The sequence below is a fragment of the Bradyrhizobium sp. UNPF46 genome (assembly GCF_006658625.1).
In the GTDB taxonomy this organism is placed as follows: Bacteria; Pseudomonadota; Alphaproteobacteria; order Rhizobiales; family Xanthobacteraceae; genus Bradyrhizobium; species Bradyrhizobium nitroreducens.
In genome coordinates this window covers 278366-333821 of sequence record NZ_LFJB01000003.1, presented here as the reverse complement: position 1 = coordinate 333821, position 55456 = coordinate 278366, and the positions used below count along the sequence as shown (strand labels likewise).

52 protein-coding genes (2 of these 52 cut by a window edge) are annotated in these 55456 nt (G+C 64.6%); 17 read left to right on the top strand and 35 right to left on the bottom strand.

What is annotated here, in order from left to right:
• The 6 genes in view from UNPF46_RS02985 to UNPF46_RS02960 are tightly spaced (at most 22 nt apart) and all read right to left on the bottom strand, a layout consistent with a single transcriptional unit that may run on beyond the window.
• Positions 1-588 carry the 5' portion of an HAD family hydrolase gene (locus UNPF46_RS02985; protein WP_142248978.1) on the bottom strand. Its footprint begins 225 nt before the window's first position, so the window shows 588 of its 813 coding nt (coding positions 1-588); the start codon lies at positions 586-588; its stop codon lies off the left edge, out of view.
• 22 nt (positions 589-610) lie between these two features.
• Positions 611-1141 carry a gluconokinase gene (locus UNPF46_RS02980; protein WP_142248977.1) on the bottom strand — a complete coding sequence of 177 codons (531 nt, stop codon included), beginning with the start codon at positions 1139-1141 and terminating at the stop codon, positions 611-613.
• Entirely contained in the window at positions 1128-1877 is a 750-nt protein-coding gene (gene pgl, locus UNPF46_RS02975) for a 6-phosphogluconolactonase (RefSeq protein ID WP_181769749.1), read from the bottom strand. Before pgl ends, UNPF46_RS02980 begins: the two co-directional genes overlap by 14 nt.
• Positions 1877-3388, bottom strand: a complete 1512-nt coding sequence (gene zwf, locus UNPF46_RS02970; RefSeq protein WP_142248975.1) for a glucose-6-phosphate dehydrogenase — start codon at positions 3386-3388, stop codon at positions 1877-1879. The genes pgl and zwf overlap by 1 nt, the downstream gene beginning before the upstream one ends.
• Before the next feature lie 21 nt (positions 3389-3409).
• Positions 3410-4408, bottom strand: coding sequence for a phosphogluconate dehydrogenase (NAD(+)-dependent, decarboxylating) (gene gnd, locus UNPF46_RS02965; protein WP_100178345.1), 999 nt, complete (start codon positions 4406-4408; stop codon positions 3410-3412).
• Between the two features lie 12 nt (positions 4409-4420).
• Positions 4421-7270, bottom strand: coding sequence for a bifunctional transaldolase/phosoglucose isomerase (locus tag UNPF46_RS02960; protein ID WP_142248974.1), 2850 nt, complete (start codon positions 7268-7270; stop codon positions 4421-4423).
• Between the two features lie 316 nt (positions 7271-7586).
• On the opposite strand from UNPF46_RS02960, the gene UNPF46_RS02955 reads away from it, so the two are divergent.
• The 4 genes from UNPF46_RS02955 (at position 7587) to UNPF46_RS02940 (ending at position 13315) form a co-directional block, all read left to right on the top strand.
• Positions 7587-8231 (top strand): hypothetical protein, encoded by a 645-nt coding sequence (locus UNPF46_RS02955; protein ID WP_100178347.1) that lies wholly within the window; start codon positions 7587-7589, stop codon positions 8229-8231.
• Positions 8232-8528: 297 nt separating this feature from the next.
• Positions 8529-10472, top strand: coding sequence for a PrkA family serine protein kinase (locus tag UNPF46_RS02950; RefSeq protein ID WP_100178348.1), 1944 nt, complete (start codon positions 8529-8531; stop codon positions 10470-10472).
• Positions 10473-10502: 30 nt separating this feature from the next.
• Positions 10503-11780: a YeaH/YhbH family protein gene (locus tag UNPF46_RS02945; RefSeq protein WP_174719330.1), complete on the top strand. Its 1278-nt coding sequence runs from the start codon at positions 10503-10505 to the stop codon at positions 11778-11780.
• Positions 11777-13315, top strand: coding sequence for a SpoVR family protein (locus UNPF46_RS02940; RefSeq protein WP_100178350.1), 1539 nt, complete (start codon positions 11777-11779; stop codon positions 13313-13315). Before UNPF46_RS02945 ends, UNPF46_RS02940 begins: the two co-directional genes overlap by 4 nt.
• A 212-nt stretch (positions 13316-13527) precedes the next feature.
• Here the strand turns inward: UNPF46_RS02940 and UNPF46_RS02935 are convergent, their stop codons facing one another.
• The 6 genes from UNPF46_RS02935 to UNPF46_RS02910 all read right to left on the bottom strand — a co-directional run bounded on the left by UNPF46_RS02935 (position 13528) and on the right by UNPF46_RS02910 (position 16326).
• Complete coding sequence (locus UNPF46_RS02935) at positions 13528-13971, bottom strand: DUF1801 domain-containing protein (RefSeq protein WP_142248973.1); 444 nt, start codon at positions 13969-13971, stop codon at positions 13528-13530.
• Positions 13968-14177, bottom strand: a complete 210-nt coding sequence (locus tag UNPF46_RS02930; protein WP_142248972.1) for a hypothetical protein — start codon at positions 14175-14177, stop codon at positions 13968-13970. The genes UNPF46_RS02935 and UNPF46_RS02930 overlap by 4 nt, the downstream gene beginning before the upstream one ends.
• A 40-nt stretch (positions 14178-14217) precedes the next feature.
• Positions 14218-14649, bottom strand: a complete 432-nt coding sequence (locus UNPF46_RS02925) for an SRPBCC family protein (protein WP_142248971.1) — start codon at positions 14647-14649, stop codon at positions 14218-14220.
• Positions 14646-14969, bottom strand: a complete 324-nt coding sequence (locus UNPF46_RS02920) for an ArsR/SmtB family transcription factor (protein WP_100178354.1) — start codon at positions 14967-14969, stop codon at positions 14646-14648. Before UNPF46_RS02920 ends, UNPF46_RS02925 begins: the two co-directional genes overlap by 4 nt.
• A 246-nt stretch (positions 14970-15215) precedes the next feature.
• Positions 15216-15665: a DsrE family protein gene (locus UNPF46_RS02915; RefSeq protein WP_142248970.1), complete on the bottom strand. Its 450-nt coding sequence runs from the start codon at positions 15663-15665 to the stop codon at positions 15216-15218.
• A gap of 37 nt (positions 15666-15702) precedes the next feature.
• Positions 15703-16326 (bottom strand): hypothetical protein, encoded by a 624-nt coding sequence (locus UNPF46_RS02910; protein ID WP_142248969.1) that lies wholly within the window; start codon positions 16324-16326, stop codon positions 15703-15705.
• A gap of 203 nt (positions 16327-16529) precedes the next feature.
• On the opposite strand from UNPF46_RS02910, the gene UNPF46_RS02905 reads away from it, so the two are divergent.
• The gene (locus UNPF46_RS02905) at positions 16530-17102 is read left to right on the top strand and encodes an STM3941 family protein (RefSeq protein WP_100181296.1); all 573 of its coding nucleotides are present in this window, start codon (positions 16530-16532) and stop codon (positions 17100-17102) included.
• A 49-nt stretch (positions 17103-17151) separates the two neighbouring features.
• Here UNPF46_RS02905 and UNPF46_RS02900 read toward each other — a convergent pair whose 3' ends face one another.
• From UNPF46_RS02900 to pqqA, 10 genes are all read right to left on the bottom strand, one after another.
• Positions 17152-18207 carry a 2-oxoacid:ferredoxin oxidoreductase subunit beta gene (locus tag UNPF46_RS02900; RefSeq protein WP_100178356.1) on the bottom strand — a complete coding sequence of 352 codons (1056 nt, stop codon included), beginning with the start codon at positions 18205-18207 and terminating at the stop codon, positions 17152-17154.
• 130 nt (positions 18208-18337) lie between these two features.
• Entirely contained in the window at positions 18338-20185 is a 1848-nt protein-coding gene (locus UNPF46_RS02895) for a 2-oxoacid:acceptor oxidoreductase subunit alpha (RefSeq protein ID WP_181769738.1), read from the bottom strand.
• Complete coding sequence (locus UNPF46_RS02890) at positions 20155-21954, bottom strand: FAD-dependent oxidoreductase (protein ID WP_142248967.1); 1800 nt, start codon at positions 21952-21954, stop codon at positions 20155-20157. Before UNPF46_RS02890 ends, UNPF46_RS02895 begins: the two co-directional genes overlap by 31 nt.
• A gap of 239 nt (positions 21955-22193) precedes the next feature.
• Positions 22194-22871 carry a DUF4286 family protein gene (locus UNPF46_RS02885; protein WP_142248966.1) on the bottom strand — a complete coding sequence of 226 codons (678 nt, stop codon included), beginning with the start codon at positions 22869-22871 and terminating at the stop codon, positions 22194-22196.
• A gap of 25 nt (positions 22872-22896) precedes the next feature.
• A complete protein-coding gene (pip, locus tag UNPF46_RS02880) occupies positions 22897-23895 on the bottom strand; it encodes a prolyl aminopeptidase (protein WP_142248965.1) in 999 nt (332 codons plus the stop codon).
• Positions 23885-25078 (bottom strand): pyrroloquinoline quinone biosynthesis protein PqqE, encoded by a 1194-nt coding sequence (pqqE, locus tag UNPF46_RS02875; protein WP_142248964.1) that lies wholly within the window; start codon positions 25076-25078, stop codon positions 23885-23887. The genes pip and pqqE overlap by 11 nt, the downstream gene beginning before the upstream one ends.
• Complete coding sequence (pqqD, locus tag UNPF46_RS02870) at positions 25075-25386, bottom strand: pyrroloquinoline quinone biosynthesis peptide chaperone PqqD (protein ID WP_142248963.1); 312 nt, start codon at positions 25384-25386, stop codon at positions 25075-25077. Before pqqD ends, pqqE begins: the two co-directional genes overlap by 4 nt.
• A gap of 11 nt (positions 25387-25397) precedes the next feature.
• On the bottom strand, positions 25398-26153 hold the full coding sequence (gene pqqC, locus UNPF46_RS02865; RefSeq protein WP_181769748.1) for a pyrroloquinoline-quinone synthase PqqC: 756 nt from the start codon (positions 26151-26153) through the stop codon (positions 25398-25400).
• Positions 26154-26170: 17 nt separating this feature from the next.
• A complete protein-coding gene (gene pqqB, locus UNPF46_RS02860; RefSeq protein ID WP_100178364.1) occupies positions 26171-27100 on the bottom strand; it encodes a pyrroloquinoline quinone biosynthesis protein PqqB in 930 nt (309 codons plus the stop codon).
• Positions 27101-27203: 103 nt separating this feature from the next.
• Complete coding sequence (pqqA, locus tag UNPF46_RS02855) at positions 27204-27284, bottom strand: pyrroloquinoline quinone precursor peptide PqqA (RefSeq protein WP_007595659.1); 81 nt, start codon at positions 27282-27284, stop codon at positions 27204-27206.
• 255 nt (positions 27285-27539) lie between these two features.
• Here pqqA and UNPF46_RS02850 point away from each other — a divergent pair, with 255 nt between their 5' ends.
• The 6 genes from UNPF46_RS02850 to UNPF46_RS02825 all read left to right on the top strand — a co-directional run bounded on the left by UNPF46_RS02850 (position 27540) and on the right by UNPF46_RS02825 (position 32068).
• Positions 27540-27797, top strand: coding sequence for a DUF6894 family protein (locus UNPF46_RS02850; RefSeq protein ID WP_100178365.1), 258 nt, complete (start codon positions 27540-27542; stop codon positions 27795-27797).
• A gap of 240 nt (positions 27798-28037) precedes the next feature.
• Positions 28038-29438 (top strand): amidase family protein, encoded by a 1401-nt coding sequence (locus UNPF46_RS02845; RefSeq protein ID WP_142248961.1) that lies wholly within the window; start codon positions 28038-28040, stop codon positions 29436-29438.
• Between the two features lie 2 nt (positions 29439-29440).
• Positions 29441-29917, top strand: coding sequence for a glutathione peroxidase (locus UNPF46_RS02840; RefSeq protein WP_100178367.1), 477 nt, complete (start codon positions 29441-29443; stop codon positions 29915-29917).
• Positions 29918-29928: 11 nt separating this feature from the next.
• Positions 29929-30171, top strand: a complete 243-nt coding sequence (locus tag UNPF46_RS02835) for a DUF3297 family protein (protein WP_174719038.1) — start codon at positions 29929-29931, stop codon at positions 30169-30171.
• 226 nt (positions 30172-30397) lie between these two features.
• Positions 30398-31567 (top strand): D(-)-tartrate dehydratase, encoded by a 1170-nt coding sequence (tarD, locus tag UNPF46_RS02830; protein ID WP_142248960.1) that lies wholly within the window; start codon positions 30398-30400, stop codon positions 31565-31567.
• Between the two features lie 213 nt (positions 31568-31780).
• A complete protein-coding gene (locus tag UNPF46_RS02825; RefSeq protein WP_142248959.1) occupies positions 31781-32068 on the top strand; it encodes a GIY-YIG nuclease family protein in 288 nt (95 codons plus the stop codon).
• A gap of 368 nt (positions 32069-32436) precedes the next feature.
• Here the strand turns inward: UNPF46_RS02825 and UNPF46_RS02815 are convergent, their stop codons facing one another.
• Entirely contained in the window at positions 32437-33789 is a 1353-nt protein-coding gene (locus UNPF46_RS02815; protein ID WP_100178370.1) for a malonyl-CoA decarboxylase, read from the bottom strand.
• Positions 33790-34069: 280 nt separating this feature from the next.
• A complete protein-coding gene (locus UNPF46_RS02810) occupies positions 34070-34891 on the bottom strand; it encodes an AraC family transcriptional regulator (RefSeq protein WP_100178371.1) in 822 nt (273 codons plus the stop codon).
• A 53-nt stretch (positions 34892-34944) separates the two neighbouring features.
• Between UNPF46_RS02810 and UNPF46_RS02805 the strand changes: the two genes are divergently transcribed.
• Entirely contained in the window at positions 34945-36117 is a 1173-nt protein-coding gene (locus UNPF46_RS02805) for an MFS transporter (protein ID WP_142248957.1), read from the top strand.
• Between the two features lie 307 nt (positions 36118-36424).
• Here UNPF46_RS02805 and UNPF46_RS02800 read toward each other — a convergent pair whose 3' ends face one another.
• Entirely contained in the window at positions 36425-39583 is a 3159-nt protein-coding gene (locus tag UNPF46_RS02800; protein ID WP_142248956.1) for an efflux RND transporter permease subunit, read from the bottom strand.
• A 12-nt stretch (positions 39584-39595) separates the two neighbouring features.
• The gene (locus UNPF46_RS02795; RefSeq protein WP_181769737.1) at positions 39596-40789 is read right to left on the bottom strand and encodes an efflux RND transporter periplasmic adaptor subunit; all 1194 of its coding nucleotides are present in this window, start codon (positions 40787-40789) and stop codon (positions 39596-39598) included.
• Positions 40790-41036: 247 nt separating this feature from the next.
• Between UNPF46_RS02795 and UNPF46_RS02790 the strand changes: the two genes are divergently transcribed.
• Positions 41037-41828 carry a transporter substrate-binding domain-containing protein gene (locus UNPF46_RS02790; RefSeq protein ID WP_142248955.1) on the top strand — a complete coding sequence of 264 codons (792 nt, stop codon included), beginning with the start codon at positions 41037-41039 and terminating at the stop codon, positions 41826-41828.
• A 13-nt stretch (positions 41829-41841) separates the two neighbouring features.
• Positions 41842-42360, top strand: coding sequence for a GNAT family N-acetyltransferase (locus tag UNPF46_RS02785; protein ID WP_142248954.1), 519 nt, complete (start codon positions 41842-41844; stop codon positions 42358-42360).
• A gap of 65 nt (positions 42361-42425) precedes the next feature.
• Here UNPF46_RS02785 and UNPF46_RS02780 read toward each other — a convergent pair whose 3' ends face one another.
• The 5 genes from UNPF46_RS02780 to UNPF46_RS02760 form a co-directional block, all read right to left on the bottom strand.
• The gene (locus tag UNPF46_RS02780; protein ID WP_142248953.1) at positions 42426-43499 is read right to left on the bottom strand and encodes a hypothetical protein; all 1074 of its coding nucleotides are present in this window, start codon (positions 43497-43499) and stop codon (positions 42426-42428) included.
• Between the two features lie 101 nt (positions 43500-43600).
• Positions 43601-44926 carry an MFS transporter gene (locus UNPF46_RS02775; RefSeq protein ID WP_142248952.1) on the bottom strand — a complete coding sequence of 442 codons (1326 nt, stop codon included), beginning with the start codon at positions 44924-44926 and terminating at the stop codon, positions 43601-43603.
• Between the two features lie 115 nt (positions 44927-45041).
• On the bottom strand, positions 45042-45890 hold the full coding sequence (locus UNPF46_RS02770; protein ID WP_142248951.1) for a fumarylacetoacetate hydrolase family protein: 849 nt from the start codon (positions 45888-45890) through the stop codon (positions 45042-45044).
• Between the two features lie 16 nt (positions 45891-45906).
• On the bottom strand, positions 45907-47493 hold the full coding sequence (gene mhpA, locus UNPF46_RS02765) for a bifunctional 3-(3-hydroxy-phenyl)propionate/3-hydroxycinnamic acid hydroxylase MhpA (RefSeq protein ID WP_246668581.1): 1587 nt from the start codon (positions 47491-47493) through the stop codon (positions 45907-45909).
• The gene (locus UNPF46_RS02760) at positions 47490-48392 is read right to left on the bottom strand and encodes a VOC family protein (RefSeq protein WP_100178379.1); all 903 of its coding nucleotides are present in this window, start codon (positions 48390-48392) and stop codon (positions 47490-47492) included. The genes mhpA and UNPF46_RS02760 overlap by 4 nt, the downstream gene beginning before the upstream one ends.
• Positions 48393-48568: 176 nt before the next feature.
• Between UNPF46_RS02760 and UNPF46_RS02755 the strand changes: the two genes are divergently transcribed.
• Positions 48569-49294 carry a GntR family transcriptional regulator gene (locus UNPF46_RS02755; protein WP_142248950.1) on the top strand — a complete coding sequence of 242 codons (726 nt, stop codon included), beginning with the start codon at positions 48569-48571 and terminating at the stop codon, positions 49292-49294.
• Here the strand turns inward: UNPF46_RS02755 and UNPF46_RS02750 are convergent.
• Together UNPF46_RS02750 and UNPF46_RS02745 are read right to left on the bottom strand one after the other, a co-directional pair.
• On the bottom strand, positions 49279-50766 hold the full coding sequence (locus UNPF46_RS02750) for a flavin-containing monooxygenase (RefSeq protein ID WP_142248949.1): 1488 nt from the start codon (positions 50764-50766) through the stop codon (positions 49279-49281). The two genes, UNPF46_RS02755 and UNPF46_RS02750, sit on opposite strands and share 16 nt — an antisense overlap.
• A gap of 107 nt (positions 50767-50873) precedes the next feature.
• Entirely contained in the window at positions 50874-51323 is a 450-nt protein-coding gene (locus UNPF46_RS02745; protein ID WP_057743125.1) for a cupin domain-containing protein, read from the bottom strand.
• Between the two features lie 187 nt (positions 51324-51510).
• Between UNPF46_RS02745 and UNPF46_RS02740 the strand changes: the two genes are divergently transcribed.
• Entirely contained in the window at positions 51511-52536 is a 1026-nt protein-coding gene (locus tag UNPF46_RS02740) for an AraC family transcriptional regulator (RefSeq protein ID WP_100178381.1), read from the top strand.
• A gap of 10 nt (positions 52537-52546) precedes the next feature.
• Here the strand turns inward: UNPF46_RS02740 and UNPF46_RS02735 are convergent, their stop codons facing one another.
• Together UNPF46_RS02735 and UNPF46_RS02730 are read right to left on the bottom strand one after the other, a co-directional pair.
• Positions 52547-54412, bottom strand: a complete 1866-nt coding sequence (locus UNPF46_RS02735; RefSeq protein WP_142248948.1) for an ATP-binding protein — start codon at positions 54410-54412, stop codon at positions 52547-52549.
• Positions 54413-54543: 131 nt separating this feature from the next.
• Complete coding sequence (locus UNPF46_RS02730; RefSeq protein WP_142248947.1) at positions 54544-55176, bottom strand: cupin domain-containing protein; 633 nt, start codon at positions 55174-55176, stop codon at positions 54544-54546.
• A 218-nt stretch (positions 55177-55394) separates the two neighbouring features.
• Here UNPF46_RS02730 and UNPF46_RS02725 point away from each other — a divergent pair, with 218 nt between their 5' ends.
• Positions 55395-55456: the 5' portion of a peptide ABC transporter substrate-binding protein gene (locus UNPF46_RS02725; RefSeq protein WP_100178384.1), read on the top strand. It continues 1630 nt past the right edge of the window; 62 of the gene's 1692 nt are visible here — the first part of the coding sequence; it begins with the start codon at positions 55395-55397; the stop codon falls past the right edge of the window.

Below are 55456 nucleotides of genomic sequence, written 5' to 3'. Positions count from 1 at the left end.
GAACGTACCCTTGTTGAAGCCGGGCGGGGTGATGTCGAGATAATAGGTCTGCGAACGCACGGCGGTGGCCTCAACGCCGAGCGCCTCCTGCATCACCTTCTCGCAAGCGGCGAGCCCGGCGGCGTCGGCACTGGCGCCGACGATCTTGCAGGCACGGGCAAGGTAAGGCGAGAAATCGGCCACGATGGTCGGATCGGAGCGGATCGTGTGCTGCTCATGGGCGACGTACTTACCGCTGGGATTGTCGATCAACCACTCGTCATAGGTGAAGAGCCAGATGTCGGCGCCGAACTCGCGCAGGATCTGCAGGGACCGCTCGGCCGCGCTTGCCGGGATGAGGTGCTGCTCGACCGGCCTCATCTCGGGATCGACGATCGAGGAGCCGTTGAAGGGGCCGACCGGCAGCCACAGCGCCAGCGGCTCGATTAGGAACCGCATGCCGATCGCGGGGCGGCTGGAGGTGATGGTGAAGCCGATGCCGGCCTGGTGCAGCCGCTGCACTGCACCCCTTGCGCGCTCGGTCAGGGTCTTGTCCTTGGTCAGCAGCGTGCCGTCGACGTCGGAGACCACGAGTGAGATTTGCGTCATGGCAGGACCTTCGGTTCGGTTCTCAGCGCTTCGCCCCGCCCAGCCTCAATTGCCGCACCAGGCCATCCACGATCGCCTCGACGGTCTCGTCGATCGAGACGGTGATGACGTGCTCGCCCGCTTCCGGCGGCTCCAGCGTCTCGAACTGGCTGGTCAGCAGCCCGGGCGGCATGAAATGGCCCTTGCGCTGCGCGAGCCGCTCGGCGATCAGCTCCCTGGTGCCCTTCAGGAAGACGAAGCGGACATCGTCGCGCCCGCGCAGCAGCACGTCGCGATAGGTGTGCTTCAGGGCCGAGCAGGCGATGATGACGTGTTCGCCCTTGTCGCAAACCCGCGCGATCTCGTCGGCGATGGCGTTGAGCCAGGGCCAGCGGTCCTCGTCAGTGAGCGGATGGCCGGCTCGCATCTTCTCGACATTGCTGGCGGGATGGAAGCTGTCGCCGTCCTCGAAGCGCCAGCCGAGCCGCTGGCCCAGCGCGGCCGCGACCGTGCTCTTGCCCGAACCCGACACGCCCATCACGATCAACGCACAAGGTGCTTCAACGCCGCCCACGAAATTCCTCCGGAAGCGCGGCCTCATCGACCAGCCAGACGGTCTCGCCATTGGAGCGCGCGCGCAAGGCCGGCAGAGTCTCGCCATTGAGGAGGCGCGTCAAGATCGCCTGCTTGTCGTGCCCGGCAATCTCGAACAGCATTTCGTGGCAGGACGCCAGAACGGGCAGGGTGAGCGAGACCCGCGGCACGAAAGGCGCGACATTGGCCCTGGGCAACCCAACGACCCAGCGCTCGGTCTCCTCGATTTCGGGGAAGCCGGGAAACAGCGAGGCGGTGTGGCCGTCCGGTCCAACACCCATCAGGACCATGTCGAACAGCGGCCGCGAGGGATCGAGCTGCTCGGCACCGTAATAGGCCTGCAGCTCGCGCGCATAGGCTTCGGCACCGGCATCGGGATTTCCAGTCGTGGTCGGGATCGGATGGATGTGGCCGGCAGGCGCATTACCATCGAGAAACGCCGCCCGCGCCATCGCCATGTTGCTGAGGGGATCGCTCTCGGAGACGAAGCGCTCGTCACCGATGAACCAGTGCACCCGCTCCCACGGGATCTTGCCGCGCCAGGCATCGCTGCCGAGCAATTGATAAAGCTTCTTCGGGCTGGAGCCGCCGGTCAGGCAGATGGCGATGCGGCCGGGATTGGCCGCGATCCGTGCCATCACCCGTTCGGCTGCGGCGTGGGCGAGGGCCTCCGCGTCGGCCGCGACGATCAGCTTCGGCTGGCCCGCCAGAGCCATCACGAAAACTTCCGCCAGCTTCGCCCGTCGCGCCGGAGCAACTCGTCGGCGCAGGCGGGACCGTCGCTGCCGGCTTCGTAGGTCTCGATGCCGTCGCTGCCGGCCTGCTTCCAGGCGTCCAGGAACGGCTGCACCGCCTGCCATCCGGCCTCGATGCCGTCGGCGCGCTGAAACAGGATGTTGTCGCCGATCATGCAGTCGTAGATCAGCGTCTCGTAGCCGGTCGAGGGATCGACGCGGAAAAAGTCGCCGTAGCGGAACTTCATCTCGACGCCGTCGATGGTGATGCTCGGCCCCGGGATCTTGGCGTTGAACTGCAGCTCGATGGTCTCGCTCGGCGCGATGCCGATGGTGAGGAAATTCTGCGACAGGCGGTCGACGTCGGTGCCCGAAAACATCGACAGCGGCGCCTGCTTGAACTTGATCGCGACTTCGGTGCGCTTGTGGCCAAGCGCCTTCCCGGTGCGCAAGTAGAAGGGGACGCCGGCCCAGCGCCAATTGTCGATCATCAGCTTGAGCGCGACGAAGGTCTCGGTGGTGCTGCCGGGCTTGACGTCCTCGGTCTTGCGATAGTCCGGGATCTCGTCGTCGCCGATGCGCCCCGCTAGATATTGCGCCCGCACCGAATTCCTCAGCGCCTCGTCCCGGCTCGGCTGCTGGATCGACGTCAGCACGTCGGCCTTCTCTGAGCGCACGGAATGTGCGTCGAAACGTGCGGGCGGCTCCATCGCCACCAGCGACATCAGCTGGAACAGATGGTTCGGCACCATGTCGCGCAAAGCGCCGGTGGCATCGTAGAAGCCGCCGCGATGGCCGACGCCGAGCTTCTCCTCCACCGTGATCTGGATATGGTCGATGTGGTTGCGATTCCAGATCGGCTCGAACATGCCGTTGGCAAAACGCAGCACCAGGATGTTCTGCACCGTCTCCTTGCCGAGATAATGATCGATCCGGTAGATCTGGTGCTCCTCCATGATCTTCAAGAGTTCGGTGTTGAGCGCGCGCGCCGAGGCCAGATCGGTGCCGAACGGCTTTTCGATCACCAGACGCCTCCAGGCGCCGTTCTCCTTCATCATGCCGGTGCGGCCGAGCTCGCGCGCAGTCGGCGCAAACGCCGAGGGCGGCGTTGCCAGATAGAACAGCCGGTTGCCGCCGGTGTCCTGCGCGCATTCCAGCGAATCCAGATGCGCGCGCAGCCGATCAAAGGAAGGCGGATCCTTCGGATCGGCCTCGACGAAGGTCACGCATTCCAGCAGCCTCGTGGCGATGTCGTCGTCAATGGGACGGGTCGCGAACTCGCGCAGTCCCTTCAGCAGGCTGCTGCGCAGCTCGTCATCCGACTGGCTCTTGCGGGCGACGCCGACGACGCAGAACTTTTCCGGCAACAGATGTTCGGCCGCGAGATTGTAGAGCGAGGGCATCACCAGGCGATGGGTGAGGTCGCCGGTCACGCCAAAGATGACGAACGCGCAATTTTCCGGCTTGCGCTTGGCTTGCGGATCTTTTGTCACGAACTATCGGCCTTGACTTTGCTATTTCGGTCTCGAAACGCCCGGCTGCTTCGGCTCCTTGTGCCCGCCGAACCCCGCACGCATCGCGGAGAGAATTTTCTCGGCGAAGGTGTGTTCCCGACGGGAACGGAAACGTGTGTAGAGCGCCGCGGTCAGGACCTCGGCCGGCACGGCCTCGTCGATCGCGGCATTCACGGTCCAGCGGCCTTCGCCGGAATCCTCGACGAAGCCGGAATATTCGGCGAGCTGCGGACTGTCGGCGAGCGCCGTCGAGGTGAGGTCCAGCAGCCATGACGGGATCACGCTGCCGCGCCGCCACACCTCCGCGATGTCGGCGAGATCGAAATCGTAGCGATGGTCCGCGGGCAGCGCGTCGATGTTGGCGTTCTTGAGGATGTCGAACCCTTCGGCATAGGCCTGCATCAGGCCGTATTCGATGCCGTTATGGATCATCTTGACGAAGTGGCCGGCGCCGACGGGGCCGGCATGGATATAGCCCTGCTCGATGCGGGGATCGCGGCCTTCGCGTCCCTCGGTGCGCGGAATGTCTCCGGCGCCGGGCGCGAGTGCGGCGAAGATCGGATCGAGCCGGTCGACCACCTGCTTCTCGCCGCCGATCATCATGCAATAGCCGCGGTCGAGGCCCCAGACGCCGCCTGATGTGCCGACGTCGACATAGTGGATGCCACGCGCCTTCAGCGCCTTGCCGCGGCGGACGTCGTCCTGCCAGAAGGTGTTGCCGCCGTCGATGATCACATCGCCTTCCTGCATCACGGCCGCGATGGTGTCGATCGTCGTTTCGGTGATGTGCCCCGCAGGCAGCATCACCCATGCCGTGCGCGGCCGCTCGAGCTTGCCGACGAATTCTTCCAGCGTCGCTGAGCCGACCGCGCCGTCAGCGGCAAGGCCGGTGACGGCCTTGGTGTCCTTGTCGTAGACCACGGTCGAATGTCCGTGGCGCATCAGCCGGCGAACGATGTTGCCGCCCATCCGGCCGAGGCCGATCATGCCGAGTTGCATTTGCAATATTCCTTAAGTGAGCGCGTCGTTGAGCGCCGCATTGAGCGCGGCAAGACCCTTCTTGAGCCCGCCCTTGAGGTGCACGCGCAGCGCGCGCCGGCCGCGTTCCGTGAGCACGTCGAAATCGCCGCGCGCCTGCGCCGCCTTGATCACGCCGAAGCTGGCCTTCTGGCCCGGCACCTGGAGGTCCTTGGTGTCGTCAGCGGTGATCTGGAGGAATACGCCGCTGTCGGGTCCGCCCTTGTAGGCCTGCCCCGTCGAGTGCAGGAAGCGCGGTCCGAACTCGGCGCAGGTCGCGACATGCCGCTTCTCGCGCACCTCGAGCCGCATGGCCTGCAGCGCATCGATCGTGGCCTTGTCGCGCACGACATAGCCGAGCAGGGCGACATAGTCCCCATCGCCCGAGCGCGACAGATGCGCCTTCAGCCAGGATCTGAGATCGCCATTGGCGCCGGCGGCGCGGAGCGCCGTGGCGTTGGCGTCATCGGTGTAGAGATCGGCCTCGTTCGTGCTCACCACCGGCTTCTCCGCCGGCAGCGCGCCGGTCTTTTCGAACGATGCCGTGAGCTCGCGGGTCTTGATCTTGGCCGCCTCCACGTCGGGCTGGTCGAACGGGTTGATGCCGAGGACCGAGCCCGCAACCGCCGTTGCCATCTCGAAGCGGAAGAACTCCTGGCCGAGATGCTCGATCGACTTCATGACGATGCGTACGACGGGATGTCCTGCGGCCTCGATCCCGGCGAGAGCCGAGTCATGCGCCGCGTCCGCCTCGCCTTCGATGCGGATGTCGATGAAGAAGCGGTCGTTGCCGTAGACGGAAGGGGCGCCCAGCGGCTCGCCCTCGATCGGGATCAGGCCCTCGCCGTCCTTGCCGGTCGATTCCGCGATCAGCTGCTCGGCCCAGGCGCCGAAATCGGCGATCTTCTTCGACGCCAGGATTGTCACCTTGTCGCGGCCTTCGAGCCCGGCGAGGCCCATGGCAAGGCCGAGCTGCACGCCGGGGTTCTCGCTCGGCGGCACGTCCGGTCCGCAGGAGCGCGCCATAGCCAGCGCATGCTTGACGAACGTCTTGACGTCGATGCCGGCGGTTGCCGCGGGCACCAGGCCGAACGGCGACAGCACCGAATAGCGGCCGCCGATCGAGGGCTCGCCATGGAAGATGCGGGCGTAGTTCAGCTTCTTCGCCGCCTTCTCCAGCGACGAGCCGGGATCGGTCACCGCGATGAAGCGGTGGCCGGTCTTCACCTTGGGCCCGACCGCCTTGGCAACCTGCTCGTGGAAATAGTCCTTCATCGCGTTCGGCTCGGTGGTGCCGCCCGACTTGCTCGAAACGATGAACACGGTGTTGGCGATGTCGATCTTCGATTCCATCGCCCGCACCTGCGCCGGATCGGTGGAGTCGAGCACATGCAGCTTGGGGAAGCCGGGCTTCTTGCCAAAGGTCTCGGCCAGCACTTCAGGGCCGAGGCTCGAGCCGCCCATGCCGAGCACGACGGCGTCGGAGAATTTCTGGCCCTTCACCCGGCCGGCATAATCCTCGTAGTCGGCCACGTCGGCCTTGGCGGCGCTGTCGAGCCAGCCGAGCCATTTGTCTTCGTCCGCACCGGTCCAGACCGACTTGTCGCGCTGCCACAGCCTGCGGATCTTGGCCGATGCGCGCCATTCCTCGGTGCTCTTGGCCAGCGCCTTGCCGAGGCCCTCGCCAAGCGACAGCTGCTGGCGGTCGATCGCCGGTCCAAGCACGGTGGCGCGCTTGTGGGCGACCGCGCCGTAGAGCTTGTCGGCGGCGTCCGCGAACAGCTTGACGCCGTCCTTGACCAGTTCCTCGGCGATCGCATCGAGCGAGATGCCGGAGCGCTCCAGCTCCTCCAGCACGCGCCTCGCGTCGTCGACGTTCTCCTCCAGGCTGTCGCGCGGCTTGCCGTGGTCGCGGAACGCATCCAGCGTCGCCGGCGGCACGGTGTTGATGGTGTCGGGGCCGATCAGCTCCTCGACATAGAGGACGTCGCTGTAATCCTTGTTCTTGGTGCCGGTCGAGGCCCACAGCATGCGCTGCGGCTTGGCACCCTTGGCGGCGAGCTTGTCCCAGCGGGGACCTGCGAACAGGCGCTTGTAATCCTGGTAGGCGACCTTGGCGTTGGCGATCGCGACCTTGCCCTTGAGTGCGGCGAGCCGCTCCTTCTCGGATGGATCGTTGGCGCGGGCGATCTTCTCGTCGAGCTGCTTGTCGACCACGGAATCGATGCGGCTCACGAAGAAGCTCGCCACGCTCGCGACATGGGAGGGGTCGCCGCCCCCGGCGACGTATTTTTCGAGGCCCGCGATGTAGGCTTCTGCGACCTGAAGGTAGACCGCCTTGGAGAACAGCAGCGTGATGTTGATGCTGATGCCCTCGCCGATCAGCGTCTCGATCGCCGGCAGGCCCTCTGGCGTTGCCGGCACCTTCACCATCAGGTTCTTGCGGCCGACGTCCTTCCAGAGCCGCCGCGCCTCGGCCACGGTGCCTGATGTGTCCATGGCGAGATAGGGCGAGACCTCCAGGCTGACATAGCCGTCGCCGCCCTTGAGGCGGTCGTAGACCGGGCGGAGCACGTCGGCGGCGTTCTGGATGTCCTCGACCGCGACGGCCTCGAACAGGTCGGCCACGGTCCGGTCGCCGCGCTTCAGCGCCTTGCCGATCGGGGCGTCGTACTCGTCCGAGCTGCCGATCGCCTTCTCGAAGATCGAGGGATTGGAGGTGACGCCCTTGACGCCGTCGGTGTCGATCAGGCGCTTCAGGTCGCCCTTGGCGATGAAGCCACGGGCCAGGAAGTCCAGCCAGACGGCTTGTCCGTGCTTTTCCAGTTCTTTGACGGGATTCATGATGCTTATTTATCTCCAAGCCTGCGGGCGAGGGGTTTCCGCGCCGGTCCTGACGCGCTATCCTCTAGCTTACATGCGCACCTGAGGGAACCAATCAAGGGTACAGGCGTCATACCCTCCAGTGTAACTCCGTCGCGATCATGGCGATCCGGGCGGCAGTAGCGGTTGTTGCGGAAAAAGTCGTTGGCCGACGATCGGCCGGGGTCTGGTTGCGTAACGTCGGCCGCGCGTTGTCAGTCCGTCTTGTCAGCCGGCGTTTGCGTCGAGTGCCATCAGCGGAGTCCAATCCGTCTGGTGCATCGTGGCTCGGCCGCGAATGGCCATGCTGGGGGAAGGCATGCAGGCAAAAGCTGACGGTCTTGCGTTCGCCGTCGCCAATGGTCCGGTCGCGCCGACCGGAGGCGCCGACACGTCCTACGATCTCGAAGTGGGCCCATGTACCAGCCCGCTCCGCCTGCTGGTCGCGGTCGGCTTTGCCATGACCCTGTTCAGCGCGACCCTTGCGTTCGACTGGTGGGGCGGGCTTGGCGACTACGACACGATGGCCGGATTTGCCGGCGTCGTGGTGTTCTCCCTGACGACGATCCGGCTGATCTGGATGCTTCCCACCGAACGGGGAGCAGTGGTGGTCGTCACCCCCTACGGCATCCGCGATCTCCGCATCGGCAATGAATTTCTGCCGTGGGACTCGATTGCGGAGATTTCGGCTGAACAACGCCGCGGCCACATGACGATCGTGCTGACGCCGACGCCGGCCTTGCTGCGGCAGCTCCGCAGCATCCGCAATCTGGCCCGCCGCGCGGAGAGCGATCGTATCCTCATCCGGTCGGAGGGGCTGGCGGCCGATTTTGATACAGTGCTGCGTGCCTGCCGCGACGCTCACGCTGCCAGCACGCCGCGCACCGCATTGCAGCAGGAAGATGAACGCGGCACTCAAGGCTTCGCCGTACAAGCGTCATAAGATCGCCGTTCGCGGATCGCTATGCTGCAACGCCGGATGGACGCATCCCCGGTAACGCCCGGATGTTGCGACCAAGTGACATTTTCTGGAAATGAGCCAATATAGACAGAGATTCGCACAAATTACGGGCATGTGCCTGTTCGTAACTCAACGAGTGCCTACGTTGTGCGTTGCGTCGTGTTGGCACCCGGGTGTCCAATGATCGTCATGTGCTCACGCTGATTCGAAACGGCCTGAGGAACGGTCCGGTAACTGCTTTCGTTTCAGCTTGTGGCGGAACTCACGCGGAGAGGGATCATGTACAACGATTCTCTATTCAACGCTTTCGCTCGGTCGTTCGAGGCGAGAAGCCAGCACGACATGTCGATGGCGGAATATCTGGAATCGTGTCGAAGCGATCCCATGAAATACGCGAACGCGGCCGAACGACTGCTAGCAGCGATCGGAGAACCCCAGACGATTGACACGGCCAAGGACCCACGCCTTGGCCGTATTTTTTTGAACCGCACGATCCGTACCTATCCGGCCTTCGCCGGCTTCTACGGCATGGAAGAAACCATCGAGCGCATCGTCGGTTTCTTCCGCCACGCGGCGCAGGGCCTGGAGGAGCGCAAGCAGATCCTCTATCTGCTCGGGCCGGTCGGCGGCGGCAAGTCTTCGCTGGCCGAGCGGCTGAAGTCGCTGATGGAGGTGCATCCCATCTACGTGCTCAAGGCCGGCGACGAACTCTCGCCCGTGTTCGAGAGCCCGCTCAGCCTGTTCGATCCCGATCAGCTCGGCCCGATGCTGGAAGAAAAGTACGGCATTCCGCGCCGTCGTCTCACCGGCCTGATGAGCCCGTGGTGCTACAAGCGGCTTGAGGCCTTCGGCGGCGACATCTCGCAATTCCGCGTCGCCAAGATCCAGCCGTCGCGGCTGCGCCAGATCGGAATCGCCAAGACCGAGCCCGGTGACGAGAACAACCAGGACATCTCCTCGCTGGTCGGTAAGGTCGACATCCGCAAGCTCGAGACCTACGCGCAGAACGATCCCGACGCCTACAGCTATTCCGGCGGCCTCAATCGCGCCAACCAGGGCGTGCTCGAGTTCGTCGAGATGTTCAAGGCGCCGATCAAGATGCTGCACCCGCTGCTCACCGCGACGCAGGAGGGCAACTATATCGGCACCGAGAACATCGGCGCGATCCCGTTCACGGGCGTCATTCTCGCACACTCGAACGAAGCCGAGTGGGCGAGCTTCAAGTCCAACAAGAACAACGAGGCCTTCATCGACCGCATCTGCGTGATCAAGGTGCCTTACTGCCTGCGCATCACGGAGGAGCAGAAGATCTACGAGAAGCTGATCCAGGGCTCCGAGCTCGCATCGGCGCCTTGCGCGCCGTCGACGCTGGAGACGCTGGCGCGTTTCTCGGTGATGTCGCGCCTGCGCAAGCACGAGAATTCCACGATATATGCCAAGATGCGGGTCTACGACGGCGAGAGCCTGAAGGAATCCGATCCGAAGGCGCGCAGCGTGCAGGAATATCGCGACGCCGCCGGCGTCGACGAAGGCATGGACGGCGTCTCGACCCGCTTCGCCTTCAAGATCCTGGCTGCCACCTTCAACCACGACCCGCAGGAGGTCGCCGCCGACGCCGTGCATCTGATGTACGCGCTGGAGCAGTCGATCCGCCGCGAGCAGCTGCCGGAGGAAGTCGAGAAGCGCTATCTCGAATTCATCAAGGCCGACCTTGCGCCGCGCTACGCCGAGTTCATCGGCAACGAGATCCAGAAGGCGTATCTGGAATCCTACTCGGATTACGGCCAGAACCTGTTCGACCGCTATGTCGACTATGCGGATGCATGGATCGAGGACCAGGACTTCAAGGATCCCGACACCGGCCAGCTGCTCGATCGCGAATTGTTGAACCAGGAATTGACCAAAATCGAGAAGCCGGCGGGCATCGCCAACCCCAAGGACTTCCGCAACGAGGTCGTCAAATTCTCGTTACGCTCCCGGGCCCAGAACGGCGGCAAGAATCCGACCTGGACCTCCTACGAGAAGATTCGCGACGTGATCGAAAAGAGGATATTCTCCCAGGTCGAGGATCTGCTTCCGGTCATCTCCTTCGGCTCGAAGAAGGACGGCGAGACGGAGAAGAAGCACGGCGAGTTCGTCGCACGCATGGTGGAGCGCGGCTACACCGAGCGTCAGGTTCGCCGGCTCGTCGAATGGTACATGCGCGTGAAGCAGGCCGGTTGAGGCGGATGGGAGGCGAATGGTAAAGTGCCCATTCACATTATTGACAGGCGCCTGAATCCAGGCGGCAAGAGTCTTGAGAACCGCCAGCGGTTCTTGCGTCGGGCCAAATCCCTGGTGCAGGGCGCCGTCAAGAAGACCTCGCAGGAACGCGACATCAAGGACGTCCTGGAGGGGGGCGAAGTCACGATCCCCCTCGACGGCATGCACGAGCCGCGCTTCCGCCGCGAAGGCGGCACGCGCGACATGGTGCTGCCCGGCAACAAGAAGTTCATCGAGGGCGACTATCTGCAGCGCTCGGGCCAGGGCAGCGCCAAGGATTCCGGCCCCGGCGAAGGCGACAGCGAGGACGCGTTCCGCTTCGTGCTGAGCCGTGACGAGTTCGTCGACCTCTTCCTCGACGATCTCGAGCTGCCGGATCTCGCCAAGCGCAAGATCGCGCAGACCGAAAGCGAGGGCATCCAGCGCGCCGGCTACACCACGTCGGGCTCGCCTGCCAACATCTCGGTGAGCCGGACGGTGAAGCTCGCGCTGGCCCGCCGCATCGCGCTCAAGCGTCCGCGCAAGGACGAGATCGAGGAGCTGGAGGCGGCGATCGCCGCCTGCACCGACGAGGACGAGCGCGAGGTGCTGCTCGCCCGGCTCGAAAAGCTCCAGGCGAAGACCAAGCGCATCCCCTTCATCGACCCGCTCGACATCCGCTACCGCCGCTACGAGAAGGTGCCGCGGCCGGTGGCCCAGGCGGTGATGTTCTGCCTGATGGACGTCTCGGGCTCGATGTCCGAGCACATGAAGGATCTCGCCAAGCGCTTCTATATGCTGCTCTACGTGTTCCTGAAGCGCCGCTACAAGCATGTCGAGATCGTCTTCATTCGTCACACCGACCGCGCCGAGGAAGTGGACGAGCAGACCTTCTTCTACGGTCCGGCCTCGGGCGGCACGCTGGTCTCCAGCGCGCTGCAGGCGATGCACGAGATCGTGCGCGAGCGGTTCAATCCCTCGGACTGGAACATCTACGCCGCACAAGCCTCCGACGGCGACAATTCCTATTCCGATGGCGAGCTCACCGGCATGCTGCTGACCGACAAGATCCTGCCGGTCTGCCAGTTCTTTGCCTATCTCGAGGTCGGGGAATCAGGCGGCAGCGCCTTCGATCTCTCCGACTCCTCGCTCTGGACTCTCTATGAGCGCCTGCGCAACGGCGGCGCGCCGCTCTCGATGCGCAAGGTCTCGGAACGCAGCGAGATATTTCCGGTGTTCCACGATTTGTTTCAGCGTCGCGAAACTGCCCAGGAGAAGGCCGCTCCATGACGGAACGATTGTTCGAAGGCGCGGATTGGGATTTTCACACCTTGCAGCGCATCACCGATGCCTGCGAGGAGGTGGCGCTGAAGGATCTCGGGCTCGACGTCTATCCGAACCAGATCGAGGTGATCACCGCCGAGCAGATGCTGGATGCCTATTCCTCCGTCGGCATGCCGCTGTTCTACAAGCATTGGTCGTTCGGCAAGCATTTTGCGTTCCACGAGGCCTCCTATCGCAAGGGCCTGATGGGGCTCGCCTATGAGATCGTGATCAACTCCTCGCCCTGCATCTCCTACCTGATGGAGGAGAACACGGCGACGATGCAGACGCTGGTGATCGCCCACGCCGCCTTCGGCCACAACCATTTCTTCAAGAACAATTACCTGTTCAAGCAGTGGACCGACGCCGACGGCATCCTGGACTATCTCGACTTCGCCAAGAACTACGTCATGCAATGCGAGGAGCGTTACGGCCGCGTCGAGGTCGAGCGCACGCTGGACGCCGCGCACGCGCTGATGTCGCATGGCATCGACCGCTATCCCGGCAAGAAGAAACTGGATTTGCGCGCCGAGGAGAAGCGGGCAGGGCGCCGCCGCCAGCATGAGGAGGAGGTCTTCAACGACCTCTGGCGCACCGTGCCGGCCGGCAAGAGCAAGAGCCGCTCCGCGCTGTCGGTCGAGCGCCGCCGCAAGCTGCTTGGCCTGCCGCAGGAAAACCTGCTCTACTTCCTGGAGAAGAGCGCGCCGCGGCTGGCGCCGTGGCAGCGGGAGCTTTTGCGCATCGTTCGCCACATCGCGCAATATTTCTACCCGCAGAGCCAGACCAAGGTGATGAACGAGGGGACGGCGACCTACGTCCATTATCGCATCATGACCAAGCTGCATCAGCAGGGCCGCATCACCGACGGCAACTTCCTCGAATTCCTGGGGTCACACACCAACGTGGTTTTCCAGCCCGAATTCGACGACCCGCGGTTCTCCGGCTTCAATCCCTATGCGCTCGGCTTTGCGATGATGCAGGACATCGAGCGCATCGTCACCAATCCGGAGGCCGAGGACCGCGAGTGGTTCCCCGACATCGCCGGCAAGAACGACGTCATGGGCGTGCTGCGCGACGTCTGGGCCAATTACCGCGACGAAAGCTTCATCGGCCAGTTCCTGAGCCCGAAGTTGATGCGGCACCTCCGCATGTTCCACCTGCACGACGATCCCGAGGAGCGCGCCGGCATCCGCGTCGATGCCATTCACGACGAGCGCGGCTTCCGCCGCGTTCGCCGCGAGCTGGCGCGGCAGCACGATGTCGGCTACATCGACGCCAATATCGAAGTGGTCGACGTCGATCTCTCCGGTGATCGCCGCCTGATCCTGCACCACCACGTCATCAAGGGTTCGCAGCTCAACGAGACCGACGCCAAGCGCGTGTTGCAGCATCTCGCCGATCTCTGGACCTACGATGTCGCGCTGATCGAGGTCGACGCCAACGACAAGGTTTTGCGCGAGTACGTCGTAAGCCCGCGCCCGATTCCCGCCGCGGTGGCGTGAGGTGCCGACGCGGCGCCCAAACTCGCCCGCGGCTCATCCTTCGAGACGCCCGCCTTTGGCGGGCCCTCAGGATGAGGACGGAGTGTGTGGCTGCAACTTCAAAACAGAGACGCTGATTAGCCTCATCCTGAGGAGACCGCGAAGCGGTCGTCTCGAAGGACGAGGCGCTTGCTCCGGCCGCTACCCAAGCACTTGCATAGGCCCGAAAAGCTCTATGCCGACCGCTTCCTCACCGGCTTCTTCTTCACCTTGCTCGCATTCAGCTCCACCGCCGCGCGGATCAGCGCCTTCAACGCCTTTTCGTTGACCTTCTCGCCCTCGCGAATGTCGATCGCGCGCCGCACATTGCCGTCGAGGCTGGAGTTGAACAGGCCGGCGGGGTCGTCCAGCGCCGCGCCCTTGGCAAAGGTCAGCTTCACAACCTCCTTGTAGGTCTCGCCGGTGCAGATGATGCCGTCGTGCTCCCACACGGGCACGCCGCGCCACTTCCATTCCTCGACGACATCAGGGACGGCCTGCTTGATCAGGCCGCGGACCCGCGCCAGCATCTCGCCGCGCCAGTCGCCGAGCTCCTTGATCCTGCCGTCGATCATCCTGGAGGGCGAGGCTCCGTCCGTCGCCTTCGCCGCGCTCTTCTTCGCCACCGCCTTCTTCATGACCTCGCCTCACCATGCGCGCTGCGCCGACCGAGATAAGGCAGTGCGAACAGATACAGCCCGGTCGCGAGCAGCGGGATCAGCGGCACCAGCGCCAGGAAGCCGATCCAGGCGGCATCGAGCTGCATGATCATGGCGACGATGTTGGCGATCACCGCGAGGGTGAAAGCCATGGACAGCCAGCGATGGGTTTGTCGAATCCACATGGTCAACGGACCTCCTTTGCAAGGGTTGGAATGGACGCGTCTAGCCAGCTCGCGCCAGCAGCTCGTCCAGCTTGTTGAAGAACTGCTTCCAGCCGGCATGCGCGCCGCCAAACGCCTGCTTCTGCGTCGGGCTGAAGCCGGCCTGCTCGACGCGCAGATGCGTGCCGGCGCTGGTCGGCGTCAGCGTGAAGGTCACGACGCTTTTCAGGTCGAACGCGGCATCCTCGTGCGAGAAATTCCAGGTGTAGGCCAGCGTCTTCTGCGGCTCGATGGTGAGCACCTCGCAGTCCAGTACGCCGCCCCATTCGCCGCGCAGGTTGAAGCGATGGCCGACGGTCGGCTTGAAGTCGTTCTTCATCAGCCATTCCTCGATCAGATGCGGCTGCGTCAGCGCGCGCCAGAGCCGCTCTGCCGGAAAAGCAAATTCGCGCTCGACGACCACCGAGCGTGTTTCGGTCACGGGTCCCGTCATTGGTCCATCCTCTTCAGGAGATCGTCGAGTGCGTCGAGCCGCCTCTGCCAGAAGGAGGCCATCTGGCTGGTCCAGTCGATCAGCGGATCGAGCGCGCCGGGCTGCGCGCTGTAATGGGTCTGCCGTCCCTCATGCCGGTCGCGCACGAGGCCCGCCTGCTTCAGTGCGCCGAGATGTTTTGACACCGCCGGCTGGGAAACGCCCGAAGTCGCCGTCAGTGCCCCGACCGTCTGCTCGCCCTCGCGGCACAGCCGCTCGAAGATCGCCCGCCGCGTGGGGTCGGCGAGCGTCCTGAACAGGAGGTCGGGAGCGGGTGCCATGGAGGATCCATAACCAGGAAGTTATGGATAAACTCATAACTGGCAGGTTATGGATATGTCAAGAGCGGTAGGGAAATGATGGTGGCTCGCGCGGCCCTCTCTCCCGTCATTGCGAGGAGCCGTTGCGACGAGGCAATCCAGACCGTCTCCGCGAAGGGATTCTGGATTGTCTCGCGGAGCCTGTCATCGGGCCGCGCTTCGCGCGGACCCGGTGGCTCGCACAGCAATGACGGGGCTGCAGCAATCTCACGGCCGCAAATAGAGATACCCCTGCGACTGCAACTCGGCCAACCGAACTACGCCGCCCTTTTCTGCGCTGACGAAGCCCGGCAGCAATTCCTTCAACGTGACGTTCTGCGCCTTCATCGTGTTGCCGCAGGCCGCTAACTCGACGCCGTCCTTGGAGAATTCACTGACGCGCTTGCTGAGATCGGGGTTGGCCTGTGCGGCGTGAAACGCCTTCAGCGCGGGTCCGTGGATCACCAGCGCGATCGTGACATGCTCGGGACCGCCGACGCCGTCGATGTGGTTCTGGATGTTGCCGAGCACGAAATTGACCTTCTCGGCGTCGCTGAGGTGGTAGACGACCTTCAGCTTGTTGCCGGCGCCCGGGTCCGTCGCGGCCTTTGCGCTGGAGGCGCCGAGCGCCGCGCCCAGGGTCGAGATGGCGGTCCACAGGATGTTGCGGCGGTTCATGGCGATCTCCTTCAAGCCTGGCATCGCCGGACAGATATCACTTGTGACGCAGTGCGGCGAGTTCCTTGCGGTCGGTCACCAGCCCAGCGCATTCGCTGTTGTCAGTGCGGTCGAGGCGGAAGATTTTGTCGTCGGCGCCGGCGACCAGCGATTGCTCCGCCTCGTCGTCCGGCTTGTTGTTCTGCCAGACCCGGACCTGCTCAAGCCGGACGATGGCAGATTTGTTGTCCTTGGACAGCGCCACTTCGATGCCGCCGCCTTCGCAGTCGACGCCGCAGCCCATGCGCACCTCGTCGCCCTGGCTGAGCAGCACCGCGTGGCTGCCGCACGAGCCGCTGGAATCGAAATCGCCGGAGCGGTGACGGTAGCGAAAGCCCAGGCGGAAGGAATTATGCAGCCGCTTGTCCTCCTTGTCGGCTTCCGCCGAGATCAGCAGCTTCATGGACGCGACCTTCTGCTTGGGATGCCGCGCCAGATGCTCGGCGTCATAGCGACGGACGAAGCAGGCATAGGCCTTGTCGCCCGGCGTCGCCCCATAGAGCCGCGCATTGAAGGCGTCGGCCTCGGCGTTTGTGGTCTCCCGGACCTTGTCGGAGTCTTCGGCATGGGCGACGCCGACGAAGGCGGCAAGGGCGAGCGGCAGGACAAGAGCAAGCTTCATGATCGCATCTTCGCGTTTGAACCAACATCGACCCGCAACGGCAGGGGCCGACTGGCGGTTAGTCGCAGGCGGCGGGCGGCGCGTTCAAGCCCTCCCGGCCGCAGGTCTTGTGGGCAGCCTCGCGCAAGGTTCCAGTCTTAACAGACTGGAAGGATGAGGGTTGGTAAACCCCCGGGTGCTGCAGATGACTGGTGGCGGTCAACATGTCCGTAAGTCAGAACTTGCCCAACCTTGCGATCGGCTATTCGGTGCTGCGGCTGCTGAAGATGCTCGCGGCCGGCGTGCTGCTGACGCTTGTGTGCGCCGCGATCGCGTTCAACTGGTTTCACGTCAAGACCGTCTCCGAATTCCAGATCGCGGGTAGTTTTCTTGGCGTCGTGGTGTTCGGCTTCGTGACCTGCAGGACGCTGTGGCGCCTTGTCTCGACCCGGCAGCCGGTCCTCTTCATCACCCGCGTCGGTATTCGCGACACCCGCATCGCCGATGACACCATCTCCTGGAGGTCCGTGCGGGACATCTCGGCCTGGCAGTTTCGCAGTCAGGTGATCGTGGTGCTCAAGCTCGATCCGCTGATCGCCGACCGTTTCGACGTCGGTCTGCTGAAGCGCATCGTCTCGATGATGAACAAGGCGGTGGGCGCGGAGGGCATGGTGATCAATCCTGGCGGCCTGACCATGGATGGCGAAACGCTGCTGGAAACCTGCAAGCAATATTGGAAGGCCGGCCGCCTGGCCTATACGGCCCAGCCCAAGACCGAACCCGAGCCTGCCCATTAGAGCAGTGCCCTGCGATCGTCGGGAAGAGAGGACCTACGCCGCCAATTCGTCAGCGCAGGCTGGCGTTGATCTTGTCCAGCACCGCCGAGCCTGGGCACAGCGTGTCCGCTTCCAGCGTGTTGAGCGGGGTCTCGACCGTGTTGAGATGCTCGTGCAGATCCTCCGCATCGGGATCGACGTACAGAAGCCCGGTGACGATCTGTCCCTTGGCGGCATGCCGTGCGAGGAAGGTCTGGGCGCCGAGCCGGTCGTGCGGATCGTAATCGGCGTCGATCTTGCGCAGCGCGATCTTGCTGCCGTCATGCTGCTCGACCACCTGCACCGTGCCCGGGGCGTAGTCCACCGCGATGGGATCGCGGCCGACCAGCACGTCGAGCCGGTTCACGGCGTCGTTGTGCTCGCGGACATAGTCGAAGCTCTTGGTCGAGCCGGCATGGTTGTTGAAGGCGATGCAGGGGCTGATGACGTCGATGAAGGACGCGCCCTTGTGGCGGATCGCGGCCGCGATCAGCGGCACCAGCTGGGTCTTGTCGCCGGAGAAAGAGCGCGCGACGAAAGTCGCCCCCAACTGCAGCGCGATCGCGACGAGGTCGATGGCGTTGTCGGTATTGGTGACGCCCTTCTTGCTCTTCGAGCCGCGGTCGGCGGTGGCCGAGAACTGGCCCTTGGTCAGGCCATAGACGCCGTTATTCTCGACGATATAGGTCATGTTGACGCCGCGCCGGATCGAATGCGCGAACTGGCCGAACCCGATCGAGGCGGAATCGCCGTCGCCGGAGACGCCGAGATAGATCAAATCGCGGTTGGCGAGATTGGCGCCCGTGAGCACGCTCGGCATGCGGCCGTGCACGGAGTTGAAGCCGTGCGAATTGCCGAGGAAATAATCCGGCGTCTTCGACGAGCAGCCGATGCCGGAGATCTTCGCCACCCGATGCGGCTCGATCGAGAGCTCGTAGCAGGCCTCGATGATCGAGGCCGTGATCGAATCGTGGCCGCAGCCCGCGCACAGCGTCGAGATCTTGCCCTCGTAGTCGCGGTGCGTGTAGCCGAGCTCGTTCTTCTTCAGCCCGGGATGATGGAATTTCGGCTTTGCAATGTAGGTCATGCGAGCACCTGCGATCCCAGCCGCGTCATGGCCGGGCTTGTCCCGGCCATCCACGTCTTGACGGCAAGGAAGAAAGGCGTGGATGCCCGGGTCAGGCCCGGGCATGACGAAGGAGAGAGTAAAGTGTAGGTCATGACACGGCCTTGCGGAGCGGGGTCACCTTGAGGTGATCCTGGTGGTCGCCAATGGCTTTTGCGATATAGCGGGCGGTGATCGGGGTGCCGTCATAGTGCACGATCGGCACCAGCCGCACCGGATCGATGCCGTTCTCGTTGACGATGAGCTGACGGAGCTGGCTGTCGCGGTTCTGCTCGACCACGTAGACGAAGTCGTGCTCGGCGAGGAAGCTCGCGACGCTGGAGTGGAACGGGAAGGCGCGGATGCGCAGGCGGTCGAGCTGATGCCCGCGTGCTTCCAACAAGCCAATCGCCTCGTCCATCGCCGGCGAGGTCGAGCCGAAATAGATCACGCCATATTTGGTCGGCCGCTCCGCATTGGCCTGCAGCGGCCGCGGCACCAGGTCCTGCGCGGTCTCGAACTTGCGCACCAGGCGCTGCATATTGTCTGCATAGACCGAGCCTTCCTCGGAGTAGCGGGCATAGCGATCGCGCGACGTGCCGCGGGTAAAGTAGGAGCCCTTGGTCGGGTGCGTGCCGGGATAGGTGCGGTAGGGAATGCCGTCGCCATCGACGTCGAGATAGCGACCGAAGTCGCGGCCTTCCTCCAGCATCTCCGCGGTCATCACCTTGCCGCGGTCATATTGCTTGGCGTCGTCCCACTTCAGCGGACGGCAGAGCCGGTGGTTCATGCCGATGTCGAGGTCGAGCATCAGGAAGATCGTGGTCTGGAGACGTTCGGCAAGATCAAAGGCGGCGGCTGCGAATTCGAAGGCCTCGGCCGGGTCCTCCGGGAACAGCAGCACATGCTTGGTATCGCCATGCGAGGCATAGGCGCAGGCGATGATGTCGCATTGCTGGGTGCGCGTCGGCATGCCCGTGGAGGGGCCGGCGCGCTGGATGTTCATGATCACGGCCGGAATTTCGGCGAAGTAGGAGAGGCCGATGAACTCGGTCATCAGCGAGATGCCGGGCCCGGAAGTGGCCGTGAAGGCACGCGCGCCGTTCCAGGAGGCGCCGATCACGATGCCGATGGAGGCCAGTTCGTCCTCGCCCTGCACGATCGCGTATTTCGCCTTGCCGGTTTCCGGATCGTGCCGGTACTTCTTGCAATGGGCGGTGAAGGCCTCCGCCACCGACGAGGACGGCGTGATCGGATACCAGGCGCACACCGTGGCGCCGCCATAGACGGCGCCGAGCGCGGCGGCGCTGTTGCCCTCGATGAAGATGCGGTCGCCGACCTTGTCGGACTTCTTGATGCGCAGTCCCAGCGGACATTTCAGGTTCTGCAGCGCCCAGTCGCGGCCGAGATGCAGCGCGTGGACGTTGGAGGAGAGCAGCTTCTCCTTGCCCTTGTACTGCTCGCCGATCAGCTGCTCGATCAGCTTGGGGTCCATGTCGAGCAGCGCCGAGAGCGCACCGAGATAGATGATGTTCTTGAACAGCTGGCGCTGGCGCGGATCGGTATAGGTCGAGTTGGTGATGGCAGTGAGCGGCACGCCGATCACGGTGATGTCGTCGCGGAACTTGGTCGACGGCATCGGCTTGGTGGAGTCGTAGAACAGATAGCCGCCGGGTTCGATGCCGGCGACGTCCTTGTCCCAGGTCTGCGGGTTCATCGCCACCATCATGTCGACGCCACCACGGGCGCCCAGATGACCCTCTTCGGTCACCCGCACCTCGTACCAGGTCGGCAGGCCCTGGATGTTGGAGGGGAAGATGTTGCGCGGGGACACCGGAACGCCATGGCGCAGAATCGCGCGGGCGAACATCTCGTTGGCGCTGGCCGAGCCCGAGCCGTTGACGTTGGCGAAGCGGACGACGAAGTCGTTTACGCTGCTGATCGGCTTTTTGTCGGACATGTCGAACCTGCGTGGGTCATCTCGATGAAATATTTCTGCATGTCCCAGGCTCCGGTGGGACAACGCTCGGCGCACAGCCCGCAATGCAGGCAGACGTCCTCGTCCTTGACCATCACGCGCCCGGTCTTGAGATCCGAGGAGACGTAGAGGTCCTGATCCGGATGCGCGGAGGGGGCCTTCAGCCGCTGGCGCAGATCGCCTTCCTCGCCGTTGGCGGTGAAGGTGATGCAGTCCATCGGACAGATGTCGGCGCAGGCATCGCACTCGATGCAGAGCGAGGTCGAGAACACGGTCTGCACGTCGCAGTTCAGGCAGCGATGGGCTTCGCCGAGCGCGAGCTTGACGTCGTAGCCGAGCTCGACCTCGGCGCGGATGTCCTTCAGCGCGACCACCTTGTCGCGATGCGGCACCTTGAAGCGCTTGTCGATGGAGACGTCGTTGTCATAGCTCCATTCGTGGATGCCCATCTTCTGCGACGACACCTCCACGTCGGGCAGCGGGCGCTCGGTAATGTCCTCGCCCGAGAGCATCTTGTGGATCGACAGCGCCGCATCATGGCCGTGCGCGACCGCCCAGATGATGTTCTTCGGGCCGAACGCGGCGTCGCCGCCGAAGAAGACCTTTGGATTGGTCGAGACGAAGGTCTTCGGATCGACCTTTGGCATGTGCCATTTGTCGAACTCGATGCCGCAATCCTGCTCGATCCACGGGAAGGCATTCTCCTGGCCGACCGCGACCAGCACATCGTCGCAGGGAATGGTCTGATCCGGGTCGCCGGAGGGAACGAGGTTACGGCGGCCCTTGGCGTCGTATTCGGCTTTCACCTTCTGGAAGGTGACGCCGGTGAGCTTGCCGTTGTCGTGGATGAACGCGACGGGGACCATGAAGTTGAGGATCGGGATGTCCTCGTGAAGGGCGTCTTCCTTCTCCCAGGGCGAGGCCTTCATCTCCTCGAAGCCCGAACGCACGATGACCTTGACGTCTTCGCCGCCGAGCCGGCGTGCGGTGCGGCAGCAATCCATTGCGGTGTTGCCGCCGCCGAGCACGATCACGCGCTTGCCGATCTTGTCGATATGGCCGAACGAGACCGAGGCCAGCCACTCGATGCCGATATGGATGTTCGCGGCTGCCTCTTTCCGGCCGGGAATGTCGAGCTCGCGGCCGCGCGGCGCGCCGGAGCCGACGAAGATCGCGTCGTATTTCTCGGCGAGCAGCGCCTTCATGCTCTCGATGCGATGACCGCCCTTGAACTCGACGCCGAGACCCAGGATGTAGCCGGTCTCCTCGTCGATGACGGAATTGGGCAGGCGGAATTTCGGGATCTGCGTCCGCATCATGCCGCCGGCTTCGGGGTCGCCGTCGAACACGGTGCAGTGATAGCCGAGCGGCGCCAGATCGCGCGCCACGGTCAGCGAGGCCGGGCCGCCACCGACGAGGGCGACGCGCTTACCGTTCTTTGGTGCTGGGCGCGGCAAGCGCTGCTTGATGTCGTCCTTGAAGTCGGCCGCGACGCGCTTGAGGCGGCAGATTGCGACCGGCGTCTCCTCGACGCGTCCGCGCCGGCACGCCGGCTCGCAGGGACGATCGCAGGTGCGTCCCAGGATTCCGGGAAACACGTTCGATTTCCAATTGATCATGTAGGCGTCGCTGTAGCGCCCTTGTGCGATCAATCGGATGTACTCGGGAACCGGTGTGTGTGCAGGACAAGCCCATTGGCAATCGACCACTTTGTGAAAGTAGTCGGGGGCCGCAATATCGGTCGGTTTCATTCCTACCCTCGTCCGCGCAGGCTCAAAGACCCGGCGGCCTTTTCTTTGAGCTTGTCGACGCTTAACGCGCGGCGATCTGGTTTCTGAATGACGTCATTGGGTTAGCTTATTAGAACCGTTCCCAAGTACAACGGCAAAGTTTCGCAGGTCCCCGCTTTCATGGGAGCCACGCGCGCATAGCATTAACGTACCGCGCGAAGCATGCGGCGGCGCAATATGTTGCGCTGCAGATGAGCGATTCAGCCGCTCGCGATATCGCTCTTCGCGAGGTCCCACATCAGGCTGTAGGTGCCGACGGAGACCGGAAGCGGGAAGGGCGCTGCAGCCGGTCCGGTGAAACGTTCGGCAATGACGGCCGAGACGGCGCCGACATGCGTGCCGTCGATCAGCACGAACCAGTCGCGCGCGCCTTCGTTGCGCACTGCCGGAATACCCGCCATTGCGCCCGACAATTCCGGCTCGCTCTCGAGCAGGTGCATCGAGATGATGCCTTCGCGATTCCCGGGAACCAGCTTTTCTTGCAGTGCATCACGCCATGGGCCGGCGTTATCCGGTGTCGGCCGCAGCCGCACGAGGCCAAGCGCGGCGCCGCGTCCGGTGCCGATGCTGATCGTGATGCGCGCGACCACGCGCAGCATGTCCTGGAAACGTGCCATGCACCGCCGCGACCAATCGGTCTGATTGGCGAGCCGCGCCCGGTAGGCGGGGCTGTCGAGCACGTCGAGCGTCTCGGTCGAGTACAGCGAGAGATATTTGGGGTTGGCTGCATGCGCGACATAGCGCCGCGCTTCGAGAAATCCGTCGATCGCGACGCGCTCTTCGAGGTGTTCGCGATCGTACCAGCGGTTGAAATCGGCCTCATCGGCCGCGTCGATATTCATCGACGTCAGCAGCATGCCTTTCCCGGCGAGCGGCATCTTCTTGCTGTCCTTCCTCCGCGCATTAGCGCGCGGCCTTCGACGCGAGGTCGGCGATCGACTTCATCACCGCGTCCCTCACGCCGGCATCATAGAGCGAATGTCCGGCTTCTTCCACGATGCGAAGCTCGGAACCCGGCCAAACTTTCGCGAGAGCATAGGACGTCTCGGGAGGACACAACAGGTCGTAGCGGCCCTGCACGATAATGCCGGGAATGCCTTCGAGCCGGCCCGCGTTCCGCAGCAACTGGTCTTCGTTCATGAAGCTGTCATTGACGAAATAATGCGCCTCCATGAACGGCGTGGCCGGCAGCGTACGCCAGACGTTCAGCGAGGCGAGATCGAGCCGCGTCTTCGCCGCCTTATGCTCCGACAGAGCGCGCTCGGTGTCGTGCCAGGCCCGCGAGGCAGGTCCGTGAACGGCAGGATCGGGATCGAGGATGCGGCGATAGTAAGCTTCGACCGGCCGGTCCCGCTCTTCCAGCGGGAGCACGCTCAGAAAATCTTCGGACAGCGCGGGATAGAATTGCGGCAGGCGCACCGTGAAGGCCGTCTCCACTTCCGCCCGCGTACCGAGGAACGTCGCGCGCAGCGCAATGCCGGAGACGCGCTCGGGATGCGCCTGCGCATACGCCAGCGCCAGCGTCGCTCCCCAGGAGCCGCCGACCACCATCCAGCGGTCGAAGCCGAATTTCTCGCGGATCTTCTCCATGTCCGCGATCAGGTGCGCCGTGGTGTTGTGCTCGCGCGAGCCCTTGGGCCGGCTGCGGCCGCAGCCGCGCTGGTCGAACAGCACCGCACAGAAGCGGTCGGGGTCGAACAGGCGGCGATGGTCGGGCTGACAGCCGCTCCCCGGTCCGCCGTGCAGATAGATCGCGGGGATGCCGTCGCTGCGGCCGACACTTTCGACGTAGAGTTCGTGGCCGTCGCCGACGTCGAGCATGTCGGAGGTCAGCGGCGCAAAGGGATCGGCGCGCCGGACTGCTTCCTTGGCCGCCGTGCCCGCGTCGGCGTCAGGTCCCATTATCGGATTCCAGGGTGCCGCCGGCGAAGTTGCGATAGAGGAAGCGGCTGGTTTCGCCCGCGGCCTCGGCTTCCGCCTGCTTGAAGATGGTCTCGTGCAGCGGCGACAGCGCGCAGGCGGGATCGGTGTTGGCGGCATCGCCGGTCAGCGCGAAGGCCTGGCAGCGACAGCCGCCGAAATCGATCTCGCGGAATTCGCAGGATTTGCACGGCTCCTTCATCCAGCCGGTGCCGCGATAGCGGTTGAAGGCCTCCGAGTTCTGCCAGATCCAGGCGATCGAATGGTTGGAGCGCACCGACAAGAAATCGAGCCCGGTGATGCTCTCGGCGGCGTGGCACGGCAGCACCTTGCCGGCGGGCGAGATGTTGAAGAACTGCCGGCCCCAGCCGCCCATGCATTTCTTCGGCCGCAGCGCGTAGTAGTCAGGTACGACATAGTCGATCGTCAGCCGGCCCTTCAGGCGCTCGCGCGCAGCCTCGACGATGTCAGTGCACTCGTCCAGCTGCGCCACCGTCGGCATCAGCGCCGCGCGGTTCTTCAGCGCCCAGCCGTAATACTGGACATTGGCGACCTCGAGCCGGTCGGCGTCGAGATCGACGGACATCTGGATGATGTCGGGGAGCTGATGCAGATTCTGCCGATGCATCACCGCGTTCACGGTGAGCGGCAGATCGAGCTCGCGCGTCCATCTGGCGACTTCGAGCTTCTTGCGGTGGCCGCCCTTGTAGCCGGCGACGCGGTCGGCGAGCCCTTCCTCGATGCCCTGGAAGGAGATCTGCACGTGGCAGAGCCCGGCATCGGCAAGCTCGCTCAGCCGCTCCCGCGTCAGCAGCACGGCCGAGGTGATGAGGTTGGTGTAGAGCCCGACGTCGCTGGCATGCTTCACCAGCTCGACCAGGTCCTTGCGCGCCGTCGGCTCGCCGCCGGAGAAGTGCACCTGCAGCACGCCGATCTCGGCGAGCTCGCCCAAGACCTTCTTCCATTCCTCCGTGGTCAGCTCCTTGCCCGAGCGGTCGAGCTCGACCGGATTGGAGCAATAGGGGCATTGCAGCGGACAGCGATGGGTGATCTCGAGCAGAACGGCGAGCGGAATGCCGAAGGTCTCCGCCGTCGAGCGCTGCTTCTCCAGCACCGCGAGGCTGTCGCTGGCTTCGGGAGGGATGTTCGGGAGCACGTCGCTCATGGCGTCTTCTCCCTGATCTCGGTGAGAAAGCCTTTGTCGGCGAGATCCTGCAGCATGACGACGACGTCGGCCAGGATCGCCTCGCGGGGCGCCGCGTATTTCGCCGCAAGCTGATCGGCGATGTCGCCGACATTGCGCTCGCCGTTGCAGAGCTGCAAGACCTCGACCGCGATCTCGTCCGGTGCAAGCACGCGTTCCGGCGCCAGGATCACCCAGACCTTGCGGGTCTCGTCATATTTCAGCTTGGCGTGCCGCGGCAGCACGGGGCGGCTCGTCTCGCTGACGCTGATGTTCCGCGGCCCGGCCATTCCCGTTCCTCTCAGCTCGCTTTGGGCACGAACGCGCCCGGCGGAATGTTGCCCTCGACATAGGCGTGCTGGAGCGCGTCGAGCTGCACCCACAGCACGTTGGTCTTGAAGATCAGCGCATTGCAGACGGAGGCGCGCTCTTCCGGCGTCCTCGCATGCGTCCTGACATAGTCGAGCGCGAAATTGGCATCGCGCGGCGCCTGCGTCAGGCGGCGCTTGAAGTAGCTCATGATGTCGGGGTTGACGAAGTCGTAATGCTGCAACATGCCGGCGATGCGCTCTTCGTGGATGCTCGGCGCGAACAGCTCGGTCAGCGAGGAGGCGATCGCCTCCAGCGGGCTTTTTTCGCGGCAGTAGTGCACGTAAGCCTCCACCGCGAAGCGCGTCGCCGGCAAGATGCCTTCGGTGGATTCCACGTAGGCCGTGTCGAGGCCGAGGCCTTCGGTCAGCTTGATCCAGCGCTCGATGCCGCCTTCGCTGCCGACGTCGCCGTCATGGTCCTCGATGCGGTGGCGCCATTCCAGGCGCGTGGCGCGGTCGCGGAAGCGCGAGATCACCACTGCGTCCTTGATCGGGATCGTGCTCTGGTAATAGTAGCGGTTCAGCGCCCAGGCCTGCACCTGGCCCTTGTTCAGCTTGCCGCCATGCAGCAGCTTGTGGAACGGATGCAGGCTGTGATAGCGCGTCGCGCCGATGTGGCGCAGCGTCGCCTCGAGCTCCTCGGCCGAGTTGAGCCTGATATCCTTGCCGATCGAGAGCGCAGTCATTCCAGCCATTGACGTAGTCACAGCACGATCTCCGTTCCATCCGCGGGAATCTGCCATCCCGCCTGTTCAGCAGTCTTGCGTTCAGCCGAGGCGGGCAGCAGCGCCGGGTTCGAGTTGTTGATATGCAGGAACAGCTTCCTGCCGATCTTGAGGTCGGCGAGCCGCGCGATCGCACCGTCGTCGCCGGACATCGCGACATGTCCCATGCTCTTGCCGGTTTTGTGGCCGAGGCCGCACCGGATCATCTCGTCGTCGGTCCAGACCGTGCCGTCGAAGAACACCAGCGAAGCGCCGTCGATCTCGGCCTTGAGCGCGTCGGTGATCTCGGCACAGGCCGCGAGGAAATAGAAACACTTGCCGGTCGCCTTGTCGGTGATCTTCAGCCCCAGCGTATCGCCGTCGCCGCTCTCGCCGCCGGGGTGTACCTTGCCTTCCAGATACCAGGCCGACTTGCCGGGCACTGCGAAGGGCAGCACCTCCAGCCCGGAGCGTGCGCCGTCGGTCAGTCGCGGCTCGAACGGCTCATTGATTCCGATCGGCTGGCGCCGCACATGCTTCTCGTTCAGCACGTTGAAGATGCTGTTGCTGGCAAGGATCGCCAGCACCTTCCCATGCGCATAGATGGTGAACGGCGAACTCTCGCGCATCGACAGCAGGCCCGCCACCGCATCCACTTCGCTGTTGGTGAGGATCACACCGGCAATCGGCGTATGGCGTAGCGCCCCGGCCTTGGGGTGCAGCTGCGGCGTGGCATTCAACTGCTGGCGCAGGTCGGGGGAGGCGTTGATCAGGAACCAGTTCTCGCCGTCACCGCTGAAGGCGACCGAGGCCTGCGTCCGGTGCAGCTCAGGTCCGCCATTGCGGGCCGCCCGGCAGCCCTCGCAGCCGCAATTCCACTGGGGAACTCCGCCGCCGGCTGCGGCGCCCAGGACGACGACGCGAAGCATAATCCGTCTCCTGGAAGGAACACGCGCGGTGGATCTCAGGCCGACACGAATGCCATCGTGACCGAAAGATCCACCGGCGCAGAACGCGAGTTTGCCAACCGGCTTACTTGCGGGTGGCGCTCACATACATGTTGATTTCCATGCCACAAGGCACTTCGACGATCTTCGGGGCTTTCCATGCCATTTCGGCTCTCCATTTTTGCGAATTCGGACGTATCCGCCCACCCGATAAACTAATGCCGGCCGAGAAGTTCGCCAGTGAAATTTTCCCGGACATAGGTAGTAGGCGTGCGGAATTGCTGCACTGCAAAGAGAGCGTATTGCGGCCGTAAAGATGCCATAGGCAAACTGCCGATAGGTCGTGATCCCTGTCGGGATAAACGAGTTGTGAGTAAGGAACGGCTTCCAATCGGCTACAGGCGACCCCATTGGATCAGGCATGCCCAGATATTTCTTCAACACCCGCATCGGCGACGAATTGATCGTGGATCCTGACGGCGAGGATCTGCGCAACCCCGATGGCGCCTGGGAGGTCGCCCGCCAGATGATCCTGGAAGTGGTGAAGTCGGAGGGCACCCAGCGCGCGTTGCTCGAGGCCGTGATCGAGGTGACCGACACCGAAGGCGAGATCGTCCTGGAGTTTCCCTTCACCGAGGCCCTGCTGGACATCCCGGACCCCTCCGCGACGCGGCATTAGGAGGGGCGCGGCTAGCTGCCTCCGCTGGAGGACACCGCTCTCTCCCCGTCATTGCGAGGAGCCCTTGCGACGAAGCAATCCAGACTGCCTCTGAGGAAGCACTCTGGATTGCTTCGCTTCGCTCGCAATGACGGGGGTTGGAGCACCACTCCGCGTCAGACCCGCCCTTCGCCTCTGCGAAATCCGCATGGCTTTGCCGCGTTCCCGGCGCTAAAAGACGCCGGTCATACGGAGCAAGCCATGCAAGATCTCTGGCGCCTGTCGGCCGCCGACCTCGCCACCCTCGTCAAGTCCAGGAAGGTCTCCGCCAGGGAGGCCGCCACGGCCGGGCTCGCCCGGCTCGACGCCGTCAATCCCCAGCTCAATGCGGTGATCGACCACCGGCCGGACGACGTGCTCAAACAGGCCGATGCCGTCGACGCCGCAATTGCCAGGGGCGATGACCCCGGCGTGCTCGCCGGCGTGCCCGTCACCATCAAGGCCAATGTCGACCAGGAAGGCTTTGCCACCACCAACGGCCTGAAGCTGCAGCGCGATTTGATCGCGCGCGAGGACAATCCGGTGGTCGCCAATTTCCGCAAAGCCGGCGCCGTCCTGCTCGGCCGCACCAATTGCCCCGCCTTCTCCTATCGCTGGTTCACCACCAACCTCGTCCATGGCGACACCAAGAACCCGCGTGATGCTTCGCTGACCCCGGGCGGCTCGTCCGGCGGCGCCGGGTCGGCGGTCGCGGCCGGCATCGGCCATATCGCCCATGGCACCGACATCGCCGGCTCGATCCGCTATCCCGCCTATGCCTGCGGCGTGCACGGCCTGCGCCCGACGCTCGGCCGTATCCCCGCCTTCAATCCGGCGCTGCCGGAGCGCCCGATCGGGCCGCAGATCATGGCGGTGTCGGGCCCGCTGGCGCGCACCGTCAACGACCTTCGCATCTCGCTCGCCGCGATGTCGGCCCGCGACATTCGCGATCCCTGGTTCGTGCCGGCGCCGCTGGAAGGTCCGGCGCGGGACAAGCGCGCCGCGCTCTGCCTCAATCCGGGCGGCCTCGCCACCACGCCGGAGGTGAAGGCGGCGGTGAGCGACGCCGGCAAGCGGCTGGAGCGGGCGGGGTGGACCGTCGACATCATCGAGGACACGCCGCCGATGCGCGAGGCGGTGGAGTGGCAGATCAAGCTCTGGCTCGGCGACGGCTATGAGGCGCAGCTCGAGATGGCCGAGCGCGAGGGCGATCCCGGCGCGCTGGCCTGCCTGCGGGGCAACCGCGGCAGGGTCACGCCGATGGACCAGGCGAACTACGCCAAGGCGCTGACCCGAAGAGCCACGCTGACGCGCGAGTGGATGCTGTTCTTCGAGAAATATGCGGTGCTGCTGACCCCGGTCTCCGGCGAGCTGCCGTTCCCGGATCATCTCGACTGCAAGGACGAGGCCTCCTTCAAGCGGGTCTGGGAAGCGCAGCTGCCGCAGATCGCCATTCCCTTCATGGGACTGCCGGGCCTCGTGGTCTCCACCGGTCTCGTCGGCAAGGCGCCGGTCGGCGTGCACGTGGTCTCCGGCCGCTATCGCGAGGATCTGTGCCTGCTCGCAGGCGAGGCGATCGAGGCCGGCGGCGTGCCGGCGTCGCCGATCGATCCAGTGGGCTGACGATGACCGCCATCTACGACTTCAAGGCCAACTCGCTTGCCGGCGAGGAGGTCGTCCTGAAACGTTTCGAAGGGCAGGTGCTGCTGATCGTCAACACCGCGAGCAAATGCGGTTTCACGCCGCAATATCGCGGGTTGGAGGACCTGCATCGCGATCTCTCTCCGCGCGGCTTCTCCGTGCTCGGCTTTCCCTGCAACCAGTTCGGGGCGCAGGAGCCGGGGCAGGCGAGCGAGATCCAGGAATTCTGCTCGACCAATTACGACGTCACCTTCCCGCTGTTCGAGAAGATCGACGTCAACGGGCCGAAGGCGCACCCTCTGTATGAGTACCTGAAACGCCAGCAATCGGGCCTGCTGGGCGCCTCCATCAAATGGAATTTCACCAAATTCCTGGTGGACCGTGCGGGCAAGGTGGTCGCGCGCTACGCGCCGACCGCGCGGCCCGAAGGATTGCGCAATCAAATCGAAACACTGTTGTGAGCGAGACAATCATGAGCGACGAATTTCCCGACCGCCTCTCGGTCGATCCGAACAGCCCCTATTACAACGCGGACATCCTGTCGCGCGACGTCGGCATCCGCTTCAAGGGCATCGAGAAGACCAATGTCGAGGAGTACTGCATCAGCGAAGGCTGGGTCCGCGTCACCGCAGGCAACGCCAGGGATCGCCACGGCAATCCGCTGACCATCAAGGTGCACGGGCCGGTGGAGCCGTATTTCAGGGATAAGAAGTAACGGCGGAGCCGTCATCGCGGTACGATCGGAGGCGCAGCGCGTCCAAATAGATCCCCGTCACCCTGAGGTGCTCGCCTCTTCGGCGAGCCTCGAAGGGCGACGGCCCGGCTGCACCTCGGCCGTTCATCCTTCGAGGCTCTCGGCGCGATGCTTTGCATCGCGCCACTCGCACCTCAGGATGACGGAGAAACAGTCGCGAAATTTCTGATCACAGAGGCAAACCCCCATGTCCGTCCGCATCGTCGACGTCCGCGAAATTACAAAACCGATCTCGTCCCCGATCCGCAACGCCTATATCGACTTCACCAAAATGACGACCAGCCTCGTCGCCGTCGTCACCGACGTGGTACGCGACGGCAGGCGCGTCGTCGGCTATGGCTTCAATTCCAACGGCCGCTACGGGCAGGGCGGTCTGATCCGCGAGCGCTTTGCCCCGCGCATTCTGGAGGCCGATCCGAACAAGCTTCTGAAGGAGGCCGGCGACAATCTCGACCCCGACAAGGTCTGGGCCGCGATGATGACCAACGAAAAGCCAGGCGGCCATGGCGAGCGCTCGGTCGCGGTCGGCACCATCGACATGGCGGTGTGGGATGCGGTGGCGAAGATCGCGGGCAAGCCGCTGTTCCGCCTTCTCGCCGAACGCCATGGCGTCAAAGCCAATCCGCGCGTCTTCGTCTACGCCGCCGGCGGCTATTACTATCCCGGCAAGGGCCTGTCGATGCTGCGCGGCGAGATGCGCGGCTATCTCGACCGCGGCTACAACGTCGTGAAAATGAAGATCGGCGGCGCCGATATCGGCGAGGACCGTAAGCGCATCGAGGCCGTGCTGGAAGAGATCGGCAAGGACGCGCAGCTCGCCGTCGACGCCAACGGCCGTTTCAATCTGGAGACCGGCATCGCCTACGCCAAGATGCTGCGGGACTATCCGCTGTTCTGGTACGAGGAGGTCGGCGATCCCCTCGATTACGCATTGCAGGCAGCGCTCGCCGAATTCTATCCGGGCCCGATGGCAACCGGTGAAAACCTGTTCAGCCATCAGGACGCCCGCAATCTCATTCGCTACGGCGGCATGCGTCCCGACCGCGACTGGCTGCAATTCGACTGCGCGCTGTCCTACGGCCTGTGCGAATACCAGCGCACGCTGGAGGTGCTGAAGACCCACGGCTGGTCTCCCAGCCGCTGCATCCCGCATGGCGGCCACCAGATGTCGCTCAACATCGCAGCGGGCCTCGGGCTCGGCGGCAACGAAAGCTATCCCGACCTGTTCCAGCCCTATGGCGGCTTCCCCGATGGCGTCCGCGTCGAGAACGGCCACATCACCATGCCCGAGCTTGCCGGCATCGGCTTCGAGGGCAAGTCGGATCTCTACAAGGAGATGAAGGCGCTGGCGGAGTAGGGGCGGGCGGCTTGGGCGCGACGTCCGCGCCACCTACTCCGTCATTGCGAGCGCAGCGAAGCAATCCAGAATCTTTCCGGTGAGGCAGTCTGGATTGCATCGTCGCAAGGGCTCCTCGCAATGACGGCGGGGAGAGCTGCAGTTCTTGTCGGGTTGCTAGCAATCATCTCTTGGTTGTGGCATCGTGAAATCTCTCCCAAGCTGAGCACGATCATGAAGCAGCCCTGCGTGTACATGTTCGCCAATCGTCGCAACGGGACGATTTACACGGGCGTCACATCCAATCCGCCGCGCCGCGCGTTCGAGCATCGCGAGGGGTTGGTGAAGGGCTTCTCCTCGAAGTACGGCTGCAAGCTTCTCGTCTGGTACGAACTGCACGACACCATGATCGACGCGATTACACGCGAGAAGCAGATCAAGGGCGGCAGCCGGGCAAAGAAGCTTGCGCTGATCGAGAGCCTCAATCCGGAGTGGATTGATCTGTACGACACGCTGATCTGATTATCGGACGACCTGCAATCAAGCGCAGATCGTCGCTATACACTCCGTCATTGCGAGCGCAGCGAAGCAATCCAGACTGTCTCCACGGAGACAGTCTGGATTGCTTCGTCGCAAGGGCTCCTCGCAATGACGGTGGGGAGGGCGGTGCCCTTACCAGCCGCCCCGGCCCCGGGGATCGTGGGATATGATTGCTTCAGATGCCGTCCCACACACTCCGTCATTGCGAGCGAAGCGAAGCAATCCAGAATCTTTCCACGGAGACAGTCTGGATTGCTTCGTCGCAAGTGCTCCTCGCAATGACGGTGGAGAGGGCGGTGCAGCCCTTCGACGTTGTGCGCTCGCAACGACGGTGGGGAGAGCGACTGCGCTTACGACAACCGCATATCCAGCAGCCGCCGTCCTTCGCCCTTCAGCAGCTTCTTCACCGCGCTGGATGCCACGACCTCGCCGTCATTGGCATAGGCCTCGTGGTTCTTCTCGATGTCGTCGAGGCGGTAGAGGTAGTTGACCATCACGCCGGCGGATTCGCGCAATCCCTTCGGCGAGAGGTCGCCGAGCCAGTTGATGCGCTCGAGCCTTGCGCCGTTGCCGAGATGGAAGCGGGCGACGGAATCGATCAGCTTGCCCTTCGGCGTGCGCGCCTTGAGGAAATAGTGCGCCGCCAGCGGCTCGATCACGCCGCGAAGCAGGGCCGTCGTCTCGGGGCTCTCGAACCATTTGGGATCGTCGAGGCGCTTCAGCGTCTCGCGGTCCTCGTCCGACAGCGGCAGATCCTTGTCCTGCTTCACCCAGGCCATGAAGCCCGGCACCGGCGACAGGGTCACGAAAGTGTCGAGCTTCGGCAACTCGCGGCGCAGCTCTTCCACCACCTGCTTGATCAGGAAGCTGCCGAAGGAGATGCCGCCAAGGCCACGTTGTGTATTCGAGATCGAATAAAAAACGGCGGTGCGCGCGCGGTCGGTCGGCAGATGCTGGCGGTCGACCGCTAGCAGCGGCGCGATCGCGCCCGGGATCGTCTCGGTCAGCGCCACCTCGACGAAGATCAGGGGCTCGTCGACCATCGCGGGGTGGAAGAAGGCGTAGCAGCGGCGGTCGACCGGATCGATGCGGCGGCGCAGATCGTCCCAGTCGGAGATCTCGTGCACGGCCTCGTAACGGATGATCTTTTCGAGGATGTTGGCCGGCGTCGACCAGTCGATCCTGCGCAGCACGAGGAACCCCCTGTTGAACCACGAAGAAAGAAGATGCGAGATGTCGCGATCGAGCGCTGCGAGATCGGTGTGCCCGTTCATCATGCCGAGCAGATCGGCGCGCATGTTGACGAGCTCGCCGGTGCCGCCGGGCGCGCGGTTGAGCCGGCGGATCAGCTCCTGCCGGCGCGGCTCCGAGGCGAAATGCAAGGAGCTCGCGTCCTCGTCGCTGGGCGCCGCGCGCCATGTCTCGATGGCCTTGGACAGACGTTCCCGGTCCGGGCCGAAATCGCGTACCAATCCGTCGAAGAAGGCGCGGCGTCCTGCCGCATCCAGCTCCCGGTAGATGTCGAGCACCTCGCGCGCGATGGCGATGCCCGATGCTTCGCCCCGGCCCGACAGCAGCGCGTCGCAGAGCTCGATCAGCCCGTCGGCATCCGGTCTGGTGTCGGCGGAATCGCCGCGACGAAGCAGCGTGCGGCCGCGCTCGGAGATGGTGGCGAGCAGATCGGAGAAGAAGGCGTTGGCCATCGGGACTTTCGTGTCAGGTTTGTGCGTTGCGGAAGCTTACACGGAATTTGGACGGAGACCGATCACAATCAAGCGGAGGAATGCGGCAACTTTAGTCGGGCCGTGCGTTTGGAGAATGGCGGCATGCTGGGCGAAGCGGTGCGTTTGCATACGGGCACTCCAGTTTCCACAACGTCATGGCCGGGCCTGTCCCGGCCATCCACGCCTTGCCACGCGGCACGAAGAGCGTGGATGCCCGGGACAAGCCCGGGCATGACGACCTGCTGCGAATGGTGGCAGCCTATTTCCCCGCAAACTCCGTCGGCGTCCGTCCCGTCACCTGACGGAACGCGGCCGAGAAGGCGGGCACGCTGGCATAGCCGAGCTGGGTCGCGAGCTGTTTCACCGAGACATTCGCATCCGTCGACAGCCGCTGGATGGCAGCCGCAATCCTTGCGCGCTGGCACCAGCTCTTGAAGCTGAGCTGTGTTTCGCTCGAGAACAGCCGCGACAACGTCCGAGCCGACGTTCCGACCTCGCGCGCCAGCGTGTCGATATCGTGCAAGCCGGTGGGATCGTCGAGCACGATCAGCGCGGCGCGGCGGCAGCGCGGCTCGTGCGGCAGGGGCACGAAGGTCGCGGAATCCTCGGCCTGGTGCAATTCCAGCATCACGAGGCGCACGAGCAGCTCGGTGCGCTCCTCGGTATTGCGCGAATCGAACAGTGCGAGGATCGCCTGGTTGAGCAGCGGCGACACCCGCACCACGAACTCCCTGGTCAATCCCTCATAGCGCCGCTCGCGCTTCAGCCACGACAGGTCGAAATACAGCGTGCGCATCTCGATGTCGGCGAGCAGGTCGAGGGCGTGCTCGAGCCCGGCCGGTACCCAGACCGCCCGGTCCGGCGGCACCAGCCAGCGGCCCTCGGGCGTCGTCACCTGCATGGTGCCCTTCGCCGCATAGATCAGCTGCGCCTCGCGGTGCAGATGGGGCTCGATCCGCATCCCCTTGGGATAGTCGCGCGCGACCAGGTGCACGCCGGCGGGCGAGCGGTGGTTGCTCCGGACCTCCCGCAGGATTGGCGTTTCCAAGATTGGCGTTTCCAAGACAGTCATTGGCAGCATCCCGTCATGGGGAGGACATATAACTCATTTCGGAGCAGGAGAGGATTCGGGAAATGAACAGCCCCAGCCGGGTGATCAGTTTCGTCAACGCAGGCCATTTCATCGACCACTATTCGATGCTGATCTTCGCCGCCGCCGTCATCATCATGGGGCCGGCACTCGGCATGGCCTATTCGGAACTCTTGCCCTATGCGACGCCGGGCTTCGTCGCCTTCGGCGCCGGCTCGCTGCTCACCGGCTGGCTCGGCGACCGCTGGAGCCGCCGCCACATGATGCTGATCTTCTTCGTCGGCATCGGAGCGTCCATGATCTCGGTCGGCCTCGTGCAGACCCCGGCGCAGCTCGGCGCCGCCTTGCTTTCGATCGGCATCTTCGCCTCGATCTACCATCCCGTCGGCACCGCGATGATCGTGTCCTATGCCGACCGTCTCGGCCGCGAGATGGGCATCAACGGCGTCTGGGGCAATCTCGGTGTGGCCTCCTCGGCGCTGGTGACAGGCGTGATCGGGCAATATCTCGGCTGGCGCTTTGCCTTCATCGTCCCCGGTGTCGTCACCATCCTGATCGGCGTCGCCTTTGCGATGATGGTCGTGCACGAGGACCGCAAAGGCTCGAAGCAGGCGGCGGCGCAGGCGCGCGTCGCCAAGCAGGACATGTGGCGCGTGGTGCTGTCGCTGCTGATCGTGGTGATCGCGATCTCGACTACGTTCAACGCCGTCACAGTCGCGCTGCCAAAACTGTTTGCGGAGCGGCTCGCCGACCTGACCAGGAGCCCGGCGCTGCTCGGGGTCATCGCCGCCTGCGTCTACGTGTTCGGCGCGATGACGCAGTACACGATCGGTCGGCTGCTCGACCGCTACTCGCTGAAGACGGTGGCCCTGCCGCTGTCCTTCATGCTGGCGCCATTCCTGTATCTGGCCGCGAGCCTGAACAACCTGCCGCTGATTTTGGTTTCGATCGGCATCGTCATGGGCGCGTTCGGCCAGGTCACGGTGAACGACGCCATGGTCGGCAAGTACACCAGCGAGGAATGGCGCTCGCGCGCCTATGCGGTGCGCTATTTCATCGGCTTCACCGCGGCCGGCGCCTCGGTGGGTCTCGTCGCCTGGCTCTACGAGCAGGGCGGCTTTGTGACGATGCTGCACGCCTTCGCCGGCCTCTGCCTGCTGGCCATCGCAGCCGCGATCATCCTGCCCCGCGAGATCCGCACCCCGCAGGCGGTGTGACGTCTCGTGTCCCGGACAAGCGCAGCGCAGAGCCGGGACCCAGAGCCGCGAGTCCCCGTGCCGCATGGGCCCCGGCTCTGCAGCGCACCGCACCGGACGATGCTTCGCATCGCCGGGGCGCTGCACTGCGTCCGGGGCACGAGCGGGGGGCGCCTCGCCGAACGTCCACCGATGATGCCATGATGCCGGTGTTTTGCCCGACGATGCAAGTCGCTTCGGCAAGACCGAAACTTTCGTGAGACTTTTCAACCCCATCGCTACTGTGCATGGGGTTGTTTTCGCACTTTTTGTTTGAGCCGGCCGAGAACTAAGGCTTCACCTCCGCCACCGTCTCCGCCTTCGGTGCCTTCTTGCTCGCGCGCCAGTTCTCGAAGCGCTGCACCACCACGAAGAAGGCGGGAACGAACAGCACGGCGAGGCAGGTCGAGGCCAGCATCCCCGAGAACACCGTGATGCCGATCGACTTGCGCGCGCTGGCGCCGGCGCCGGTGGCGAGCACCAGCGGCACCACGCCGAGGATGAAGGCGAACGAGGTCATCAGGATCGGCCGGAAGCGGGCGCGTGCTGCCTCGATCGCCGACTCCAGCACCGGCTTGCCGTCGCGGCCGTGCAGCTCGAGCCCGACCTCGACGATCAGGATGGCGTTCTTGGCCGACAGCGCGATCAACAGGATCAAGCCGATCTGGCAATAGAGGTTGTTGTCGATCTTGAGCCCGGAGAGGATCAGCATCGGCCCGAGCAGCGACAGCGGCACGGCGAGGATCACCGAAATCGGCGCGTACCAGCTCTCGTATTGGCCGGCGAGCACCAGATAGACCAGCAGCATGGCGAGCCCGAACACCCAGTAGATCTGGTTCGAGACCGCCTTCTCCTGATACGACATCGCCGTCCATTCATAGCCGGTGCCGGGCGGCAGCGTCTTGTCGGCGATCTCCTCCATCAGCTTCAGCGACTGGCCGGAGGAGTAGCCCTGCGCCGGCAGGCCGATCACGGTCGAGGACGGATAGAGATTGTAAAGGCTGATCAGCGACGGGCCGGTCGCCGGCGTGATCTTGGCGACGGTCCCGATCGGGATCATGTCGCCGTTCGAGTTGCGCACCTGCATGTTGGCGATGTCGCGCTCGGTGACGCGGAAGGCCGGATCGGCCTGGGTGTAGACCTGGAATACGCGGCCGAACTTGTTGAACTGGTTGACGAAGGACGAGCCCAGATAGGTCGACAACGCCGAGAACACCTGGTCGGTCGTGACGTGCAGCGTCTGGGTCTTGATCCGGTCGATCTCGACGTTGAATTGCGGCACCGAGGAGCGGAACGAGGACTGCACCCGCTGCAGCGCGCTCTGGCTCTGGCCGTTCGAGACCATTGCTCCGGTGATGGCCTGCAGCTTGGCGAAGTCGCTGTTGCCGTCGCGCAGCTCGACCTGCATCGAGAAGCCGGCGGCGTTGCCGATGCCCTGGATCGGCGGCGGTGGCAGCACCAGCGTGCGCGCCTCCATGATGGTCGCGAGCTTGTCGTTGAGGCCATAGACCAGCGAGCGCAGATCCTCGCCGGGCCCTTTGCGCGCGTCCCAGTCCTTCAGGATGATGTAGGCGACGCCGGCATTGGCAAGGCTGGCGCTGTTGTCGAGCGCGGAGATGCCGGCGATGGTGATGACCTGCGCCACGCCGGGCGTCTCCTTGATCAGCCCGCTCGCTTTGTCGAGCACGGCTTGCGTCCGCTCCAGCGCGGCGCCGTCGGGCAGCTGCACGGCGGCGATCAGGTAGCCCTGGTCCTCGATCGGCAGGAAGCCGGTCGGCACCCGCGACAGGCCGTAACCGCTGGCGCCGATGACCAATAGCGCGAATGCGACCGAGATGGCGGCATGCTTCACGAGGAACGTGATCAGCCTGGTATAGCCGCGCTCGACGCGGTCATAGACGGCGTTGAAGCCGCGGTAGAAGAAGTTGCGCTGCTCCGTCGGCACCGCCGGCCGCAGCCAGAGCGCGCATTGGGTCGGCTTCAGCGTCGCCGCGTTGATGGCCGACAGAAGCGCGGTCGCCGCGATCACCAGCGCGAATTGCGAGTAGATGCGGCCCGTGAGGCCGGCGAGGAACGAGGCGGGCAGGAACACCGAGATCAGCACCAGCGTGATGCCGACGATCGGCGCGAACAGCTGGTCCATCGCCTTGATCGCGGCGTCGTGGCCGTTCATGCCCCGCTCGATGTTGTGGGCGGCACCTTCGACCACGACGATGGCGTCGTCGACCACGATGCCGATCGCGAGCACGATCGCGAACAGCGTCGACATGTTGATGGTGAAGCCGAGCGCCGCCATCGCGGCGAAGGCGCCGATGATGGTGACGGGCACCGTCGTTGCCGGCACCAGCATCGCGCGCCAGTCCTGCAGGAAGACCAGGATCACGACCAGCACAAGGAGACCTGCCTCGATCAGCGTCATGTAGACCTCGTGCACCGAGGCCTCCACGAACTTGGTGGTGTCGAACGGCGTGTCGTATTTGATGCCTTCCGGGAAACGCTTGGCGAGGTCGGCCATCTTCTTCTCGACGGCCTGCTCGACCTGAAGCGCATTGGCGCCGGGCGACTGGAATACGCCGATGCCGACGGCCGGCTGCTTGTTGAGCGAGAAGATCTGGCTGTAGGTCTGCGCGCCGAGCTCGACCCAGCCGACGTCGCGCACGCGCGTGACGTCGCCGCTGGTACCCGATTTGACGATGATGTTCTCGAACTGACTGGTGTCCTCGAGCCGGCCGTTGACGTTGAGCGTGTACTGGAACGCCTGGCCCGGCGGCGTCGGCGGCGCGCCGACCTGGCCGGCGGAGACCTGCTGGCTCTGCTGCTGGATGGCGTTGATGACGTCCTGCGGCACCAGGCCGCGAACCTGCAGCTTGTTCGGATCGAGCCAGACCCGCATCGAATATTGGCCGGCGCCGAACACGGTGACGTTGCCGACGCCGGGCAGGCGCGAGAGCTCGTCGCGAATGTTGATGGTGGCGTAGTTGCTCAGATAAAGGCTGTCGTATCGCGCATCCGGCGAGGTCAGCGTCACGAACAGCAGGATCGAGGTCGACCGCTTCTGCACGGTGACGCCTTGGTTCTGCACGGCTTGCGGCAATTGCGACAGCGCGCTGGAGACGCGGTTCTGCACCAGCACCTGCGCGAAGTTGAGGTCGGTGCCGATCTTGAAGGTTACGGTCAGCGTATAGGTGCCGTCGGAGCCGCTGTAGGACTGCATGTAGAGCATGTCCTCGACGCCGTTGACCTGCTGTTCGATCGGCAAGGCAACCGTGTCGATCACGGTCTTGGCGCTGGCGCCGGGATAGCGCGTGGTGACCTGCACGGTCGGCGGCACCACATCCGGGTATTGCGCGACCGCGAGGTTGAACAGCGCGACGCCGCCGATCAGGATCATCAGGAGCGCAATGACGTTCGAGAGGACCGGCCGCTCGATGAAGAACTTTGAGATCATGGCTGCGGCCCCTTACTTGCTCGAGGCTTGCGGCTGCTCGATCTTGGTCACCTGCGGATCGATCTTCTGGCCCGGGATCACCCGCAGAAGTCCCGCGATGACGACGCGGTCCTCCGGCTTCAGGCCGCCCTCGATGACGCGCAGCCCGTTGTCGACCGGGCCGATCTGCACCTTGCGCTGCTCCACGACGTTGTCGGCGTTGACCACCAGCAGATAGCGGCCGCCCTGGTCGCTGCCGAGCGCCGTATCGGGGACGAGCAGGGCGCTCTTCTCCTGATCGAACGGCACGCGGACCCGTACGAAGTATCCGGGCAGCAGCACCCGCTTGTCGTTCGGGATGAGGCCGCGAACCGCCAGCGTGCCCGTCGACTGGTTGAGGGTCGGCGCGACGTAGTCGAGATGGCCTTCGTGCGGATAGCCGGTTTCGGTCTGAAGGCCGATCTGGATCGGAAACTGCTTGAGGTTGGCTGGCGTCAATCCCCGGCGCGTCGCCTCGGCGCGGATGCGCAGCACGTCCTGCTCGTTGACGGTGAAGTTCACATAGATCGGGTCCATCGCGACGATGGTCGCGAGCTGGGTCGGGGAGGAGACGCCGACGAGCTCACCGATCGAGACCATGTGGGCGCTGACGATGCCATCGAACGGCGCCGTCACCCTGGTATAGCCGTAGTTGACCTGGGCGAGCCTGGTATTGGCCTGCGCTTGCTGCAGATTGGCCTGGGCGTTGTCGCGCGTCGAGGTGGAATTGTCGAGCGTGGCTTGCGAGACCGCCTGGCGCTGCACCAGCTCGGCCTGCCGCTTGTAATCGGCTTCCGCCTGCCGCAGCGAGGCCTGCGCGCCGGCCTCGGCCGCCTGGGCCTGCTCCAGCTTGAGCTTGTAGGTCTCCGGCTCGATCGTGAACAGCTGGGTGCCCTGCTTGACGAAGCTGCCGTCCTGATAGTCGATCGATTGCAGAAAGCCCTGCACGCGCGCCACGAGATCGACGCTCTTGATCGGCGCGGTGTTGCCGGTGGCCTCGATATAGCGCGTCACGGCGCGCTGCACCGGCGTTGCCACGTCCACCTTGGGCGGCGGCGGTGCCACGAACGTGTTCTTGTCCTCGCAACCCGTCAGCGCGACCAGGGCCACCGCGGCGGCCAGCGTCCGCCCGGCCTGCCTCCACGCTTCATTGCGCCGTGCGGGAGATGCGGGATTCCATGCGGTCATTCGGTAGCCCCCGAGTATCGTCTGTCGGTGCGGCAGGCTACCAACAAATGTCCGGCCGTGGAACACCATAGCCATGGCAGTCGGCGGCCTTGCGCTGCACAGGGCGGTGTGGCCTTTGACGGATTTGTCGTGACAAACTGCTTTTCACCGGGCGCACGATCGACCAGAATTGTGTCAAAGGCCGCGTGAGCCGGATAGAGCGACCGGAAGCAGAACCGGAAAGAAGAAAAGGTGAGGAGACCATGACATGCCAACGCCATTCCGGTCGGCCCTCACCGGCCTCGCTCTCGCGGCGATGGTTGCGATGCCCGCGCTAGCCGACGGCTTGAAGGACGAGATCGCGCCGACCGGCAAGCTGCGGGTCGCGATCGCCATCAGCCCCGCAGGCGGGGCGTTCTGGTCGACCAAGACCGAAGCCGGCTATGCCGGCGTTCCCGTCGATCTCGGCAAGGCGATGGCTGCACAGCTCGGGGTATCAGTCGAATATGTCGCGCACCAGAATTCCGGGCAGATCACCGACGCCGCGTCAAGGGGCACCTGGGACGTCACCTGGCTCCCCAAAGATCCCGAGCGCGAGACCAGGATGCTGTTCGGCCCGATCTACGAGGTCGCGGACGCCACCTATATCGTCAAGCCCGGCTCCGCCGTCACCAATTTTGCGACGCTCGACCAGCCCGGAATCAAGGTCGCCGCCGTCAACGCGACGACGACCATGCGCGGCGCGATCGCGCATTTGAAGCATGCCAAGGTCACGGGCTATCAGACCTATGACGAGATCTTCGGCCTGCTGAGGAGCGGCGAGATCGACGCCTTCGCGCTGTCGCGCGATCAGCTCAACAAGATGGCGCAAAAAATCCCGGGCACGAAGGTGCTGGACGAGACGTTCAAGAAGACGGTGACCGCCGTCGCCGTGCCGCTCGGTCACCAGCAGGCGCTGGCCTTCGTCACCAAATTCATGACGGACGCGACGACCAACGGCACGCTGCGCAAGGCCTATGACAATAGCGGCCTGAAGGATTCGCCGATCCGGACGGAGTAGTGGCAGCGCCTCAATGACGGACGAGATTCAGATTCGCACTTTCACGCCGTCCGATGCGGCGCCTGTGCGCGAGCTGTTCATCCGGGTCAATCGCCTGCTGGCGCCGGCGCATCTGGCGGAGGCGTTTGAAAACTACATCGCTCGTTCGTTGATCGAGGAGATTGACCGGCTCGCCGATTACTATGCAAGCCGGGATGGCGGTTTCTGGGTCGCTGTCGCCACCGACAGGATTGTTGGCATGTTTGGGTTGGAGGCCGTTGGCGCGGACGCTATGGAGTTGCGGCGCATGTACGTCGCTCCCGACGCGCGACGCCGCGGAATCGCGCGGAAGATGTTGGCGTTCGCCGAACAGGAGTGCCGCTGTCGCGATCGGCCGCAATTGCAGCTGAGTACGTCCGAGCTTCAGGAGGACGCGCTGGCGCTGTATCGTAACGCCGGATACGAGCCAGTGCGCGAGGAGATCGCCGATGCCCCCACCAACAAGACGCTAGGCGGTGGCATTCGCCGCTACCATTTCATCAAGCGGCTTTGAGTTGGTAGCGGCTGTCGCGAGGATGAGAATGCGATTGTCTCTTCCATCGACACAGTCGTGATGGTTTACCGCCCCTTGATCTCCGCGTATTTCGCCATCGCCTTCTCGAATTTCCGGTTGAACAGCCACATCGCCGCGAGAATCTCGCGGAAGCTGGCTGACGTGCGCGCGCGGTCGGCCCGTCCGAAGGCGAAGATGCTGTTGTTGCGCAGGTGCTTCATGATCGTGGGGCTGGAGACCCGGTAATTCAGGAGATCGCCGGATTTGAGCGCTGATCGCGTCGGTGTGGGCACGATCTGGATTAGCTCGAACAGCTTCATCTGGTCGATCGGGTCGGGCAGCGTCTTCACGATGGCGGGGATCTCGCGGAAGACCTCCGCGTGTGCGTTCATCAGTCCGTCGCGCACGTTGGTCCAGTGGTTGAAGCGGCGATCGATGCTGCGGGCCCGCGCCTCTTCCTTGTCGTCGCGCGCGCTCAGGTGCGGATCGATCGCGGCGATCTCGCCCTTGATGGCCTGCCATTTCCGCCTGCCGTTGCGGTCTTCGGAGGGGCCGGTCTGGAAGCTGCCCATATAGGTGTTGGAGCGCCCGTTGCGGACGTTCTGCTTGCCGTTGGTCTCGGCAAAGAACAGCCCGAGGCTGATGCGCCCCGCCGCAGCGGCGTGGTCGGGAGGAAGTCCCTTGGCGCGCGCGATCACTGTCGCGAGATCGACGACGTCCTTGAACGGTGTCGCCGAGTTCTGCGCATTCGCCGGCGGCGCCTCCATGACGTCGAAGAGTTCAGAATATTCGTCGATCAGCGGTTCGATCTCGGCGTCGAAATAGGCCGGCGGGATCTCGAACTTGTTGGGCCGGCCGATCCGCGACGGCATGGCGTCGGTGAGATCCTTGTAGGTGCTGATGACAGCGACGCGCGCCAGATACAACGCCTGTCCCGGCAGGTTCGGCAGCGGCTCTTTCGCGTCGATCTGGCGGCGCCGCTCGGCGAGGATCGATTTGAAGTCGACGAGCGCGCGCTCGTAAGCCGCGATCGCCTCCGATTGACTCGTCGTCAGCGCGCCCTTCTGTCCGACGGCGGGCGCCGTCATGAGCACGGCAAGAGCCGTCAAGGTTGCGGCAACAAGAGATCTCGGTCCCATGGCGGTTCCCCGGCGCGAATCGCACTCAGGGATCGTAAGCGTCGGATGCGAAAGCTGGCGAGATGTATTTCTTTCCCCAGCCTCCGGCGGCCGTTCTCTGCCTACAGCGCGCGTTTCGCGTTTTCCGGGGCGAACAGGATTCCAACGAAGGCGCAGGCGGCGATCACCTCGAAATACAGGATCACGGGGGTGAAGCTGCCGCTCGATCCCATCAGGGCGGTGCCGACCAGAGGCGCGATGCCGCCGCCTAGGATGATGCCGAGCTGCTTGCCCAGGGAGGAGCCGCTGACGCGGACCTCGGTCGGAAACAGTTCGGCAGTGAAAGCCGCCTCCGGCGCGAACATCAGCGCATGAATGATTCCGATCGAGACCAGGAGGCCCATGATGAGCAGCGTCGGATCCTTGGTCGCGACGAGCTGGAAGTAGATTGGGTACCAGGCCGCCGCCAGCAGGATGCCGAGTGCGATGAACGGGCGGCGGCCGAAGCGGTCCGAGTAGCTCGCGACCAGCGGCACCATGCACATCTCCAGCAAATTGGCGACCATGGTGCCGAAGGTGACGTTGGACTGCGCCATGCCCAGTGTCTTGACGGCATAGCCGAGCACGAAGACCGTGCTCATATACTGGAACGTGCTGTGGGCCATGTTCGCGAGGCAGCCGAACAGCACCGATTTCTTCCACGACCGCACCACTGCCAGCAGCGGCGCCTTCGGCCGCGCGGCCGAGGCCTGTGCCGCCTTGAACAAGGTCGACTCATCGACCTGGAGGCGGATGTAGGTGCCGAGCACCACCAGCACGAGGCTGAGCACGAAGGGCACGCGCCAGACCCATTGCGCAAAATCCTGCGGGGTAGAAACGAAACCGAGCAGCGCGATGAACCCGGATGCCAGGATCACGCCGATCGGACCCGAGGCGTTGACGAAGGAGGCGAAGAAGCCGCGCCTTGCCGAGGGGGCATTCTCCAGCGTCAGCGACACGGCGTTCATGTATTCGCCGCCGAAGGCAAAGCCCTGCACGAAGCGCAAGGTGACCAGCGCGACCGGTGCCAGCAGCCCGATCGAATCATAGCTCGGCAGGCAGCCGATAAGGAAGCTCGCGATTCCCATCAGCACGAACGTGATGGTCAGCATCGCCTTGCGGCCCAGCAGGTCGCCGTAATGGCCGAACACCATGCCGCCGAGCGGCCTGGCGACGAAGCCGACCGCAAACGTCGCGTAGACCGCAAGCATGCTCGCTGTCGAATCCATTCTGGGGAAGAAGAAGCGGTCGAACACGATCGGCGCGGTGAACGCGTAGATAAAGAAATCATAGTGTTCGATCACCGATCCGAGCGAGGACGCGACCACGAGCTTGCGGAACGCGGGGGAGATCGGCGCCGATCCGGCGCGGTCCGTCGTTCCGGTGATGACCTCTGCGGTGTTGCTCATGCGTTTCCCCTCATTGGTTTTTGCTCGTGTGTCTCAATTCAGGCGCGTCGGCCCGGCGGCGGCGCGAGGCAAGTCTCGTCGCCGCCGGGACGTAAGGATCCGTCGAGCGGATCGCTCACGTCGCCTCGTCGGCGACCGGATTGCGCAGGATGGCGAGTTTCTCGACCTCGACCTCGACGATGTCGCCGGGCTTCATCCAGAGCGGTGGCGTACGCTTGGCACCGACACCGCCGGGCGTGCCGCTGACGATGACGTCACCGGGTTCGAGCCGGGTGAACGTCGAGCAATATTCGATCTGCCGCGGGATATCGAAGATCATGTGCTTGATCCGCGCTTCCTGCACGACCTGCCCGTTGAGGCGGGTGGTGAGCTTCAGCTCGGCGAGCTCGCCGAGCTCGTCCGGGGTCATCATCCACGGGCCGAATGCGCCGGTATCAGGAAAATTCTTGCCTGGCGTGAACTGGTGGGTGTGACGTTGGAAGTCGCGGATGCTGCCGTCGTTGTAGCAGGAATAGGCTGCGACGTGGCCCATCGCCTCGTTGCGCGAGATGTAGCGGCCGCCCTTGCCGATGATCACCGCAAGCTCGCCCTCGAAGTCGAGATCGGTCGAGACGCGCGGACGGATGATGGGCCTGAGGTGTCCGGTCTGGCTGTTGGAATAGCGCGAGAAGATGGTGGGATGCTCGACCTCGGCGCGGCCGGTTTCCTTCCGGTGCGTCTCGTAGTTCAGGCCGACGCACAGGATCTTGTCGGGGTTCGGAATAACAGGCAGCCAGCTGAGCCCGGCAAGCGGCGTGGCGGCCGCCACGGACTTCGCATCGGCGACGCCCGCGAGGGTACCTGCGATGGCGGCCCTGAGATCGGCGTAGCGGGTGGCGAGCACGGCGCCGACATCGAGAAAATTGTCGCCCTCGACGAGGCCCCAGGTGGTCCGTCCGTCGATTGCAACGGTCGCGAGCTTCATGCTGTCTTCTCCATCTTCAAATCCGGATCGTGATATGGCCGTGCAAGCGCGAGCTGACCTCGCGCAAGAGTCTGTCGAGCTCGTCCGCGTTGCGCGCCGTTCCAAACACGTAGTGATCGGGCCGGACGATCGCGGCGAGGACGCCGTGTCGGTCGAACCAGCCGGCAAGCACGCCGTCGGCTTCCTTCAGCGTGCCGGGTTGGCCGCTGTCCGCCGGAGCAATGGTCGCTGCGGGGAGGTCCGGATACGCCGCACAGAGCGCGGCGAGTGCGGACGTGTCGTTGCGGCCGTCGATGAAGACGCGCAGGCCCAGTCCGGTCACTTGGTCGAGCGGGCGCGCTTCGCGCCCATTCATGATTCGTGGCTGCGGAAACAGCGTGCCCCGTGCCGCGCCGTCCCGCTCCGACAAGAATCCTGCGCGTAGCGGCGGGATGATCTCCTGCCGCGTCAGTGTCAGCGGTTTGCCGCCGCCTTCCGCCAGGATCCGTGCGTCGCGTTGCCGCGCTGCCGCCGGATCACGCTCGCAGATCGACTGACCGATTGCCTTGATCTTGCCGGTCAGCTCGATCACGTGCTGCTTGCGCTCCGCCGTGTAGCTGTCGAGCAGCGAGTCCGGCGAGGCGCCCTTGAGCACGCGATCGAGCTTCCAGGCCAGGTTCGTCGCATCGCGCAGGCCCTGGCACATGCCCTGGCCGATGAAGGGCGGCTGCTGATGTGCTGCATCGCCGGCGATGATGATGCGGCCGTTGCGCCATTCGGAAGCCACCAGGGCGTGGAAGCGATAGGACGCCGCGCGCCATAGCTCGCCGTCCTCCGGCGCGAGCCACGGCCCCAGCAGCTTCCACACGTTCTCCGGCCGCTCCATCTGCCTGGGGTCCTCGCCCGGCAGCAGCATGATCTCCCAGCGGCGATGGTTCTTCGGGCCGATCAGGAAGCTGACGGGCCGCGCCGGATTGCAGAACTGCGCGGAGTTCTGCGGCAGCTTTGCCAGCGCGGCCTGATTGACCCGCACGTCGACCACGAGCCAGGGCTCGTCGAAGATCAGGTCTTCGAGCGCGATCCCGGCAATCTGGCGAACCATGCTCGAGGCGCCGTCGCAGCCGAGAACATAGCGCGCTGTCACCCTCCGTAATTGTCCGCCTGCGTCCTTCAGCGTCGCCTCGACGCGGTCGGAGCGCTGCACGAGACCGGTCAGCTCGACGCCGAGCTCGGCCTGCACGCTAGCAAATCCCGTGGCGTGGCGGCGCAGTTCCGCCTCGACCGGTGGCTGGCTGAACACCATGCTCGGCGTGTAGCCGAGCGGGTAGGGCTTTGCGATCATGTCGATGCGACGGATCAGTTGGCCGTCGGTGCCAAAATGCTCGGAGGCGGTGAACGGTTCGACATAGGCCGCGATCGCCTCCGCAACCCCCATATTATCGAAGTGACGGAATATCTCGTGATCGAGCGCGATCGCGCGTGGCTTGTCGTAGATGTCGGTGAGGCGATCGATGACGAGCGTGCGATGCCCGTTACGGCCGAGCAGCCCGGTCGCGACGGCACCGGTCGGTCCGAAGCCGACGACGAGGACGTCGTAATCCGTGGTGGCCGGGGACATCGTCATGCGCGGCGACCCGCGTCGAACAGCACGGCGAGCTGCGCGGTCTTGCAGGCATCGCTCTTCGGGGGTGCGATGCCCCATTGGTCGGTGCGCCCCGGCGGCCAGACCCATTCGGCGGGTCCCTTCGCCCGATAGCTGTCGTCGACCTGGAGGACTTCGGCGGTGTATTCGATCACGACCCCCGTCGGATCGACGAAATACGCGAACACATTGTCGCCGGGCCCGTGCCGGCCGACGCCCCAGCCGATCGGAAAGCCGTGATCGACCATGCGGCCGGAGCCGCGCATCACCGATTCCAGGTCCGGCATCAGGAAGGCAATGTGATTGAGTCCGTTGACCGGCGCCTCCGCGAGCACGATGGCGTGGTGATCGCTGTTGCAGCGCAGGAATGCCATCAGCTTCGAGCGGTCGGTCAGGCGGAAGCCGAGTACCTGCTGGTAGAAGGTTGAGAGCTTCTCGATGTCGGCGCTGTTGATGTTGACGTGGGCGAGCCGCTCGGGACGATCAGCCAGGATGCGCGCGGTCTTGGTGTGGTCGCCGTGGACGAACTCGATGCAGCAGCCCTGCGGCTCGCAGATCACGAAGTGCTCGCCGCCGGCGGGCGCATGCGACGGGCCGGGCGGGACGATGATCTCGCAGGCAGCTTTGCGGGCGCGGTCGAACAGGCGATCGAGGTCTTCGCGCGAACGCACGCGAAAACAGATCTTGCGTAGCGCGGCGCGGTCGCCTTGCGTCAATTCCAGGACGTGGAAGTCCGCTCCGGTTGCCGCCAGATAGATCGTGCCGTCGGCTTCCGCGGCAAAATCGAGCCCCCAGACTTTCCGATAGAAATCTGCCGAGGCGCCGAGATGCGGTGTCGCGATCTCGACGCTGCGTAACGCGATCACCGGAAAATCGTACATCGGTTTCCTCGTGAAAAGCCCAGAGACGCGCGCCGAAGCAGCCGCTCATCGCTCTCGAGCCGGTTGTTGTTGGCCGAGAAATAATATATACAAACTTGCCAGTAAAGCAGAAATTTATAAATTATGGCTTTGGTCAGGGCGATGTACAAAAAGCGCAGATGAATCAACGGCACGCTATGAGTTCTCACCTGTCCAGCCTGAAGACCGACCCGCCGGCGACGCTGGCGACGAGCATCTACGCCCGCCTCAAGGCCGACATTCTGACCACGCGGCTCGCGCCCGGGCGCAAGCTCCAGTCGCGGTTTTTGATGGAGCACTACAATGTCGGCCAGACCCCGCTACGGGAGGCGCTCAACCGCCTCACCACGGAGGAGTTCGTGGTCGGCATGGAGCAGCGCGGCTTCTACGTGAAGCCGGTCAGCAAGGACGAGCTTCGGGAGCTGACGAAGACACGCTGTTGGGTCGAGGGGCTGGCGTTGCGGGAGTCCATGCAGAATGCGACTCAAGGCTGGGAGGAAGCCCTGCTCGTCACGCATCATCGGCTCGACCGCACGCCGCGCTCGCTCGACCCGGCGAAGTTCGAGGACAATCCGGATTGGGAGAAGGCGCATCGCGCCTTCCACGCCACGCTGATCGGGCTATGCGGCTCACGCCCGCTGCTGGCTTTCTGCGAGCAGCTCGCTGATCGGCTCTACCGCTATCGCATGATGTCGATCGCGAAGGCCTATCCGATCCGCAAGGTCGGAAGCGAGCATGCGCAGATCCTGAAAGCCGTGCTCGACCGGAAGACGGATGAAGCCGTCGCACTGCTCCAGCAGCATTATCAGCGCACGGCCGACGTGATCGATTCCGATCTCGAGTCGGTGCTGCCGAAGTCCGACAGTTCTCACGCCGCCCGATAGTCCGGCGCCGTCGCCAGGAATTTCGCATAGGCATCCGCATCCGGCGGCTGGAAGTGTCCGGCAAGGCCGCCGCGCTTCTGCTGCTTCGCGCCGATGTCGGCCATCAGCTCGTCGAAATGACGGTAGTGATAGGGCGCGACGCAGAGGCCGCCATAGACGCCCGCGGCCGGCCGCTCGACGCGCTTGAAGTGCAGCATCATCTCGATGTTGTCGTGCATCGCCTTCGCCGTCGGCTGGTTGGCGAGCTGGCCGTCGGCGTAGCGCACCAGCCAGTTGGCGGCGAGATCGGCGCAGAGCACGGTGCAGAACGACGAGTTGAAGCCGACGAAGCCGAGCTCGGGCAGATCGGGGTTGGCGATCAGGCGGTAGAGCCGATACTGCCCGTCGGCATCGACCAGCTTCTGCCTGTAGGCCTCCGGCAGGAACGGCACGCCGAGCTTGTAGCCGATCGCAAGCACCGCGACGTCGGCGCCGACGCGCTCGCCGCCGCTCATCACGATGCTGTCGCCGTCATAATGATCAAAGGTGCCGAACACCGCCTTGATGCGGCCGTCGGCGACCATGGGATAGAAGCCCGGCGTTGCGATCGGCACCGAGCAGTTGACGCCGTCCTCGATCCGCTCCTTCGGCACCATGTTGCAGCGGCCGAGCTTGAGCTGCGCCTTCAGCAGGCTCTCCAGCCCGCGCCAATTCGCCCACACCAGCGGCGCGGCGATGCGGTGCGCGAGCCGTCCCATTGAACTGATGCCCCAGCCCGGAAACATCTCCTCCTGCGCGCGGATGTAGAGGATGCGCTTGAAGTTCACGAGCCCGCCGATGAAATAAGGGATGCGCCAGACCGGCTCGCGCATCACGATGGTGACCTCGCGCGCGCCCGATTTCACCGCGTTGACGGCGATGTCTGTCGCCGATTTCGAGCCGCCGAGCACGACTACGCGGCGCCCCTTTGCCAGCGCCGGGTCGCCGTATTTCGACGAATGCAGGATCTGGCCGCCTTGCGCGAGGAAGCCGTCCTCGCCCGGGCAATGCAGCTCGCGCGGCTCGTTGAACTGCCCGGTGCAGACCGCAATGAAATCGAAATCCTCGTTCGTCGCGGCGTTCTTGCTCTTCAGCGCGAGCGTCCACCCCGGCTTGCCGTCGGCGCGCCGCGCCATGCCGGCGACCTCGGTGTCGAGGCGCAGCATGCGGTCGAGGCCGAAGTTCCTGGCGTAGTCGGAGAGATAGGCGTGGACCTGCGGCCCGGTCGGCCATTCCGGATAGGCGTCCGGCATGGCGCGGTCGGTGTAGCGGTAGAGCTCCTTCGGGCTCTGCGTCTGCACGTCAGGATAGGAGCGTGCCGGCTCCCAGACGCCGCCGAGATCCGAGCTGCGCTCGACGATGGTGACGCGGTGGCCGCGGGCAGAGAACGCCTTGGCGGCGGCAAGGCCGGAGACGCCGGCGCCGATCACGCAGACATGCTTGGGGCTGACCATGAGTTTGCTCGCAATCGATGTGTTTTCGCGCGCAAGCGGCCACATTCGGCCGCAAGGCGCGGCCGGTAGGACCTGCAAGCAGATGAAAGTGGACGGAGAGTTCTCGCCTAGTCGTTGGCTTCGGGCGGCAGGAAGTCGACCTCGTGCAGCGCCGAGATGCGCACGACCTCGGCAGGGTCGGTCAGATTGTGCAGCTGGTTGAACAGCGCCTCCAGCTTCTGCATCGGCGAGACCCAGAACAGCGCGCGGCACGGCTTGTCGGACTTGTTGAAATAGCCGTGCGGGATGCCGCGCGGCATGCGCACGAGATCGCCGGCGTGAGCCTTGACCCAGACGCCGTCGAGCTTGAGGTCGAGCGTGCCCTCCTGCACCAGGATGAACTCGTCCTGGGTCGGATGGATGTGCACCGGCACGAACTGGCCGGGATCGCTGTTGGTCTCGAACGCGAAGGTGGAATCGGTGACGGCCTTGGGGAAATAGACCTGGCCCAGGATGTTCCAGCTCTTGCCGCCGTAGCCTGTGCCGTTAGCGGTAATGCCTTTTTCGAGTGCAGTCATGGCGCGCTCCCATTGGATTCCGGCGGGGATGGAGCTTCAGCCAGCAACGGGCGCCTGTCTATCCGCTAAACGAATCCGCTCCTCGCTGTTGCCCTGCAGCATGACGATTTCGCCGCCGTCGCCCTTTTCGCGTCCGGGGAACTATTATAGGCTTAAAACAATTCCGTGACGCGAAGCGTGGTCGACGATGTCCGCAGCCGTGCTGGAAATGACCGCAAGGGCGTCCGCAGCCGAACGGCTCGCGGATTTCGCCCGCGTCACCACTGACGATGTCGACGAAGCGGCCGAAGAGATCGGGCGCATCTTCTGCCCGCATGACCTCAAGCCGGCAACAGCGCGGGCCGCCGGCTTCTCGGCCCGGCACAATTGCGCGGCCTTTGACGGCTTTTCCATCAACTACGTCGCCTATGGCGGAGCGGTTGGCATCGACCCCGGCTGCCTCGAGCGCTTCTTCCTGGTGCAGATCCCGCTCGCGGGCACGGCCCATATCCGCGCCGGCGTCACCGAGCTCGAGGCCGCGCCGGAGCGGACGGCGTCGTTGCTGTCGCCGACGATCCCGACGCGGATGATGTGGCGCGACTGCGCGCAGGCGATCCTGCTGCTCGACCGCCGCATGGTCGAGCAGCGCGCCGCGGCGCTGTCGGGCAGGGTGGCAGGCACGATCGAGTTCGATCCCGTCATCGATTTGGACGCACCGTCCGGTCAGGTTTTGCGGCGCAGTCTCGCCGAGCTGATGAATCTCGCCGAGCGTCTCGGTCCTTCGGGCCGGCTGTCAGCGGTCGCGATGGCCGACTGGCGAGAGCTTCTGCTCGATCATCTGCTCAATGGCCAGCGCCACGGCCTGTCGGATGCTATTCACACCTTCTCGGGACGGGCCGAGCGGCTGCCGCGCGCGCTTCGCACGGCGCGCGATCATCTGGCGGACAACGCCGGCGAGCCGCTCGATCTGGCGCAGCTCGCCTGCGCTTCCGGCATCGGCATCCGCGCGCTGCAGCTCGGCTTCCGCCGTCACTTCGGCCTGTCGATCTCGCAGATGCTGCTCGACATGCGCCTCGCCGGACTGCACGCCCGCCTTGCGCAAGCATCGCCCGATGCTTCCATCACCGACATCGCCTTCGATCTCGGCTTCACCCATCTCGGCCGCATGGCCGGCGCCTACCGCGAAAAATTCGGCGAGACGCCGTCGGCGACGCTGCGGCGAAGGATGAGCTGAAGCGAGGCCGCTACTCCCGCGATCGTGGCTCGCCGCTGTCTTCCGCCGCCTGCCTGCGCAAGAAAGCCTCGACATCGGCCTGCACCGAGTAGGGCGTCGGGATCGCGTCGCCGGCGGAATCGACGGCGGTGTCGAGGCAGCGGCGCAGCATGCGCGCGAGCTCGGCCTTGCGGTAAGGCTTTCGTAGGAGCGGTGCGCCCATCGTGGCGCGTCCCTGCGCGTGCAGCGAATCGTAGGCGTAGCCCGACGTGAACAGCACGCGCAGTGACGGCCGCGCCGCCACCATCTGCTCGGCGAGCTCGCGCCCGTTCATGCCGCCGGCCATCACGATGTCGGTGAAGAGCAGGTCGAATGGCCTGCCTTCTGCCGCGATCGCCAGCGCCTCGGTCGCATTGGCGGCCGGGATGACCTTGTAGCCGAGGCCTTCGAGCTGGACCGTGACGTATTGGCGGACGTCGTGGTCGTCTTCGACGCAGAGCACGGTCTCCTTGCCGCCGACGATCTTGCGATCGTCATAGCCGGTCGGGCGCAGCGCGCTCGCCTCCGCCTTCGGCAAATAGATCGTGAAGATCGTGCCGCGGCCTTCTTCGGAAGCGACCTTGATGCCGCCGCCGGACTGCTTGACGAAGCCGAACACCATGCTGAGCCCGAGGCCGGTTCCCTTGCCGACCTCCTTGGTGGAGAAGAACGGATCGAAGATGCGCTCCAGGATGGCCTGCGGAATGCCCGTGCCGGTGTCGGCAATCTCGATCTCGACATAGTCGCCGGCATAGCCGGCGCCGACCGCGACGGCCTCGCGCACGCCGAACACGACGTTGCGCGTCGTCAGCGTCAGCCTGCCGCCGTCCAGCATGGCGTCGCGAGCGTTGATCGCGAGGTTGAGCAGTGCCGAGCTCAGCTGGCCACGGTCGGCGAAGGCGAGCCAGACGTTGCGGTCGAGCCGGGTCGCGATCTCGATCTTCTTGTCGAAGGTCGCCAGCAGCAGCTTTGCGAGCTCCTCCAGCAGCTCGTTGACGTCGATATCGGCCGGCTGCAGCGCCTGCTTGCGGGCAAAGGACAACAGGCTCGACGTCAGCGCGGCGCCGCGATCGGCGGCCTCGCTGATCAGCTTGGTAATGGTCGCGAGCGGCGGGTTGTCCTTGACGGCGTCGGCGAGGATCTCGATCGTGCCGGTAATCACCGTGAGCATGTTGTTGAACTCGTGCGCGATGCCGCCGGTGAGCTGGCCGACCGCCTCCATCTTCTGCGACTGCACCAGCTGCTCCTCGGCAGCGCGCTTCTGGGTGATGTCCCGGACGAAGGTGTTGATGAGGGTGCGCCCTGCGAGCCGCAGCACCGTGCTGGAGGCCTCGGCCAGGATCTGGTCGCCATTCCTGTGGATCAAAGTGAGCTCGAAGCGCAGGCCCGACGGCGCGTTCGACAGTTCCGGAACCAGCCGCGCCATGCGCTGCCTGAAGGCGGCACGCAGCGGCTCGGCGACGATGAGGTCGACCACGTCGGCCCCGAGCGCCTCCTGGCGCGTCCATCCGGTCAGGGCCTCGGCCTGAAAGCTCCACTCCAGCACGGTGCCGCTGTCGTCGATCTGGATGAAGGCATCGAGCGCGGTCCTGATGACGGCTTGCGTCATTTGCGCGCTGTCGCTGCGGGCGCGCGCCAGCTCGGTCGCGTGCGCGAGGGCGTGTTTCCCCTCCGATCTCTCGATCGCGCCGTTGCAGAGGCGCGCGAGCAGAACGGCAACGGCGGCGCTTGCGATGAGGGCCGCGATCTGGGCCATGCCGAAGCCCGGTCCGGACACGGCATGGGAGGCGAGGAGGGCCGCCGCGGTCACGACGACCTGTGCGGCCATCGCGAGTGTCAGAAGCCCCCTGAGTTTCATGGTCTCACACCAACGACGTCCGTTACGGACCCCCACGTCCGCCCGCCACATTACTCCGGCCCCGCGTGAGCTACAGATTCAATGCGGCGTCGTCGAGGGGCAATTTCTGGTGGTGCCGGGCGGCGGCCGCCTCAACCTGCGGGCGTATCGGTCTGCCGCAGCGTCGTCACCCAGATCACGCGCGCGGCCTGCTGGGTCGGATTGTCGAACATGTGCGGCACGATGCTCGGAAAGCGAAAACTGTCGCCGGCTTCCAGCACATGGGCCTGGTTGTCGAGCCACAGCCGCAGGCTGCCCGCGAGGATGTAGCCGGCCTTCTCGCCGGTGTGCTGCAGGAAGTCAGTGCCGGAGGAGGCGCCGGGATTGAGCGTAAGCTCGTACAGCTCGAGCTGGCCTTTGCCTTCGGGGGTGAGGGCTTCCTTGACCACGCCGCTGGCGGTGAGCCGCAGCAGACGCCTGGCGTTCTTGCGCACGATGTAGGGCGGCGCTTCGGCGGGATCGCTGGTCTCGAAGAAATAGGAGATGGGCACGTCGAGCGCGATGCTGAGCAGGCGCAGCGTGCGGATCGACGGCATGGCGCGCGCGCGTTCGAGCTGACTGATCATGCCGGTGGACAGGCCGGTCTTGGTGGCGACGTCCTGGATCGACAGGCCGGCGCGCTGACGCAGCAGCCGCACGGTCTCGCCGAGGCGCTGGTCGACCGCATCGTCCGTCTCGGTCGCCGCAGCTTCTTTCGTGCCGTTCATATCGCCGCGACCATCCATGTCGCTCTCCCATGCATCATCTCAGCCCGGGCCATCGCGTCCGAAGCTTCAGTCGGAATGAAAAGGTCGCGCATACTAGCAATGTGATTGACAGCTGTATTTAGTCGTGATGAAATTTTGTGAGAAAAATTTAGAAGCACTAAAGCCCACTCCTGTCCCTTTGCCGGGGTCTCGGGGGCGCGGGAGACGGTGCCGCGTGCGGAAACGGAGAGTGGGTCATGGCAGACGACACCGGCAAGCTCGGCGCCCCGGCACTGCATCTCGGCATTCCGAATCGCCG

What these genes read in the sequence shown, in the direction of transcription:
- UNPF46_RS02915 (WP_142248970.1), bottom strand. Translation starts at nt 15,665, where the DNA reads ATGAACCGCCGCAACATCCTGTGGACCGCCATCTCGACCCTGGGCGCG.
- UNPF46_RS02835 (WP_174719038.1), top strand. Translation starts at nt 29,929, where the DNA reads ATGAGCGACGAATTTCCCGACCGCCTCTCGGTCGATCCGAACAGCCCC.
- UNPF46_RS02840 (WP_100178367.1), top strand. Translation starts at nt 29,441, where the DNA reads ATGACCGCCATCTACGACTTCAAGGCCAACTCGCTTGCCGGCGAGGAG.
- tarD (WP_142248960.1), top strand. Translation starts at nt 30,398, where the DNA reads ATGTCCGTCCGCATCGTCGACGTCCGCGAAATTACAAAACCGATCTCG.
- UNPF46_RS02775 (WP_142248952.1), bottom strand. Translation starts at nt 44,926, where the DNA reads ATGAGCAACACCGCAGAGGTCATCACCGGAACGACGGACCGCGCCGGA.
- UNPF46_RS02920 (WP_100178354.1), bottom strand. Translation starts at nt 14,969, where the DNA reads ATGGCACCCGCTCCCGACCTCCTGTTCAGGACGCTCGCCGACCCCACG.
- UNPF46_RS02730 (WP_142248947.1), bottom strand. Translation starts at nt 55,176, where the DNA reads ATGGATGGTCGCGGCGATATGAACGGCACGAAAGAAGCTGCGGCGACC.
- UNPF46_RS02850 (WP_100178365.1), top strand. Translation starts at nt 27,540, where the DNA reads ATGCCCAGATATTTCTTCAACACCCGCATCGGCGACGAATTGATCGTG.
- pqqC (WP_181769748.1), bottom strand. Translation starts at nt 26,153, where the DNA reads ATGACTGCGCTCTCGATCGGCAAGGATATCAGGCTCAACTCGGCCGAG.
- UNPF46_RS02815 (WP_100178370.1), bottom strand. Translation starts at nt 33,789, where the DNA reads ATGGCCAACGCCTTCTTCTCCGATCTGCTCGCCACCATCTCCGAGCGC.
- pqqD (WP_142248963.1), bottom strand. Translation starts at nt 25,386, where the DNA reads ATGGCCGGGCCGCGGAACATCAGCGTCAGCGAGACGAGCCGCCCCGTG.
- UNPF46_RS02750 (WP_142248949.1), bottom strand. Translation starts at nt 50,766, where the DNA reads ATGGTCAGCCCCAAGCATGTCTGCGTGATCGGCGCCGGCGTCTCCGGC.
- UNPF46_RS02905 (WP_100181296.1), top strand. Translation starts at nt 16,530, where the DNA reads ATGTCCGTAAGTCAGAACTTGCCCAACCTTGCGATCGGCTATTCGGTG.
- UNPF46_RS02940 (WP_100178350.1), top strand. Translation starts at nt 11,777, where the DNA reads ATGACGGAACGATTGTTCGAAGGCGCGGATTGGGATTTTCACACCTTG.
- UNPF46_RS02955 (WP_100178347.1), top strand. Translation starts at nt 7,587, where the DNA reads ATGGCCATGCTGGGGGAAGGCATGCAGGCAAAAGCTGACGGTCTTGCG.
- pqqB (WP_100178364.1), bottom strand. Translation starts at nt 27,100, where the DNA reads ATGCTTCGCGTCGTCGTCCTGGGCGCCGCAGCCGGCGGCGGAGTTCCC.
- UNPF46_RS02740 (WP_100178381.1), top strand. Translation starts at nt 51,511, where the DNA reads ATGTCCGCAGCCGTGCTGGAAATGACCGCAAGGGCGTCCGCAGCCGAA.
- UNPF46_RS02810 (WP_100178371.1), bottom strand. Translation starts at nt 34,891, where the DNA reads ATGCTGCCAATGACTGTCTTGGAAACGCCAATCTTGGAAACGCCAATC.
- UNPF46_RS02790 (WP_142248955.1), top strand. Translation starts at nt 41,037, where the DNA reads ATGCCAACGCCATTCCGGTCGGCCCTCACCGGCCTCGCTCTCGCGGCG.
- pip (WP_142248965.1), bottom strand. Translation starts at nt 23,895, where the DNA reads ATGGGACCTGACGCCGACGCGGGCACGGCGGCCAAGGAAGCAGTCCGG.
- UNPF46_RS02895 (WP_181769738.1), bottom strand. Translation starts at nt 20,185, where the DNA reads ATGTCCGACAAAAAGCCGATCAGCAGCGTAAACGACTTCGTCGTCCGC.
- UNPF46_RS02745 (WP_057743125.1), bottom strand. Translation starts at nt 51,323, where the DNA reads ATGACTGCACTCGAAAAAGGCATTACCGCTAACGGCACAGGCTACGGC.
- UNPF46_RS02910 (WP_142248969.1), bottom strand. Translation starts at nt 16,326, where the DNA reads ATGAAGCTTGCTCTTGTCCTGCCGCTCGCCCTTGCCGCCTTCGTCGGC.
- pqqE (WP_142248964.1), bottom strand. Translation starts at nt 25,078, where the DNA reads ATGAGCGACGTGCTCCCGAACATCCCTCCCGAAGCCAGCGACAGCCTC.
- UNPF46_RS02845 (WP_142248961.1), top strand. Translation starts at nt 28,038, where the DNA reads ATGCAAGATCTCTGGCGCCTGTCGGCCGCCGACCTCGCCACCCTCGTC.
- UNPF46_RS02900 (WP_100178356.1), bottom strand. Translation starts at nt 18,207, where the DNA reads ATGACCTACATTGCAAAGCCGAAATTCCATCATCCCGGGCTGAAGAAG.
- UNPF46_RS02890 (WP_142248967.1), bottom strand. Translation starts at nt 21,954, where the DNA reads ATGAAACCGACCGATATTGCGGCCCCCGACTACTTTCACAAAGTGGTC.
- pqqA (WP_007595659.1), bottom strand. Translation starts at nt 27,284, where the DNA reads ATGGCATGGAAAGCCCCGAAGATCGTCGAAGTGCCTTGTGGCATGGAA.
- UNPF46_RS02885 (WP_142248966.1), bottom strand. Translation starts at nt 22,871, where the DNA reads ATGCCGCTCGCCGGGAAAGGCATGCTGCTGACGTCGATGAATATCGAC.
- UNPF46_RS02755 (WP_142248950.1), top strand. Translation starts at nt 48,569, where the DNA reads ATGAGTTCTCACCTGTCCAGCCTGAAGACCGACCCGCCGGCGACGCTG.
- UNPF46_RS02800 (WP_142248956.1), bottom strand. Translation starts at nt 39,583, where the DNA reads ATGATCTCAAAGTTCTTCATCGAGCGGCCGGTCCTCTCGAACGTCATT.
- gnd (WP_100178345.1), bottom strand. Translation starts at nt 4,408, where the DNA reads ATGCAACTCGGCATGATCGGCCTCGGCCGGATGGGCGGCAACATCGTT.
- UNPF46_RS02795 (WP_181769737.1), bottom strand. Translation starts at nt 40,789, where the DNA reads ATGACCGCATGGAATCCCGCATCTCCCGCACGGCGCAATGAAGCGTGG.
- UNPF46_RS02770 (WP_142248951.1), bottom strand. Translation starts at nt 45,890, where the DNA reads ATGAAGCTCGCGACCGTTGCAATCGACGGACGGACCACCTGGGGCCTC.
- UNPF46_RS02785 (WP_142248954.1), top strand. Translation starts at nt 41,842, where the DNA reads ATGACGGACGAGATTCAGATTCGCACTTTCACGCCGTCCGATGCGGCG.
- UNPF46_RS02960 (WP_142248974.1), bottom strand. Translation starts at nt 7,270, where the DNA reads ATGAATCCCGTCAAAGAACTGGAAAAGCACGGACAAGCCGTCTGGCTG.
- UNPF46_RS02925 (WP_142248971.1), bottom strand. Translation starts at nt 14,649, where the DNA reads ATGACGGGACCCGTGACCGAAACACGCTCGGTGGTCGTCGAGCGCGAA.
- UNPF46_RS02805 (WP_142248957.1), top strand. Translation starts at nt 34,945, where the DNA reads ATGAACAGCCCCAGCCGGGTGATCAGTTTCGTCAACGCAGGCCATTTC.
- UNPF46_RS02735 (WP_142248948.1), bottom strand. Translation starts at nt 54,412, where the DNA reads ATGAAACTCAGGGGGCTTCTGACACTCGCGATGGCCGCACAGGTCGTC.
- UNPF46_RS02760 (WP_100178379.1), bottom strand. Translation starts at nt 48,392, where the DNA reads ATGTACGATTTTCCGGTGATCGCGTTACGCAGCGTCGAGATCGCGACA.
- UNPF46_RS02935 (WP_142248973.1), bottom strand. Translation starts at nt 13,971, where the DNA reads ATGAAGAAGGCGGTGGCGAAGAAGAGCGCGGCGAAGGCGACGGACGGA.
- UNPF46_RS02950 (WP_100178348.1), top strand. Translation starts at nt 8,529, where the DNA reads ATGTACAACGATTCTCTATTCAACGCTTTCGCTCGGTCGTTCGAGGCG.
- mhpA (WP_246668581.1), bottom strand. Translation starts at nt 47,493, where the DNA reads ATGACGATGTCCCCGGCCACCACGGATTACGACGTCCTCGTCGTCGGC.
- UNPF46_RS02930 (WP_142248972.1), bottom strand. Translation starts at nt 14,177, where the DNA reads ATGTGGATTCGACAAACCCATCGCTGGCTGTCCATGGCTTTCACCCTC.
- UNPF46_RS02825 (WP_142248959.1), top strand. Translation starts at nt 31,781, where the DNA reads ATGAAGCAGCCCTGCGTGTACATGTTCGCCAATCGTCGCAACGGGACG.
- pgl (WP_181769749.1), bottom strand. Translation starts at nt 1,877, where the DNA reads ATGGCTCTGGCGGGCCAGCCGAAGCTGATCGTCGCGGCCGACGCGGAG.
- UNPF46_RS02780 (WP_142248953.1), bottom strand. Translation starts at nt 43,499, where the DNA reads ATGGGACCGAGATCTCTTGTTGCCGCAACCTTGACGGCTCTTGCCGTG.